The organism is Streptomyces sp. NPDC058195 (assembly GCF_042883525.1).
Lineage (GTDB): Bacteria > Actinomycetota > Actinomycetes > Streptomycetales > Streptomycetaceae > Streptomyces.
Genome location: NZ_JBHVVM010000023.1, coordinates 86,361 through 133,721 on the forward strand (window position 1 = coordinate 86,361; position 47,361 = coordinate 133,721).

Here is a 47,361-nt window from a genome sequence, read left to right on the forward strand (position 1 = left end):
CCCGGGGGTGTCCCGGCCAGGGGCCCTGTTGTCCCCGCCCAGGGGGTGCCACGGTGGGTCCGTCGGGGGGGGGGGGGGGGGGGGCGACGGTTATCTGCCGGTCGCCCCGCCCTTCCTCAGTGCTGGGCTCTTCAGTGCTGGGCGCGGACGCGCCCCAGGGCCACTCGCCCGCCGATCTCCACCGTGCCGTCGGGGGCGGGGGCGGTGAGGATCTGGGAGCCTTGGCCCTGGGTGATGTTGAGGGCCCGGCCCAGTTCCGCGCTGAGCAGCAGCGCCGCCGCCCCGGTCGCCTCGTCCTCCACGATGCCGTCGTCACGCCGGGGGAAGGCCCGTGCCCGGACCCGGCCGGCCGCCTCGTCCTCCCAGGCCCAGGCGTAGAGCCAGCCCTCCCCCTCCGGCGGCCCGGCGAGCGCCTCGATCCCGGCGGCGGACGCGTACTGCTCCAGCGTGCGCGGGGGCGCCCACTCGGGGCGGGCGGTGATCCAGCTGAACTCGCCGTCCTGGCGGGCGAAGACCTCCCCGACCGGCAGCTCCAGCACCTCCAGGCCGAGCAGCCAGGCGGCACCGACGAGCGGGTGCCCGGCGAACGGGAGGCGGAGCCCGGGGGTGTAGATGTCGAGGTGCCCGCGCTCGGGATCGTCGACGAACACGGTCTCGCTGAAGCCGAGCCGGGCGGCCAGCGCCTGGCGGTCCGCCCGGTCCGGCCAGGCGCCGCCGTCGCGCACGACGCCGAGGGCGTTGCCGTGGCGGCCGTCGGGCCCGCAGAACACCCGCAGCACGTCGATGCCCGGGGGGATGCCGAAGTCACTCTCGTCCATCCCGGCATTCAAGCACCGCCCGGACGGCGGCCGTTCGGCCGGTCCGTCCGGGCGGTGCGGACGCGGGATCAGGAGGTACGGCGACGGCGGGCCACGACGACCGCTCCGGCACCGGCCGCCACGACCACGCCCGAGGCGGCGAGCAGGGCTCCGGCCGGAACGCCGGAGCCGGTGGAGGCGAGCGCGCCCGCCCCGCCGACGGAGCCGCCGCCCACCGAGCCGCCCGCGAGGCCGTCGGCCGTCCCGGACCCGCCGGTGGCCGGGGTGGCGCCGGCCGGGCCGGTGGCGCCCGGGAGTTCGGCGTCCTTGTCGAGGGCGACCGCGACGGTCAGCGCGTCGAGCTTCTCACCGGCCCCGTACATGCCGCCGAACGCCTTGGTGCCGTCGGCGGTGAGCGTCGCGGGGACGGCCGAGAGCCGCACCACGCCGTTCCTGGCGGCCAGCGCGCCACCGGGGAGCCTGAGGTCGGCGACGGCCAGACCGGGGTATGCGGAGACCTTCTTGGTGGTGCGGTCCTTGGTGGAGACGTCCGCGAACAGGGTGCCCCTGGTCCCGTTCACCCGGATCTCCATGCCGGTCAGGGAGAGGTCGAGGGTGTACGCGCCGTTCTCCTCGTGGCCCAGGAAGCGGACCGTGCCGTCGAACGCGGCGTTCAGGGTCTGCTTCTCCGCGTCGAAGCGGCCGGTGGCGTCGGGGAAGCGGTAGCCGTCGCCGGAGGCGGTGGCGCCCCCGGCCGTCTCGGCCTTCCCGTGGGCGATCGGGCCGGTGACGTACGTACGGAAGGACTCCTTGACGCCCCAGTCCAGGGTGCCGTCGAGGATCTCGCCCTGGACGGCGTCCGGCTTGCCGGTGCCCGGCCCGTCCGTCGCGGGCTTGCCGGTGGACGGGGCCGTGGGGGACGGAGAGGCGGGCGTGGTCGGCTTGGTGGTCGGCCCGGTGGAGGGCTCCCCGGTGGGCTCGGTGGTCGGGGGCGTGACCGCCTTCACCGAGAGGGTGGCCGGATCGAGCGCGTCACCCTCCTTGTACTGGCCGTTGAACGCCTCGGAGCCCGCCTTGGTGAGCGTCGCCGGGATGTCCGCGAAGACCATCGCGCCGCCCTCGCCCCGGCCCGGCTTGACCGCCGAGAGGTCGAGGTCGGCGAACGTCACGTCGTCGGCGGTGCCCTGCGGCGTGGTGACGTCGACGGTGATGGCGCCGCCGGTGCCGGTGGTGGCCAGCTTCACGTCGGAGAGCGTGATGTCGAGGACGCCGCCGTGGGCGGAGAAGTTGACCCCGCCCCGGAAGGCCGTGTCGGTGCCGTGCGTGGCCGTGTCGTAGGTGCCCTTGCCGCCGGAGAAGGTGAACACCCCGTTGCCGGGTGCCTGGACGGCACCGTCCTGGACGGTGATCTTCCCGCCGGAGAACGAGGAGGCGAGGTACGCGCGGAAGGACTCCTTGACGCCCCACTCCAGCGTGCCGTCCGTCAGGTCCATCGTCGGCGCGGTGGCGGAGGGCCTGCTGTCGGCGGCGCCCTCGGCGAGCGCCGGAAGGGCGAACACGGTGGCGCCCAGAGCGGCCGCGGTGGCGACCGCTGCGGTACGGGCTATGAGGCGGCGGGTTGCTGCCATGGTCGTGGATCTCCTCGGAAACGAAGGGGGGATGAGGGAGGGGGGACGAGAAAGGGGGGACGGGAGGCGTGCGGGACAGCCCTTAGGCGCCGGTCCGCGGCCTGCGGTGACGGCGGATCAGGTAGAACGCGCCAGCCGCTGCCACCAGCACCGTCGCGCCACCGGCGGCGAGGTACCCGGCGCGGCCCTCCGCGGCGGGAGCGGCGGAAGGGGCGGTGGAGGGCTCCGGCGACGGGGCCGGGTCGCTGCCCAGGTCGGGCAGGGCGGGCAGTTCGGCCGCGGCGTCGACGGCGACGGCCAGCGAGACCGGGTCCATCGCGGTGCCCGCCCGGTAGAGGCCGCCGAAGGCCTTCGCGCCGCTTGCGGTGAGGGTGGCGGGCGCCTCGGTGAGGACGGCCAGGCCGTTCTCTGGCGCGAGGTCCTTCGCCGGGAAGGTGATGAGCGGGACGGCCCTGTGCCGTTCACCGTCGCCGCGGACGTCGGCCAGGAGCGTGCCCCGGCCCGCCTCGATCCGGACCGCGACCGCCGAGAGTTCCAGGTCGAGCCCGTCGGCCGCGGTGAAGCGGACGCTGCCCGCGAACGTGGCGTCCAGGGTGCGCCCGGCCGGATCGTACGTGCCCGTGCCGCGCGGGAAGCGGAAGAGCGCCCCGCCGTCCCGGGCACCGTCGGCGAGGGTCCACTTCCCCTTGCCGACCTCGCCGGTGACGTACTCGCGGAAGGTCCGGCGCACCCCCCAGTCGACGGCGGCGTCCTCGATGTGCCCCGCGGCCTTCGCGGACTTCTCCGGCTTCGGCGCCGCCTTCCGCTCCGTCCCGGGGGACTTGGTGGCGGCGGGCTTCCCGGCCGGGGCGACGGTGTCCACGGAGAGGCTGACCGGGTCGAGCGGGGTGCCCGCCGGGTAGTAGCCCGCGAAGGCCCGCGCGCCCTGGGCGGTCAGGGTCGCCGGGACGTCCCGCAGGACGAGGGGGGTGGAGCCGCCCCGCATGTCGATCCCGGACAGGCTGAGCGTCGCGAGCGGCACCTGGGCGGTGGAGGTGACCCGGCCGCTGCCCCGGTCCTTGCTGACCATGTCCGCGTACAGGGTGCCGCCTCCCCCCGCGATGCGGACGGCGGGACGGCTGATGGTGAGGTCCAGTTCGTGACCGCCGCCGGACTTCCTGTGGCCGAGGAAGCGCACCCCTCCGGCGAAGCGCGCGGTGAAGTCGCCGGTCCTCGGGGCGTACGAGCCGGTGGCGGAGTGGAAGCGGAACTGACTGCCACCGGCCGTGGCGGCGCCGCCCGTCAGGCTCCAGCTGCCGTTCGCGACCGGCCCGGTGACATAGCTCTGGAAGGAGGACTTGATGGCCCAGTCCAGCCTGCCGCCCTGCACCGTACGGGCCGTCACCGCCTGCGCGGCGGTGGCCGGGAGCAGGACTCCCAGCACCGTCAGCAGCAACGTGACGGCGAGTGTGCGGGCAGGTCTGGGCGACAGCATGGAACCCCTCCGGAACATGGAAACTGAGGTAAGGCTAACCTAAGCTAAGCACGCTATGCGGAGGAACCCCTTCCGTCGCATCTGCTGACGAACCATGACCCATACCCCGCACGACAACAGGACGGTGCCCCGTGCGCTTCTCGCAGGACTTCGCCCCACCGGGCCGGGCTGGCCGGCAGCGGAGGACCGGACGGGCCCCCGCCCGCGGCCCGCTCGGCGCCCTGGCGGCCGGGCTCGCCCTGGCCCTGGCCCTGACCGGCTGCGCGGGCGGCGGCGCGGACGGCGCCGACAGCACGGCCCCGGCCGCCGGGAAGACCGCGGCCGACCGCGTCGAACCGCTGGCCACCACGCCGGAGCCGAAGCTGCCCGTCACCGTGCGGTCGGCGGACGGCACCGCGACCACCGTCACCTCGGCGGACCGGATCGTCCCGCTGAGCGGCGGCCTGAACGAGATCGTCTTCACCCTGGGCCTCGGGCGGAACGTCGTGGCCCGGGACATCACCGCCACCTTCGAGCAGGCCAAGGAGCTCCCGGTGGTGACCCGCGCTCATGACGTGTCGGCGGAGAGCGTGCTGTCCCTGCGGCCGACCGTAGTGCTCGCCGAGACCACCACCGGTCCGGCGGAGGCCGTCAGCCAGATCCGGGAAGCCGGGATCCCGCTCGTCGTCGTGCGGCCCGCCGGGCAGCTCTCCGACGTGGGCCGCCGGATCGGGGCCGTCGCCGCCGCCCTGGGCGTACCGGACGCGGGCACCGAGCTGGACGCGCGGACCCGGTCGCGCGTGGACGCCGTGCGCACGTCCGCACCGGCCCCCGCGGACGGACGGAAGAAGCCCCGGGTCGCCTTCCTCTATCTGCGCGGCTCGGCCTCCGTCCACCTGCTGGGCGGCCGGGAGTCCGGCGCGAGTTCGCTGATCGAGGCGGCGGGCGGCATCGACGCGGGCAAGGCGTCCGGACTGACGAAGGACTTCACCCCGATCACCAGCGAGGCCCTGGCGAAGGCCGCGCCCGACGCCTTCCTGGTGATGAGCAAGGGCCTCGAATCGGTGGGCGGTGCCGACGGGCTCCTGAAGCTTCCCGGCATCGCCGAGACCCCCGCCGGACTCGACCGGCGGATCGTCTCCATCGACGACGGGGTGCTGCTGAACTACGGGCCGCGCACCGACCAGGTGCTGGCCGGACTCATCGCGCAGCTCCACCCGGAGAGCGGAGCGGCACGATGACCACCGCTTCCCCGCCGCGCCCCGGTACCGACGCCCCCGGGGCTCCCGGTCCGCCGGAGCCCCGGCGCTCCTCCTCCTTCGTACTGACCGCCGGACTGATCGCCGCGCTGCTGGTGTGCTGCCTGGTCTCGGCCGGGACCGGCGCGTACGGCATCCCGCTCGGCGATGTGCTCGGCTCCGTGCAGCACCGGCTCGGCCTCGGCGGGGCCGCGCTGGACCGGGTCGGCGAGAGCGTGCTGTGGAACGTGCGGCTGCCCAGAGTGGTCCTCGCCCTGCTGGTGGGGGCGTCGCTGGGCTGTGCGGGCGCCCTGATGCAGGGGGTGTTCGGCAATCCGCTGGCCGAGCCCGGGGTGATCGGGATCTCCTCCGGTGCGGCGGTCGGCGCGGTCGGTTCGATCGCGCTCGGGCTGACCTTCCTCGGCAACTGGACCGTCACCGTCTGCGCGTTCGCCGCCGGGCTGGTGACCGTCTTGCTGGTGTACGCGCTCTCCCGGTCGGGCGGGCGGACCGAGGTGGTGACGCTCATCCTCACCGGGATCGCGGTCAACGCCTTCGCGGGCGCGCTGATCGGACTGTTCGTCTTCTTCGCCGACAACGCGCAGATCTCGCAGATCACCTTCTGGCAGCTGGGTTCACTGGCCCAGGCGACCTGGCCCAAGGTGCTCGCCGTACTGCCGTGCGCGCTGCTCGGGCTGCTCGTCGCGCCGTTCTACGCCCGGCGGCTCGACCTCCTCGCGCTCGGCGAGCGGCCCGCCCGGCACCTGGGCGTCGACGTCGAACGGCTCCGGGTGGTGCTGGTGCTGGTGGTGGCGCTGCTGACCGCCGCCGCGGTCGCGGTCGCCGGGATCATCACGTTCGTGGGACTTCTGGTGCCGCATCTGCTGCGGATGGCGAACGGCCCCGGTCACCGCTTCCTGCTCCCGGGCAGCGCGCTCGGCGGCGCCCTGGTGCTGGTGGCGGGCGACCTCGCGGCCCGCACCGTCGCCGCGCCCGCCGAGCTGCCGCTCGGTGTGCTGACCGCGCTCATCGGCAGCCCGTTCTTCTTCTGGCTGCTGCGCAGGACCCGTCGCAAGCAAGGTGGTTGGGCATGAAGGCCATGAAGGGCACGCGTACGCCGTGGAATCCGTTCCGGGTGCGGGAGCGGCGGCTGCCCGCCCCCTTCCCGCCCGGCTCCGCCGTCGCCGAGGCCCGCGGGCTGCGGGTGCCGCTGGGACGGCGGACGGTGCTGGACGGGGTCGACCTGGCCGTGTACGCGGGTGAGGTGCTGGCGCTGGTGGGGCCCAACGGAGCGGGCAAGTCGACCCTGCTGGCGGCACTGGCCGCCGACCTGCCCGCCGAGCGGGGCGAGGTCCTGATCGACGGGCGCCCGTGCGGCGCGTGGTCGGCCGCCGAGCTGGCGCTGCGCCGGGCGGTGCTGCCGCAGTCCGCCGCACTGTCGTTCCCGTTCCCGGTGGCGGACGTGGTGCGGATGGGGCGGGCGCCCTGGGCCGGTACGGAGCGGGCGGACGCGGACGAGCGGGCCGTCGCCGAGGCGATGGCGGCCACCGAGGTCACCCCGTTCGCCGGGCGCCCCTTCTCCGCACTGTCCGGCGGCGAGCGGGCCCGGGTCGCGCTGGCCCGCGTCCTGGCGCAGCACGCCCCGCTGCTGCTGCTCGACGAGCCGACCGCCGCGCTCGACCTCCGCCACCAGGAACTGGTGCTGAGGGTCTGCCGGGAGCGGGCCGCCGCGGGCGACGCGGTCGTGGTCGTCCTGCACGACCTGGGGCTCGCGGCGGCGTACGCGGACCGGGTCGCGGTGCTGCACGGCGGGCGGATCGCGGCGGTCGGGCCGCCCGCCGGGGTCTTCACCGGCGAGCTGCTCGGCGAGGTCTACCGGCAGCCGGTCGAGGTGTTCCCGCACCCGCGGACCGGGGCGCCGCTCGTCGTACCGAACCGGGACGCTTGACCTGCGCTTGACCTTTCCATGGGGCACCCTTGTGCCACTCGTGACCGGTCCGTTTCCGCGCTCGCGGGATGAGAGCTGAATCACTGCACGCGTGGGTGTCACTCAGGTAAGCCTCCGTTAAGTTAGGTCCGCCTCACCTGTCTTTGTCCGTTCTTCTCCCGCTTCTCTTCGTCCCCCTGTGGAGCCCGTATGCGAGCCGTTCGTTTCTCCGTCGTCACCGCTGCCGCCACGGTGGCCGCTCTGACCGCCGTCACGGGATGCGCGCAGAAGAGCGACGGCAAGGGCGACAAGGCCGTGGAGGTCATCGCGAAGGACGACTCCTGCGAGGTGTCGAAGAAGGAGCTGCCCGCCGGTCACATCGAACTGGCCGTGCAGAACAAGGGCTCCAAGGTCACCGAGGTCTACGTCCTGTTCCCGGACGACCGCATCGTCGCCGAGCGCGAGAACATCGGCCCCGGCACCAAGGCCACCATCACCGCCGAGATCAAGGCCGGTTCGTACGAGATCGCCTGCAAGCCCGGCATGAAGGGCCAGGGCATCCGCCAGAAGCTGGAGATCACCGGCGGCAGCGCGGCCAAGCGCAGCCCCGAGATGGACAAGGCCGTGGCCGGGTACCGCACCTATGTGCAGGCCCAGGCCGACGAGACACTTCCGAAGGCCAAGAAGTTCACGGACGCCGTCGCCGCCGGTGACATCGCGACCGCGAAGAAGCTGTACGCCGACTCCCGGCTCGGCTGGGAGCGCACCGAGCCGGTCGCCGAGTCCTTCGGTGACATCGACCCGAAGGTCGACATCCGCGAGGACGGCCTGGAGGACGGCCAGAAGTGGACCGGCTGGCACCGCCTGGAGAAGGCGCTGTGGCAGGACAAGAAGCTGGGCGCCGAGGAGAAGGCGCTCGCCCCGGTCCTCTACAAGGACCTGCTGGACTGGCAGAAGCGGGTCGGCACCGCGGACATCACCCCGACCTCGATGGCCAACGGCGCCAAGGAGCTCCTCGACGAGGTCGCCACCGGCAAGGTCACCGGTGAGGAGGAGCGCTACAGCCACACCGACCTGGTCGACTTCAAGGGCAACGTCGAGGGCGCCGAGAAGTCCTACGCGCTGCTGAAGCCGATCGCCGTGAAGAACGACGCCGCGCTGACCGCCACCCTGGACAAGCGGTTCGCCGAGCTGAACACGCTGCTGGACAAGTACCGCGAGGACAAGAGCTCCTACGCGTTCGTCTCGTACGACAAGGTCGGCAAGGCGGACCGCAAGGAACTGTCGGACGCGGTCAACGCCCTGGCCGAGCCGCTCTCCCGGCTCGCCGCCGCGGTGACGAAGTAACGAGCCGAAGGGCTTTGGCCATGTCCGAACAGAAGCAGTCCGGCGCCGCCCCGGAGCAGGCCCCCCGTACCGCCCCGTCCCGTACCGTCCCCTCCCGCCGCGCGCTGCTCGGCTGGGGCGGCGCGGGGCTCGCGCTGGGCGCCGTCGCGGCCGGTGGCACGGCCGCGGCGATGCGCGGCGGCGACGACGCGGTACCGGCCGCGGACAGCGGTGCGGCCGTGCCGTTCCACGGCACGCACCAGGCCGGGATCGCCACCGCCGTACAGGACCGGCTGCACTTCGCCGCGTTCGACGTGACGACCGAGGACCGCGCCGAGCTGATCGCGCTGCTCAAGGAGTGGACGCGGGCGGCGGAGCGGATGACCGCGGGGCACGCGGTGGGCGACGGCGCGTACGGCGGGCTCGCCGAGGCCCCGCCGGACGACACGGGCGAGGCGCTGGGGCTCAAGCCGTCCCGGCTCACCCTCACCATCGGCTTCGGCCCCTCGCTCTTCGCCAAGGGCCGGTTCGGCCTGGAGGACAAGCGGCCCGAGGCGCTGGTCGACCTGCCGAAGTTCCCCGGCGACAACCTCGACGCCGCGCGCAGCGGCGGCGATCTCTGCGTCCAGGCGTGCGCGGACGACCCGCAGGTCGCGGTGCACGCCATCCGCAACCTGGCCAGGATCGGCATGGGCCGCACCGCGATCCGCTGGTCCCAGCTGGGCTTCGGCAAGACGTCCTCGACGACGCCGGACGCCCAGACCCCGCGCAACATGATGGGCTTCAAGGACGGCACCCGGAACATCTCCGGAACCGACACCGCCGCCCTGGACGAGCACGTGTGGGTCGGCGGGAAGGACAAGGCGGGCTGGATGACCGGGGGTTCGTACCTGGTGGCCCGCCGCATCCGGATGCACATCGAGACCTGGGACCGCGCCCCGCTCCAGGAGCAGGAGGACGTCTTCGGCCGCGACAAGGGCGAGGGCGCCCCGGTCGGCAAGTCCAAGGAGCGCGACGAGCCGTTCCTGAAGGCCATGCTGCCCACGGCGCACGTACGGCTCTCCCACCCGGACAGCAACGACGGCGCGACGATCCTGCGCCGCGGCTATTCGTTCACCGACGGCACGGACGGCCTCGGCCGCCTCGACGCCGGGCTGTTCTTCATCGCGTACCAGCGCGACACCCGCAGGGCGTTCATCCCGCTCCAGCGTCGCCTGGCGGCGCACGACGCACTCAACGAGTACATCCAGCACGTGGGTTCGGCGCATTTCGCCGTCCCGCCGGGCGTCCGTGACACGGACGACTGGTGGGGCCGGGCGCTGTTCTCGTAACGGGACTCGGGACAGAAGGAGAACCGAAACGTGTTCAGCAACTTCCTGATCGGCCTGCGCGAAGGCCTTGAGGCCAGCCTGGTCGTCTGCATCCTCATCGCCTATCTGGTGAAGACCGGCAACAAGAACAAGCTGGTGCCGATCTGGACCGGCGTCGGGATCGCCGTCGCGGTCAGCCTGGCGTTCGGCGCCGGGCTCGAGTTCGGCTCGCAGGAGATGACGTTCAAGGCACAGGAGGCGCTCGGCGGTTCGCTGTCGATCATCTCGGTCGGACTGGTCACCTGGATGGTCTTCTGGATGCGGCGCACCGCGCGCCATCTGAAGACGGAACTGCACGGCAAGCTGGACGCGGCGCTCGCGATGGGCACCGGCGCGCTGGTCGCCACGGCGCTCCTCGCGGTGGGCCGCGAGGGCCTGGAGACCTCGCTGTTCGTGTGGCGTGCGGTGCACGCGGCGGACGACGGCTGGCACCCGATGATCGGCGCCCTGCTCGGCATCGCCGCGGCGGTCGTGCTGGGCTGGCTGTTCTACCGGGGTGCGCTGAAGATCAACCTGTCGAAGTTCTTCACCTGGACCGGCGGGATGCTGGTGATCGTCGCCGCGGGTGTGCTCGCGTACGGCGTCCACGACCTCCAGGAGGCGGAGTTCATCGGCGGCCTGCACAACCGGGCCTTCGACATCAGCGGCGCGATCCCGCCGGACAGCTGGTACGGCACGCTCCTCAAGGGCACGTTCAACTTCCAGCCCGACCCGACCGTCCTCCAGGTCACGGTGTGGGCGCTGTATCTGATCCCCACCCTCGCGCTGTTCCTCTCCCCGGTAGGGTTCGGACGGTCAGTGGGGGCGACGGATCAGAAGGCGCGGAAAGCAACGGATGAGAATCCTGAGGCCGATTCGGCTGGCGACGGGGCTCGCGGCGGCGACGGTGCTGTCGATGACGGCGAGCGGCTGCGTGACGGTGCACGGCGAGCTGGCAGTGGTACCGGCGGCCACCAGGGCTGAGGCCGCGCAGGCCCTGAAGGACTTCACCACCGCGTACAACGCGGCGGACAAGGCCTACGACCCGGCCCTCGACGCGGACCAGGTCACCGGCTCGCTCGGCGCGATCAACCAGGCCGGGCTGAAGGCGCGGCAGAAGAGCCGCCCGGACGGCAACCCGGACCACAAGCCGCTCGAACTGACCGACGCCACCTACCTCATTCCGAAGAAGGCGGGCTGGCCGCGCTGGTTCCTCGCGGACACCGACTCCGACCGCGACCAGGACAGCGGGAAGCTCGACACCCGCTGGCTGATCGTCTTCGTCAAGTCCGGTCCCGGCGACGGCTGGAAGGCCGCCTACCTGTCGGTCGTCGCCCCCGGCCAGCTGCCCGCCCTCGCCCAGGACGCCGACGGTTCGGCCCGGCCGGTGGCCGCGGACAGTGCCGCGCAGGCGGTGGCGCCGAAGGACCTGAGCGCCCAGTACACGCAGTACCTGCAGAAGGGCAGCCCGGACGTCTTCGCCCCGGGCTCCGCCACCTCGGGCTGGCGGGAGACCCGCCGGACCACGCGGCGGGCGGGCTTCTCGTACCAGTACATCGACCAGCCGCTGAACAGCGGTGCGTTCGGTCCGCTCGGCCTGGAGACGGAGGACGGCGGAGCACTGGTCTTCTTCAGCAGCAAGCACTTCGAGCAGCAGACCGCGGCGAAGGGGCTGCGCCCGCCGCTCGACGAGGACGTGGAGGCGCTGCTGACCGGTGAGGTGCGGTCCACCCTCACCAAGGAGCGCATCTCCAGCGAACTGGTGTACGTCCCGAAGAAGGGCTCGTCGAAGGACGGCGGCAAGGTCGTCGTCCTGAACCGGCTGCCGGGCCTGACCGCCGCGAAGGGCTCCTGACGGGGCTGGCCCCGGTCCCGGTCACGGCCCGCGGGACATCGCCCCCCTCAGGAACTCAACGGCTCAACGGCCAGGCCACCGCGTCGTGGTCCAGTTCGCTCTGGTCGGCCGCGTCGGCGTACTGCGCGCAGGCGTCGGTGAGCGTTTCCAGCAGGGTCAGCGGATCGGGCAGCGGGTGCTCCGGTCCGCGCAGCCACGCCACGTCCAGCTCGCCGGGGAGCCGGGCGGGCGGCAGGAGCACGTAGCTGCCGCGGCAGTGCCAGCGAAGCCCCGGATGCTCGTCCATCGTCTCGGGGTGGCAGTCCAGCTCGCACGGCCACCACTCGTCCTCGTCCTCGGGTGTGCCGCGGGTGGCGGTGAAGAAGAGCATCCGGTCGTCGCCGGACCGGGCGACGGGGCCGACCTCGATGTCCGCGGCGAGGAGCCGCTCCAGCGCCTGGCTGCCCGCGGACAGCGGTACGTCGAGGACGTCGTGGATCATGCCGGTCGCGGTGATGAAGTTGGCCTGCGGCTGGCTGCGGGCCCAGCGCTCGATCTGTGCCTGGTCGGTGGTGGACTGCGTCTGCCAGGCGAAGGAGAGGGGGTGCCGCGCGGGGGTGGGACAGCCGATGCGTTCGCAGGAACACCGGTACCCGACGGGGTGGGCGGCCGGCGCGATCGGCATTCCGGCTTCGGCGACGGCGAGGAGCAGCGCCTCCCGGGCGGTGTCGTCGACCTCGCTCTGCTGCGGTTTGGGTCGGCGGCGAAGCCAGTGGGAAAACTTGCTCTCTGAGCCGCGATAACGGCCGAAATCGGCGCCCATCAATCCCCTCACCTCAAGGTTGCCCATGCCCATGGTCCCACCATCCTGCGCTCCGGGTGGCCGGACTCCGGAAGCGGGGTACGGATGACCATCCGACGAACCGGGCGCTATACACGCCCTTGTCATGAAATGAGTGGTCCGTCCTTGGGGTCGGCCCGTGCGGGGCGGGGTCCGGGCCGTCGCCCGCCGTTGTTCCCCGGGTGGGCGGAACCACCCGATCGGATCACTGTTCGTGGCCGCCCGCAGAGCGGACCATGGGCTCACGCACCGATCCGTGCGCTGTCCGGCAGGCGATCCCTGCCTTTCGTGAGGAGCCTTCCTTGCCTCGTGAAGCCACACCCCGCCGCTACCTGATGTGCGCGCCCACGCACTTCAGGGTGACGTACTCCATCAATCCCTGGATGGACCCCAGCAAGCCCGTGGACCTCGCGCTGGCGCAGACCCAGTGGGAGGACCTGCGCGACCGGTACCGCGCCCTCGGGCACACCGTGGAGCTGCTCGACCCCCGTCCGGAGCTGCCCGACATGGTGTTCGCCGCCAACGGGGCCACCGTCGTCGACGGCCGGGTGCTGGGGGCCCGGTTCGCGTACCGGGAGCGGTACGAGGAGGCGGGGGCCCACCGTGCGTGGTTCCGGGCCCACGGCTTCACCGAGATCCACGAACCGGACCACGTGAACGAGGGCGAGGGCGACTTCGCGGTCACCGCCTCCTACGTGCTGGCCGGGCGGGGCTTCCGGTCCAGCCCGCTCTCGCACGGGGAGGCGCAGGAGTTCTTCGGGCGCCCGGTGATCGGGCTCGATCTGGTCGACCCGCGCTACTACCACCTGGACACGGCGCTGTCGGTCCTCGACGGGGCGGGTGACGAGGTCATGTACTACCCGGGGGCGTTCTCGGCCGGCAGCCGGGCCGTGCTGGCCCGGCTCTTCCCGGACGCGCTGATCGCCCGGGAGGAGGACGCCGCGGCGCTCGGGCTGAACGCGGTGAGCGACGGGCGTCACGTGCTGCTGCCGCAGGGGGCGACGGGGCTCTTCGACCCGCTGCGGGCGCGGGGCTTCGAGCCGCTGCCGATGGACCTGGGCGAGCTGCTGAAGGGCGGCGGCAGCGTGAAGTGCTGCACGCAGGAGCTACGGGGGTGAAGGGGCGGGCGGCCCTCCCCGGCCCGGCGGGACCGGGCCGGGGGGGGCCGCTCAGGCGTCCTCTCCGGGCGGTGGCCACGCGTCGCCCCACGCGGTGTCCCGGGCGGCCCGGTACAGCGCGCCGTGGCGCTTGGTGACCGTGTCGCGCCGCAGGCCCTCCTCGCGGGTGCACAGGTCGAGCAGGACCTGGCCCTTACGGATCTGGGGCTTGCGGGTGACCCGGGCCGGGACGGGCCCGGCCGGGAAGCGGGTCGCCACGACGTAGCTGAACTTCTCGTCCTCGTACGGCAGTGAACCGCCCTTGACCTGGCGGTGCAGCGAGGAGCGGCTGACCCGGGCCGCGAAGTGGCACCAGTCGCTGCCCGGCTCGATGGGGCAGGCGCCGCTGTGCGGACAGGGGGCGGCGATCCTCAGCCCGGCGGCGGTCAGCCGGTCGCGGGCCTCGATGATCCGGGCGTAGCCGTCCGGGGTGCCGGGTTCGACGATCACCACCGCCTGCGCGGCGGCCGCGGCGGCGTCGACGAGCGCGGTGCGGGCGTCCGGGGTCAGCTCCTTGAGCACGTAGGAGACGGTGACCAGGTCGGCGGGGGCCAGGTCGAGGCCCGCGCCGATCCGGGCCCGGCGCCATTCGGCGGCGCGCAGGGCGGGGACGCCGGAGAGCCCGGCCAGTTCACGGCCGAGGGCGAGCGCGGGCTCGGCCCAGTCCAGCACGGTCGTCCTGGGCCCTTCCCAGGCCCCGGCCACGGCCCAGGTCGCGGCTCCGGTGCCGCCGCCGACGTCGGTGTGGGTGGCGGGCACCCAGTCGGGGGCGGCGGCCCGGAACGCGGCGAGGGCGGACCGTGCCGCTTCGAAGGTGGCGGGCATGCGGTACGCGGCGTACGCGGCGACGTCGGAGCGGTCGCGGAGCACCGGGACGTCGGTCGGGGTGGTCCCCCGGTAGCTGGCGATGAGCCGGTCGACGGCCTGGGCGGCCTGCCTGGGCGGCAGCCCGTCGAGCAGTCCGGCCAGAGCCGCGCGCAACGTTTCCGCGAGAGGAGGGGTGGCGTTCACCGGCGAATTGTAGGCAAAGAAGACGCACCCACCACCGCCGCGCTATCCGCGTAGAACTACGGGGAATCCGAACTGCCGAGATGGGTGCGCAAGTTGCTACGCTGACCGCCGCGAGGTCGGGATGCCCATCGAGGGGAACCATGAGACAGAAGATCGTGCGCCTGGTTCTGGTCGGCGGAGTGCTCGTGCTTGCCCTGCTCCTGCTGCTCGCCACCTGTGGCAGCGGCGCGAAGAGCAAGGACGAGCCGGAGAAGCACGCCGAGAAGGCCCCGGCCGCGGTGACACAGCTCACCGTGCCCGCCGCCTACTCCACCGAGCGCGGCTGGGAACTCATCGGGACGTCGCCCGACTACGCGGTCTCCCGGACCACGGGCGGCCTCGCGTATCTGGTGCGGATGTCACAGGGCAAGTACCAGCTGCGGACGATCGATCCGAAGACCGGACGGCCCGGCTGGCACGGCGACAGCTGGCGGCCCCCGTCGCCGAACAAGTTCCCCCGCCTTCTCGTGGTCACCGTCGATGACCACGAGTACTTCGTCACCTGGGCGTACGGGAAGGTCGGCGAGAACGCGCTGACCCCCGCCGACACGATCGTGTCGCTGGATGTGTACGACGTGGAGGACGGCTCGCGGCGCCGGGTCGAGGTGCCGTGGAGCTCGGTCCCGACGGTCTCGACGACCGGCCCCGGCATCCTGGTGAGCGACGGCCGGACGAACAGCGCGGTGATCGATCCGGTGACCGGCCGGATCACCAAGGTCGAGCCGTCCTCGCTCAAGTACCCCAAGGGCTGCGCGACCTGCAAGCAGCTCACCGAGATCCGCGGGCTGACCGGGAAGGGCCTGCTGGTCAGCGGGTCCAAGGAGTTCTGGGTGCAGGGCGGCTGGTACAGCCGGAAGGTCGCGCCCAAGGGCACCGACCGGGCCAGCGGCATCCCGACCTCGTTCCTGCCGGGGCTGATCCTGGCGAAGTGGCAGCTCGCGAAGGGGGCGAAGCTGGCCGCCACCCACGACATGTGGGCGGTGCACGACGCGGAGACGGGCAAGCTGCTGGCCTCGACGCAGTGCAGCAAACCCGCGATCAAGCCGGGGCAGTACCCGCAGCTCGTCGCGGCCCCCTCGGGGTCGTACCTGGTGGCCGGGCCGCTCGCCTTCGACCTGGCCACGAAGCGGGGGTTCTGCTTCGAGGGCGCCGACGGCGCCAAGCCGCTGACGCTGGCCTCGGTGAACGACGAGGGCACCGCGTACGGCGCCTCCAGCGTGCGCAACGCGGCGGATGTGCTGGCCGGCCACGGCGCCCCGGTCGCGGTGGCGGTCCGCAGCGGTTCCACGGGGGCGCTGCCGTCGAACGTCCTGGTGCCGGGCATGGAGACCTCGGACGGGGTCGGCCTGTTCCGCTGGACCGACGAGAAGGACCGGCCGCACCTGATCGGCTACCCGCGCTCGTCCTAGAGGGTCTCCTGGGAGGTGCCCGCCCGCTGCCACGGGCGGCACATCCCGAGGAACGCGGCCATCGCGCCCACCCCGCACACCAGCTGCACCACGGCCATCGGAACGGCCGTGTCCTGGCCCGCGATGCCGACGAGTGGTGAGGCGACGGCTCCGATCAGGAACGACGAGGTGCCCAGCAGCGCGGAGGCGGAGCCCGCCGCGTGCCTGGTCCGCATCAGCGCCTGGGCGTTCGTGTTGGGCGTCGCGAGCCCCATCGCCGACATCAGCACGAACAGCCCGGCCGCCACCGGGACCAGGCCGACGTCGCCGAAGACCCCGGAGGTCATCAGCAGCAGCGCGGTCGCCGCCAGCACGATGACCGAGAGCCCGACGGTGAGCACCTTGTCCAGGCTGAACCGGCCGACCAGCAGCTTGCCGTTGATCTGGCCCACGAGGACCAGGCCGACCGAGTTGACGCCGAAGAGCAGGCTGAAGGTCTGCGGCGAGGCCCCGTAGATCTCCTGCATGACGAACGGCGAGGCGCTGATGTAGGAGAAGAGGACGGCGAAGGCGAGGCTGCCCGCGATGGTGTAGCCGGTGAAGACCCGGTCGGCGAGCAGTCCGCGCATGGTGCGCAGCGCTTCGCCGATCCCGCCGGTGTGCCGCTCCTGCGGCGGCAGGGTCTCGTGCAGCCACTTCCAGACCACCAGGGTGAGCGCCAGGCCGACGGCGGTGAGGACGGCGAAGATCCCCCGCCAGTCGGTGAACCGCAGCACCTGCCCGCCGATGAGCGGGGCGATGATCGGGGCGACCCCGGAGATCAGCATCAGGGTGGAGAAGAACTTGGCCATCTCCACGCCGTCGTACAGGTCGCGGACCACGGCGCGGGCGATGACGATGCCCGCGGCACCGGCCAGGCCCTGGAGCGTGCGGAAGGCGATGAGGAGTCCGGCGGTGGGGGCGAAGACGCAGATCGCGGTGGCGACGACGTAGACGATCATGCCGAGGAGCAGCGGTGTGCGGCGGCCCCAGCGGTCGCTCATCGGGCCGACGACGACCTGCCCGAGGGCCATGCCGGTGAGGCAGGCGGTGAGGGTCAGCTGGACGGTCGAGGCGGGGGCGTGCAGGGACTCGGTGACCGCGGGGAGGGCGGGGAGGTACATGTCCATGGAGAGCGGCGGCAGCGCGGTGAGACCGCCGAGGACCAGGGTGACCAGGAGTCCGGTGCGCCGGGTCGCGTCGGCGCCCGGGGTCCGGGCGGGGGTGCCGGTGGTTTCGGGGCCGGTGGTTTCGGGGCCGGTGGCCTCGGTTCCGGCGGTCGGTATGGGGGGTATTTCCGGCTGGGTCCGGCTCGCGCCGTGCTCCGGCATGCTCATCTCCATGTCGTTGAATCCGCATCTATGCTCTCAGCTCAGCCGGACAGAACGAACCTCTGGGGAGTGGGCATGACAGGCGTGAGCGGTGTGGTGCGTTGGGGTGTGCTGGCGACCGGCGGGATCGCCGCGACGTTCACCGAGGATCTCCGGTCGATGCCGGGCATGGAAGTGGTCGCCGTCGCCTCCCGGACACAGACCTCGGCGCGGGCGTTCGCGGACCGGTTCGGGATACCCCGGGCGTACGGCGACTGGGCCGGGCTGGCCGCCGACGAGGAGGTGGACGTGGTGTACGTCGCCACGCCGCACTCGGCGCACCGGGAGGCGGCCGGGCTCTGCCTGGAGGCGGGAAAGCCCGTGCTGTGCGAGAAGGCCTTCACGCTCAACGCCCGGGAGGCGCGGGAGCTGGTGGAGATCGCCCGGGAGCGGGGGGTGTTCCTGATGGAGGCGATGTGGACGTACTGCAACCCGGTGATCCGGCGGATGACGGAGCTGGTGCGGGACGGGGCCATCGGCGATGTCCGTACCGTGCAGGCCGACTTCGGGCTCGCGGGCCCCTTCGGCCCCGGACACCGGCTGCGGGACCGGGCACTGGGGGGCGGCGCGCTGCTGGACCTCGGGGTCTATCCGGTCTCGTTCGCTCAGTTGCTGCTGGGTGAGCCGGACCGGGTGCAGGCCGACGCGGTGCTGTCGCCCGAGGGTGTCGATCTGCACACCTCGATGCTGCTGGGGTGGTCGGAGGCGGGCGCCTCGGCGCTGCTGAACTGCTCGATCGTCGCGGACACCCCGCAGACCGCCGCGGTCTCGGGCACGCGGGGCCGGATCGAGTTCCCGCGCGGCTTCTTCTACCCGGAGCGGTTCGTGCTGCACCGGGAGGGCCACGAGCCGGAGGAGTTCACCGCCCCGGCCGGCACGGAACTGCGCGGGATGCAGTTCGAGCAGGCCGAGGTGGCGCGGGCGCTGCGGGCGGGCGAGGCGGAGTCGCCGCTGGTGCCGCTGGACGGTTCGCTCGCCGTGATGCGGACGCTCGACGCGGTACGTGAGCGCATCGGCGTCCGCTACCCGGCGGACGGCCTCACGCGGGGGTGAGGCCCTGGTCGCCGACCTCGGTGACGAAGGAGGCGGCGGTCGCGAGGGGCGCGCCGGGGGTGGTGACGGCGGACACCGTGCGGTAGTCCGCGCGCGCCGCCTCCCGGCCGAGGGTGACGACGGCGTAGCCGCGGCGGCCGTTGAAGAACTTCATGTGGGGGTTGGCCCGCATCTGGTTGTTCCAGCTGCCGGGCCTGTCCGAGCCGTCCTTGCCGCTGGTGACGGAGGTGGCGACGATCTCGGTGCCCACGGTGCGGGAGCCGGGGTCGTCGAAGTCCCGCTTCAGGTCGAATCCGTAGCCGACGTGCACATCGCCGGTCAGCACCATCAGGTTGTCGATCCCGGCGGCCTCGGCGCCCTTGAGGATGCGGCCCCGGGAGGCGGGGTAACCGTCCCAGGCGTCCATGGACAGCTTGAAGGCGTCGGTGGGCACGTCGCGCCGCTGGGCGAAGGTGACCTGCTGGGGCAGGACGTTCCAGGTGGCCCGGGAGGCGTGCCAGCCGTCGATCAGCCAGCGCTCCTGGGCGGCGCCGGTCATGGTGCGCGCCGGGTCCTCGGACTCCGGTCCGGGGGTCTGCCAGCCGTCGCCGTACGCCTGGTCACTGCGGTACTGGCGGGTGTCGAGGATGTCGAACTGGGCGAGCTGGCCGAACTGGAGGCGCCGGTAGAGCCGCATGTCCGGGCCGGTGGGGCGCTGCGGGGTGCGCAGCGGCTGGTTCTCCCAGTACGCGCGGTAGGCGGCGGCGCGGCGCAGCAGGAACTCGGCGGGCGGGAGGTCGTTCTCGGGGGTGTCGCCCGCGTAGTTGTTCTCGGTCTCGTGGTCGTCCCAGGTGACGACGAAGGGATGCGCGGCGTGGGCGGCGCGCAGGTCGGGGTCGGACTTGTAGAGCCCGTACCGCAGCCGGTAGTCCTCCAGCGTGACGGTCTCCCGGTTGAAGTGGGCGGGGAGCCGCCGGTCGGTGTAGTTGCGGGCGCCGCCGGTCGCGTTGACGGCGTACTCGTACAGGTAGTCGCCGAGGTGGAAGACCACGTCGACGTCCTCCTGGGCGAGGTGCCCGTACGCGGTGAAGTAGCCGTCGTGGTAGGCCTGGCAGGAGACGGCGGCCAGGCTGAGCGCGCTGTTGCGGGCGCCCCGGGCGGGGGCGGTACGGGTCCGGCCGACCGGGCTCGTCCAGTGGCCCGCGCGGAAGCGGTAGTACAGGACCTGGCCGGCGTCGAGACCCTTGGCCTCGACCCGCACGCTGTGGTCGAACTCCGGGTGGGCGGTGGCCGTTCCGCGCCGTACGACGCGGCGGAAGCGCTCGTCGCGGGCGAGTTCCCAGCGCACCTGGACCCGGGCCCGGGGCAGTGCGCTGCCGGGCTCGTAGGGGCGGGGCGCCAGCCGGGTCCACAGCAGGACGGAGTCGGGCAGCGGGTCACCGGAGGCGACGCCGAGGGTGAAGGGATCCTCGGTGATCTTCCTGGCGTCCAGCTCGGCGGCGCTCGCGGAGCCCGCGGCGGGCAGGTTGACCGAGAAGGCGAGCACGGCGGCGGCGCCGGTGACGGTCAGGAAGCGGCGGCGCCCGATCTGCTCGGCGGCCCGGCGCAGCTCCCGCTGCTGGCGTGATGAGGACGATCCTGTCATCTGTCCCTCCCCTGTCCGGTGGTGTACGCGGCCAGTCCACCGGTCCCGCGCATCGAACGGCTGTCGTGCTCGCGTCGTCCGGACGTCGGGCGGATGAGGAATGGGGAAGGGCGTACGCTGCGGCGGCATGAGCAACAAAGTGTTGAACTCCGGTGCGGGGGCGGCGTCGAGGGCCGCGGTGGTGACGGGGGCGGGTTCGGGGATCGGCCGCGCGGTGGCGCTCGCGCTGACCGGGGCGGGCTGGTCGGTGGCGCTCGCCGGACGGCGCCCCGGACCGCTCGCCGAGACCGCCGAACTGGCCGGGGAGAATGCCCGGGTCATCACGGTACCTTCCGATGTGTCCCGATCCGAGGATGTGGACGCGCTCTTCTCCTCGGCGCGGGAGTGCTTCGGCCGCCTGGACCTGCTCTTCAACAACGCCGGTACGTTCGGACCGCGTTCGGTCCCGGTGGAGGAACTGTCCGCGGCGGACTGGCGTGCGGTGGTGGACGTGAACGTGACGGGCGCGTTCCTGTGCGCGCAGGCGGCGTACCGGCTGATGAAGGACCAGGACCCGCAAGGCGGGCGGATCATCAACAACGGCTCGGTCTCCGCCCACGCGCCGCGCCCGCACTCGGTCGCGTACACCACGACCAAGCACGCCATGACGGGGCTGACGAAGTCGCTGTCGCTGGACGGGCGTCCGTACCGGATCGCCTGCGGGCAGATCGACATCGGCAACGCGGCCACGGACATGACGGAGCAGATGCGGACCGGCATCCTCCAGGCCAACGGCGCACTCGCCGCCGAGCCGGTGATGGCCACGGCGGACGTGGCCCGGACCGTGCTCCACATGGCGGAACTGCCGCTGGAGGCCAACATCCAGTTCGCGACGGTCCTGGCGACGGCGATGCCGTACGTGGGCCGGGGCTGACACGGACGGGTGAAGCGGGGCCGCACGAACCGGGACGGGACGGACACACGCCTGACGATCCGGCGCGCGCTGCCCTTATGCTGACAGCCCTTCACCAGAACTCCACAGAAGGAACACCACGTGCGCATATCCTCCGCGGCCCCGCTCGCCCTGGCCGCCGTCACCGCCCTGGCCGGATCGCTGCTGCTCACGGCCCCCGCGTCGGCCGCCAGCCACCAGGGCGGGCTGCACCTCGGCACGATCCAGTACGACAGTCCGGGCAAGGACAACCGCAGCAACGCCTCGCTCAACGCCGAGTGGGTGGACATCCACAACAACGGCAGGACGAAGGTCCAGCTCAAGGGCTACAAGCTCAAGGACAACACCGGCTACACCTACACCTTCGGCAGCCGCACGGTCGGCGCGGGCAAGACCGTCCGGGTCCACACCGGCAAGGGCACGAACACCTCCGCCCACGTGTACTGGAACCGCGGTTCGTACGTGTGGAACAACACCGGCGACAAGGCCCGGCTGATCAAGCCGAGCGGCACGCTCCACGACTCCTGCTCCTGGACGAAGACGGGCAAGGGCACCAAGAACTGCCACTGATCCCGCCGCCGGCCGGTACGCGAGCGCCGCGCCCGGCCGGTACACGGGGACCGTGTCGGCACGGCGACGGGTGGCCGAACAACGGGCGGCCGTCTCCTGGGACTACGATCGCGGGCACCGCAGCGAGACCAGGAGTACCGACCGTGTCCCAACCGCGCATCGCCGTTTCCGTCGTCACCATGGGCGACCGACCGCAGCAGGTCGAGGCCCTGCTGCGCTCGGTGGCCGGGCAGGACGTCCGTCCCGCCCGGCTCGTCGTCGTGGGCAACGGCACCCCCCTCCCCGACTTCGCCGGTTTCCCCGGCCTGTCGGACCTCTCCGGCGGTGTGACGGTGATCGAACTGCCGGAGAACCTGGGCTGCCCCGGCGGCCGCAACGTCGCCCTGGCCCGGTTGGCGGAGTTCGGCGACGTGGACGTGGTCATCGAACTCGACGACGACGGACTCCTGGTCGACGACGGGGTGTTCCGCACGGTCCAGGAGATGTTCGCCGCCGACCCCCGGCTCGGCATCGTCGGCTTCCGGATCGCCGACGAGCACGGCGAGACCCAGCGCCGCCACGTACCGCGGCTGCGGGCCGGTGACCCGATGCGGCCCGGACCGGTCACCGCCTTCCTCGGCGGCGGCCACGCCTTCTCGATGGAGATGCTGGCCGAAACCGGGCACTGGCCCGCGGAGTTCTTCTTCACACACGAGGAGACGGACCTGTCCTGGCGGGCGCTCGACGCGGGCTGGAAGATCCTCTACGAGCCCGGTCTGCTGCTCCAGCACCCCAAGACGTCCCCGGCCAGGCACGCGGTCTACTACCGGATGACGGCCCGCAACCGGGTCTGGCTGGCCCGCCGCCACCTGCCCCTCCCGCTGGTCCCGGCCTACCTGGGCACCTGGACCCTGCTGACGCTGGCCCGCACCCGCTCGGCGACCGGGCTGCGCGCCTGGGCCGGAGGCTTCGCGGAGGGCGTCCGCACCCCGTGCGGACGGCGGCGGCCGATGCGGTGGCGCACGGTGTGGCGGATGACGCGGCTGGGACGGCCGCCGGTCATCTGAGCCCGCGGCCCCCGGCGTACGGGCCGCGGGGCCGTCAACTGCCGTCGTACGGAAGGATCTGGCGCAGCAGGCCCCTGGGGTGGCCGCGTTTGCGCCATTCCCTCGGGTAGCCGAGGGAGACCTCCTCGAAGCGCACCCCGTCGTACCAGGTGGTGCGCGGGATGTGCAGATGCCCGTAGACCACCGCCGCCGTGGGGAAGCGCAGGTGCCAGTCGGCGGTGAGCGAGGTGCCGCACCACTGGGCGAACTCCGGGTACCACAGCACGTCCGTCGGCGCGCGCACCAGCGGCCAGTGCCCGGCGATCACCAGGGGCACGGACCGGTCGTGGGCCTCGAGGCGCCGCTCCGTCTCCGCCACCCGGGCCCGGCACCACTCCTCGCGGCTCGGGTACGGGTCGGGGTACAGCGTGTACTCGTCGGTGCACACCACACCGGTCCGGCGCGCGTACGCCAGGGACTCGGCCTTGGTCGTGGTGCCCGGCGCCCGGAAGCTGTAGTCGTACAGCACGAACACGGGCGCCACCGCCACCGGCCCGCCGGGCCCGCGCCACACCGGGTACGGGTCCTCCGGGGTGTCCACCCCGATGCTCCGGCACAGCTCGACCAGATGCTCGTACCGTTCCTGGCCCCGCAGCCGGACCGGGTCGCGCGGGAGCGTCCACAGCTCGTGGTTGCCCGGGGTCCAGATCACCCGCGCGAACCGGTCCGCGAGCAGCCGCAGCGCTCGCTCCACCTCGTCCGGCCGCTCCGCGACATCACCGGCGACGATCAGCCAGTCCTCGTCCGAGCCCGGCCTCAGGGACTCCAGGAGGCGACGATTGTCCGCCATCGCCGTGTGCAGATCGCTCACGGCCAGCAGTGCTCCCTGGCTCGTCTCGGTACGTTCGGACATACAGAACCCTCCCCGCCGGTCACCTGGACGGAATACTGCCTCACCCCGGCCCGGCCCGGGGCCGGGACCGTCGAAGCCCGGCCGCCGGAACTGGCGGCCCCAGGCAGCGGAGGGATGATGGAGACGTCCGCGGACGCGGCACGGGACCGTCGGCAGAGCCGGGAGAGGGAGCTGAGCGACAGGTGGACGGCAAGACCCTCCCGGGCGCGCCCGGACACGACGGGCTCCCGTTCGCGGACAGCGCGGCCGGAGCGCTGCTCGACGCGGACGGGCTGATCGTCGGCTGGACACCCGCGGCTGCGGAGCTGTTCGCGTTCACGGCCGAGGAGGTCTGCGGCCGTCCCGCCGTGGAACTGCTCGCGGACCCTGCCTCCGGACCGGTGGTGCCCGAGGGGCACCGCGACGCCGCCTGGTCCGGCGAGACCCTGGTGCGCACCGGCCGGGGCCAGGACATGAGGATCGTCTTCCACGCGCTGCCGCTCGCGGTCCCCGGCGGGGCGGACCGGTTCTTCGTGCTCTGGGCCCCGGTCGGGACGGTGGACCGGTGGCGGCAGGACCAGGCGTTCACCCGGGAGCTCTTCCTCCAGGACCGGCTGGGGCTCGCGGTGTTCGACGCGGAGCTGCGGCTGGTCAGGACCAACACCCATCTGCTGCCGTACACCGGTCTCCTGCCGGATCTGCGCGGCCGGCGCCTCGGGGACTTCCTGGAGCCCCAGGGCGCGGCGGCGCTTGAGGAGCAGCTGCGCGAGGTACTGCGGACGGGCCGTCCGCTGATCCTCGCGAAGGAGACCGTGCGGACCATCGAGGACCCGGGCGGCGGGGTGGTGATGGCCGTCTCCGCGTTCCGGCTCCAGGCCCCGGACGGGCAGGTCTTCGGGGTCACCGCGCTGTTCACGGACGTCACCGAGCAGCGCCGCTCCGACGAGCGCCTGGCGGTCCTGCACCGGGCCACCGCGGCCGTCGGCGGTTCGCTGTCGGTCGCGGGGACCGGCGAGGAGCTGGCCCATGTGCTGGTGCCCGAACTGGCCGATCTCGCCGTGGTGGAGATCGCCGAGGCGGTGTTCACGGGCGAGGAGCCGGTCCCGGGCGAGGACGGGCTGCTGCCGCTGCTGCGGACCGCGGTGGCCGGGGAGGCTCCCGGGGCGGAGGGGGCGGCTTCACAGCCCCCGGAGGGGGTGGCGGACGGCGCCGCGGTGCGGGCCGATCCGCGGTGCGCCCCGGTGGTGAACCACTCCCCCGCGTCGATGACCGCTCCGCTGCGGGCCCGGGGCAGCTTCCTGGGGCGGGTGACGGTGCGGCGCGGTCCCGGACGGCCCGCCTACGCCCTGGCCGATCTGGACCTGCTGGGCGAGATCGCCGCGCGCGCCGCCCTCGCCGTGGACAACGCCCGCCGCTACACCCGGGAGCACCGGGCCGCCGTGGGTCTCCAGCGCAGTCTGCTGCCGCCCGCACAGGCGGAGACCGTCGCCGTGACCACGTCCGGCTTCTATCTGCCCGCCGACACCGCGACCGGCGTCGGCGGCGACTGGTTCGACGTGATTCCGCTGTCCTCCGCCCGGGTCGCCCTGGTCGCCGGGGACGTGGTCGGGCACGGCCTGGGGGCCACCGCCACCATGGGGCGGCTCCGTACCGCCGTGCGCACCCTCGCCGATCTCGACCTGGAACCGGACGAGCTGATGGTCCACCTCGACGACCTGGTCTCCCAGCTCCGCGACGAGCCGGGCGAGGCCGACGGGGCGGGCGGCGCGGCCGGGACGGGCGACGGCTCCGGCCGGCCCACCCCGTTCACCCGTACGGACGAAAGCGACGCGGAAAACGGCCACCGGTCCGCCGATCCGGTCGGTGCCACCTGCCTGTACGCGGTCTACGACCCGGTCTCCCGGCGCTGCGCGGTGGTCTCCGCCGGGCACCCGCCGCCCGCCGTCGCCGCCCCGGACGGCACCGTCTCGTACGTACCCCTGAACCCCGGGCCCCCGCTGGGCGTCAGCGGCGTCCCGTTCGAGGTGACCGAGGTCGAGCTGGAGCCCGGCAGTCTCCTCGCCCTCTACACCGACGGGCTGATCGAGGGCCGCGACAGCGATGTCGACGCGGGCATGGCCGAACTCCGCCGCCGTCTGGCCCGCCCCGGCGCCACCACCGCACCGCTGCGGCAGCTCGGCCGGGAGATCATCGCCGCCCGCCCCCCGCACCAGCTCGCCGACGACGTCACCCTGCTGCTCGCCCGCACCCACGCGGTGCCGCCCGGGAACACCGCTGTCTGGCCGGTGGACGCCGACCCCGCCGCCGTCGCCCAGGTCCGGCAGGAAGCGGCCCGCCAGCTGCGGGCCTGGGGGCTGGAGGAGCTGGTCTTCACCACCGAGCTGGTCCTCAGCGAGCTGGTCACCAACGCCATCCGGCACGCGGGCGGCCCGGTCGAGGTACGGCTGATCCGCGCGAAGCAGCTGACCTGCGAGGTCTCCGACCCCAGCGCCACCCAGCCCCGGATGCGCCGGGCCCTGCTCACCGACGAGGGGGGCCGCGGCCTGTACCTGGTCGCCCAGCTCACCACCCGCTGGGGCAGCCGCTACACCCGGCGCGGCAAGACGATCTGGGCCGAACAGCCGCTCCCTGACGCCTGAGCACGTGCCGGGCGACCTCTGACCGGACGACCTCTGACCGGGCGTCCGCTCCCTGGCACGCACACCGGGCCACGTCCGCCCCCTGACACGCACACCGGGCCACGTCCGCCCCCGCGGTCGAAGGCCACCTGCCGGGCTCCGGCCCTCCGGAGGTGCGCGCCCCTTGAGGACCCCGTCTCCCGCATGCTAGAAAACGCTTACTGCGGCGCCGCCCACGCACTGGCTCACTCCCCCCGGAGCTTCGATGACATCTGCCTGGTCCCGTCGTGTCCTGCTGGCCACGGGCGGTGGTGCGGCGCTCGCCCTCGGCCTGCCGTCCCCCGCCCCGGCCGCCGCCCTCCCGGCCCCCTCGTCCCCCGCCCCGGCCGCCGACGACGCGTTCGCCGCGCTGCGCGCGAAGTGGCGCGAGCTGTATCTGGGCAGCGGATTCAGCCCGACCGCCGAGCCGTTCAGGTCCAAGCTCGCCGAACTCGGCGCCCAGGCCGCCGCCCACCGCTCCGCGATGGCACCCGCGCGCGGCTCGCTCTGGCCGGACCTGGTCTACCTGGACCCCGATCCGGACACCGACACCGAGTCCTTCGGCTTCTCCGCCCGCATGACCACCAGCTACAACCGGCTGCGCACCATGGCGGAGGCGTACGCCCAGCCCGGCACCGGCCTCACCGGCGACACCGTCCTGCGGGACGCGGTCGTCACCGGCCTCGACCACCTCCACGCCGATGTCTTCAACCCGGCGACCCCCCGCTACGGAAACTGGTGGGACTGGCAGATCGGCGCGCCCCAGGCCCTGATGGACACCTGCGTCCTGCTCCACGACACGCTGACGGACGCTCAGCGGGCCGCGTACTGCGGGGCGGTCGACCACTTCCTGCCGGAGTCGGCCATCGGCTCGTACACCGGCACCAGCACCGGAGCCAACCGCGTCGACCTGTGCCGGGGGATCATCCTGCGCGGCATCGTCGGCGCGAACGCCGCCAAGATCGCGCTGGCCGCCGCAGCGCTCTCGCCGGTCTTCCCCTACGTCACGAAGGGCGACGGCTTCTATCCGGACGGCTCGTTCGTCCAGCACACCAGCATCCCGTACATCGGCGGCTACGGCGCGGTGCTCAACGACGGGCTCGGCCGGCTCTTCGCCCTGCTGCGCGGATCGGCCTGGGAGATCACCGATCCGGGCAGCCGTCAGTTCCTCGACACCATCGAGGCGGCCATCGCCCCGTTCGTGTACGACGGGCTGATGATGGACAACGTCTCGGGCCGCGGCATCACCCGGGCCGGCACCAGCGACCACACCCGCGCCCATGGCGTCATGGCCTCCATCGTGCTGCTGGGCCTGGGCGCCGACCCCGCGGAGAACGCCCGCTGGCGGGCCATGGTCAAGGGCTGGCTGGTCCGCGACCGCTACGCCCCCGCGCTCGCGAGCGGTTCGCTGAGCCTGGTCAACACCGCACGCCTGCGGGCCCTGCTCGACGACGCGACCGTCACGCCCGCCCCCGAACCGTCCGCGCACCGCGTCTTCCACCACATGGACCGGATCACCCACCGCCGCCGCGGCTGGGGCGCGGGGCTCTCCATGGCCTCGGCGCGGATCGCCCACTACGAGTTCGGCAACGGGGAGAACAAGCGGGGCTGGCACACCGGTTCGGGCTGGCTCCAGTGGTGGGCCGACGGCACGAACCAGGACCAGTACTCCGACGCCTACTGGCCGACCGTCGACCCCTACCGGCTGCCCGGCACCACCGTCTCCCGGAAGAGGATGGCCGACGGGCAGGGCGGCGCCTGGGCCAATCCGGTACCGGACACCCGGTGGGTCGGCGGCACCGGAGACGGCGAGTTCGGCACCACCGGCCAGCACCTCCAGGGCCTGGCGAGCACCCTGCACGCCCGCAAGTCGTGGTTCTGGCTGGACGACTGCGTGGTCTGCCTCGGCTCCGGCATCACCTCCGCCGACGGCACGGCCGCGGAGACGGTGGTCGACAACCGCTTCCTCGGCACCGACGGCACCCGGCGGCTGCTGCTCGACGGCGAGGCGCAGCCCACCGGCCAGGGCTGGAGCACCACCCGCACCACAGAGTGGGCCCATGTCGACGGGCACGCCGGGTACGTCTTCCCCGGCGGCACCACCCTGCACGCGCTGCGCGAGGAACGCACCGGAGCCTGGCGGGACGTCAATGACGGCGGCTCCGCCACCCCTCTCACCCGCAGGTACCTGACTCTCTGGCAGGACCACGGCACCGACGCGGCGGACGGCTCCTACGCGTACGTCCTGCTGCCGGGCGCGAGCGCCGAACGCACCGCCGCCCGCGCCGCGGACACCGGCTGGCTGCGCATCCTCGCCCAGGACGCGGACCGCACCGGCATCCACGTCCCGTCGCTCGGCTTCACCGGGATCACCTTCTGGGCGGCGGGCACGGCGGGCCGGGTCACGGTGAACGCGCCGGTCTGCGTGCAGATCCGCGAGAAGCGCGACGGCACCGCCACGGTCTGCGTCGCCGACCCGTCCCGCACCGTCACGGGCCTCAGCCTCACCTGGCGCCGCCCGGTCAGGTCCGTGCTGTCGCGGCCGGGGAGCGTCACCGGGGTGCGGACCGGCTCCGCGCTGAGCCTGACGTACGGCGACCTGAGCACGAGCGCGGGCGCCACGCACACGGTGCGCGTCCGGCTGCGCTGACCGGAGTCCGGTTCACCCGGCGCCGACCGGGCCGCCGGAGCGCAGGCCCGCCGCGAGCAGGGCCACCAGCCGGCCAGCCCGGTCCCGCTCGTCGCTCCGGCCGGGCCCGCCGGTCATGAGCAGGTGGTGGAGGGTGCCGACCAGGGCGAGGGCCGCGGCGGCGGTGTCGGCCCCCTCCGCGACCCTGCCGCCGCGGCGCTCCGCTTCCAGGTAGCCGGTGATCGCCTCCTGCACCGTGCCGAAGCCCGGCGCGCCGCCCTCCAGGGCCGCCCGGACGCGGGCGGAGGCCGCGGGGCGGGCGAGCGCCAGACCCGCGACGGTGGGCCCCGCCGAGGCCAGCAGCGCGAGGGCGACATCGAGCAGGTTCGCCTCGACGGTGCCCTGCCCCGCCCGCTCCGCCAGCCCCTCGGCGTGCCGGGCCACCCGGGCGAACCGGTCGAGCACCAACTCCGCGACGAACTCGTCCAGTCCGTCGAAATGGGCGTGCAGCAGCCCCTTCGCGCAGCCCGCCTCGCCGGTGATCGCCCTGCTTGTCAGGGCTCCCGGCCCCTCCCGCTCCAACACCCGCTCCGCGGCGGCGAACAGCCGCTCGCGTACGTCCGGAGTCGTCACACCACGCGGGGACATGAGCCCCTCCCTCTCTGCCTGTTTACAGGTATGGGCATCTGCCCATACCTTGAATGGGCACACGCCCATACTAGGTCGTGTGCACCGGGAGAACAGGGGATCGGGATGCGCCACCTCGTCAACGCGCAGCAGGAGCAGGCGTGGAACGGATACGAAGGGACGCACTGGGCCGAGAACCAGGCGCGCTGGGACGACGTGAACGACGGGTTCAACGAACTCCTGCTCTCCGCCGCGCGGATCACGCGGCGCGACCGCGTGCTCGACCTCGGATGCGGGGCGGGCCGCACCACCCGGCTGGCCGCGCGACGGGCGAGCGACGGCCTGGTGACGGGGGTGGACCTGTCGGCCCCGATGCTCGCCCGCGCCCGGGAATCGGCGCGGCGGGAGGGAATCGGCAACGCGGTGTTCGAACGGGCCGACATCCAGGCCCATCCGTTCGAACCCGGCTCCTTCGATGTCGCGGTCAGCCGCTTCGGGGTGATGTTCTTCGCCGATCCGGTGGCCGCCTTCGCCAACGCGGGGAGGGCGCTGCGCCCCGGCGGACGGATCGCCTTCGTCTGCTCCGCCGACCCGGGCCGGACCGAATGGCTCGGGGCGGTCCAGGGGCTGCGCGAGATCCTGCCGGTCGGCGGTCTGGGCACTCCGGGCGCCCCGGGGATGTTCTCGCTCGCCGAGCCGTCGACCGTACGGGAGGTGCTGTCCGGCGCCGGTTACGAGGCCGTCAGCAGCGAGCGGGTGGAGGCGCACGGGACCTGGGGCCGGGACGCCGCCGACGCGGCCGCCTTCCTGCTGGGCTCGGGTCCGGGCCGCCATCTGCTGGACCGGGCCGGGCCGGACGACCGGGAGCGCGCCCGGCGCCACCTCGTCGGCCTGCTGCGGCCGTACGAGCGGGACGGGGCGCTCCGGTTGCGTACCGCTGCCCTGCTGGTCACCGCCCGGCGCCCGGGGTGAGCGCGGGGCGGTGACCTTCGGGCCCCCGGTTTCAGGCCGCCGCCTTGTCGGCGGACGCGGACGCGGGCGAGGGGGCGGTGCGCAGCGTCAGCAGGGCGGCGAGGCCACCGGCCACGGCCAGGACCGCGGCCCCGGTGAAGGCGGCGGAGAAGCCGTCGGTGAGAGCCGCCGGGTCACCGAGTTCCCGGGCACCGTGCGCGGAGGCGATCGCGGTCATCGCGGCGAGACCGAGCGCGGAGCCGACCTGGTAGCTGGTGTTGACGATCCCCGAGGCGAGTCCGCCCTCCTCCGGGCGGGCGCTGGAGAGCGCGGTGCCGAGCGACGGGATGAACGCCAGGGACATGCCGGCCGCCGAGAGCAGCGAGGCGGGCAGGACATCGACGAGGAAGCTGCCGTCCGGGCGGGCCAGCGAGAGCCAGAACATGCCCGCGCCGAGCGCCAGCAGACCCAGGACGATGAGGGGCTTGGGCCCGAACCGGGAGATCAGGCGCGGCGCCAGGACGATCATCATGACCATGATGGCGACGGTCATCGGCAGCAGCGCGGCGCCGGAGGCGAAGGCGCCCAGGCCCAGGACCTGCTGGAGGTAGAGGTTGAGGAAGAACCACATGGGAATCCACGCGGCGGCCATCAGCAACTGGGCGATGTTGGCTCCCGCCAGGTTGGGCGCCCGCCAGATCCCCAGCCGCATCAGCGGTTCGCGCCGCTTGGACTGGATCGCGACGAAGGCGGCGATCAGTGCCGCCCCGGCCAGCAGGACCAGCCAGGTCTCGCCGGAGCCCCAGCCGGTCTCGGGAGCCCGGACGATGGCGTAGACGACAGCGGCCAGGCCCACGGTGACGGTGACCGCCCCGGCCAGGTCGATGGAGCCGCGCCGCCCCGCACCCGCGGGCATGACGGCGGGCGTGGCGATGAGGACGATCAGCGCGACGGGGATGTTGATGTAGAAGACCCAGGGCCAGCTGGCGTACTGGGTGATGACGCCGCCGAGGAAGACTCCGGCGGTGCCCCCGGCCGGGGCGGCGGCGCCGTACAGCGCGAAGGCCTTGCCCAGCTCCTTGGGGCGTGAGCCGAACAGAGTCATCAGAAGAGTGAGCGCGGACGGCGCGATCAGCGCGGCACCCACGCCCTGGAGGGCGCGGCCGGTCAGCTCGGCCCAGACCTCGCCCGCGAGGCCGGCGGCCAGGGAGCCCGCGGCGAGTACGACCCATCCGGCGCTGAACAGGCGGCGGGCGCCGAGCAGATCGGAGAGCCGGCCGCCGAGCAGCAGCAGTCCGCCGAAGGCGACGACGTAGGCGTTGAACACCCACGACAGGTTCTCCTGGGAGAAGCCCAGGTCGGACTGCATCTTGGGGAGGGCCACCCCAATGATCGACGTGTCCATGATGACCATGAACTGAGCCAGGGCGATCAGGGCGAGCGCGGACCATCTCCGCGCATCGGCCTGCGCGTTCGGCGCGCTTCGTGCGGTTGATGCGGACATCGCAGAACAACTCCTATACCGGAGGGGGGTATCGACGCGAGGAAACATACCCCCTGGGGGTACCAATTGCCACCCCTGGACCCGGAAGGCCGCCTGGCCCGATCCGGCCGGTGCCGCGTGACGCCCGAATCTTCGTCCGATAGCTTTTCTCGACGGACTGACGAAACGTCATCAAGGCGACCAATAGCAGACATCACATGAAAAAGGGGCAAGGAGTGACAGAGACGTACCGCACCGTGGAGTTCTCGGAGTACGGAGGCCCCGAGGTGCTGCGTGTGGTGGAGCGCGAACTGCCCGCCCCCGGCCCCGGACAGGTGCTGCTCGCGGTCCGTGCCGCCGGGGTGAATCCGCTGGACTGGCGGCTGCGCGGCGGGAGCGTCGCGCAGATGATGCCGGTGGAGTTCCCCTTCGTGCCCGGCGGTGACGTGGCGGGAGTCGTCGTGGCCACCGGTGGGGACGTGACCGGGATCGCCGAGGGCGACGAGGTGTTCGGCTCGATCGGCTCCGGCGGCTACGCCGAGTTCGCCCTGGCCCCTGCGGCGCAGCTGGCCCAGAAGCCCGAGGGGGTGCCCTGGGAGGTCGCGGCGGGACTGCCGGTGGCCGTCAACACGGCGTACCAGGTGCTGGGCGAACTCGGGGTGGAGAGCGGGGAGACCCTGGTCGTGGACGGGGCGGCGGGTGGTGTGGGGTCCGTGGCCGTGCAGCTCGCCCGGCAGCTCGGCGCGACCGTGATCGGCACGGCGAGCGAGCGCAACCACGCGTACCTGCGCTCGCTCGGCGCCGAACCCGTGACGTACGGCGAGGGCCTCGCCGAGCGGGTGCGCGCCGTCGCGGCGCAGGGGGTGGACGCGGCGTTCGACGCCGCCGGACGGGGCTCGCTGGCCGCGCTCGTCGAGCTGACCGGCGGACCGGAGCGCGTGGTGACCATCGCCGACCACCGGGCGGCGGAGCACGGGGTGCGCTTCTCGTTCGCCGGGCCCGAACGGCTTCGCGAGCGCCTCGGCCGGGCGGCGGAACTGGCGGCGGGCGGGGCACTCGGTGTGACGGTGGCCCGGACGTACGCCCTGACCGAGGCGGCCGACGCCCACCGGGAGAGCGCGGACGGCCATGTGCGCGGCAAGCTGGTCATCGTCCCGGGCCGGGGCCCTGCCCCGACCGGCCCGGTCGGCCCAACTGGCCTTTTGCACAGGGGATAAGGGAGGATGCCGGGGCACCACACGCGTAGCACGTAGCGCGCGATCATCTTCGGCCTGGAGGACACGGGTGGCACTTCAGCGGATCTCGGCCCGCAACGCCCGGTTCCAGCAGCTGCAGACACTGCTCGGCAACCGCGCCAAGCGGGGGCGCGCCAAGGAGTTCCTGGTCCAGGGCGTGCGTCCGATCACGATGGCCGTGGAGCACGGCTGGACCATACGCTCCCTGATCCACGACGCCGACCGCCCGCTCTCCCGGTGGGCCGAGGACCTGGTGCGCCGGGCCGGTGCCGAACGCATCGCGATGGCACCGGGGTTGCTCGCCGAGCTCAGCGAGAAGGGTGAGGGGGCGGCGGAGCTGCTGGCGGTGGTCGGGATGGCGCCGGACAGCCTGTCGCGGATCCCGGTCCACGAGGACTTCCTCGGGCTGCTCTTCGACCGGCCGACGCAGCCCGGCAACATCGGGAGCATCGTGCGGTCGGCCGACGCGATGGGCGCCGACGGGCTGATCGTCACGGGGCACGCCGCCGATCCGTACGACCCCAAGTCGGTCCGGGCGTCGACGGGTTCCCTCTTCTCCGTGCCCGTGGTGCGCAGCCCCTCGCACCGCGAGGTCATGGAGTGGCTGGACGGGGAGCGCGCCCGGGGCCGTCCGGTGGCCGTCGTCGGCACGGACGAGAACGGCGACGCGGAGATCGCGGACTTCGACCTGGTCCAGCCGGTCCTGCTGCTGATCGGCAACGAGACGACGGGCCTCAGCGCGGCCTGGCGCGCGCTCTGCGACCATGTGGTCAGCATCCCGATGACCGGCTCCGCCAGCTCCCTCAACGCGTCGAACGCCGCCTCCGTCGTCCTCTACGAAGCACGCCGCCAGCGCCTGGCGCGGAGCGGGCACACCAGCCGGGCGGCGTCGGCCGTCCCGGCTCAGCGCCGGTAGGCCCGGTCGGCCGCCGCCCGCGCCGGGGCGGGCGGCAGCGGGGCCGCCCCGGGCCGCGTGACGGCCGCGCGGCCCGGGATCAGAACAGCGCCCGGCGCAACCACATGGCGAGCCCCTCGACCATCAGCACGATGGCCAGCACCATCAGAATGACGCTGGTCACCACACCGAACTCCTGTACCCGGCTCGCGTTGATCAGGTAGTACCCGACACCGCCCGCGCCGACGATGGCGGACCTGCTCCGGATCCGGCCCGCCTACGATGAGCGCCGTGACTACGAACAACACCGAGGTCAGCTCCGTCGTCATCCTTGGCTCTACCGGGTCGATCGGCACACAGGCGATCGACGTCATCCGGCGGGCTCCGGACCGGTTCCGAGTACGAGCACTCTCCGCGGGAGGCGGGAACCCGCTCCTGCTGGCACGGCAGGCCCTGGAGCTGGGAGTGGAGACGGTGGCCGTCGCCACGTCGGCCGCGAAGGCCGGGCTGTCCGACGCGCTCAAGGCCGAGGCGGACGCGCTCGGCAGGAGCGGCTCGCCACTGCCGGAGATCATCTGCGGACCGGACGCGTCGACCCAACTCGCCTCCCTGCCCTGCGATTCGGTGCTCAACGGCATCACCGGCTCCGTCGGGCTCGACCCGACCCTCGCGGCACTGGACGCGGGCAGCCGCCTGATCCTGGCCAACAAGGAGTCGCTGATCGTCGGTGGCCCGCTCGTGAAGAAGCGCGCCAAGCCCGGTCAGATCATCCCGGTCGATTCGGAGCACTCGGCCCTCTTCCAGTGCCTCCAGGGAGACAAGAGCGAAGCCGTGCGCAAGCTCGTACTGACCGCGAGCGGCGGCCCGTTCCGCGGCCGCACCCGTGCCGAGATGGCCGACGTCACGCCCAAGGAGGCCCTGGCCCATCCGGTCTGGGACATGGGGCCGGTCAACACGATCAACTCCGCCAACCTGGTCAACAAGGGGCTTGAGGCCATCGAGGCGCATCTGCTCTTCGATGTCCCCTTCGACCGCATCGAGGTGGTGATCCACCCTCAGGTCATGGTGCATTCCATGGTGGAGTTCATCGACGGGTCGACGCTGGCGCAGGTGAGCCCGCCGGACATGAGGCTGCCGCTGTCCCTCGGTCTCGGCTGGCCGGACCGGGTGCCCGACGCCGCTCCGGGCTGCGACTGGACCCAGGCGTCCACCTGGGAGTTCCACCCGGTCGACGACGACGCGTTCCCCGCGGTCAGGCTCGCCTGCGAGGTAGGAGAGGCGGGCGGGACTATGCCCGCGGTGTTCAACGCCGCCAACGAGGAATGCGTCGCGGCCTTCTCGGCGGGTCAGCTCTCGTTCAACGGCATCGTCGACATCCTCGCCCGGGTGGTGGAGGAGCACGACCACGTGGGCAACGACGAGGTCACCCTGGAGGCGATCGCCGGGGCCGAGCAGTGGGCGCGCTCGCGCGCGAAGGAGCTGACCGGCCTCCTGTGAGACCGGCACACCCCGCTGACTGTCGGCGGGGGGTGCCGCGGTCCGGGAGCGGATGCCCTCTCCCGGTTCTCACCGCGTCTCCCCGAGGAGGTAGCGGCGGTAGCGGCGGTTCAACCGGTCCATGTCGAGCAGGACGAAGAAGTCGGCGACGCCGAACTGCGGGTCATGGGCCGGAGCTCCGCACACCCGGGCGCCGAGATGCGCATAGCCCCTGAGCCTCGGGGGCAGGGCGGCGTGGCCGGGTGCCGCTGCGCCGGGGCCCCGCGGCACCCACGGCCGGTGCGGGCGGACCCTGAGTCCGCCGGGGGCCATGTACGCGGTGGCGCTGGCGAGCCACGCGGCGGACGCGGCGCGTCCGCCGTCGTCCAGCGGCACGGAGGCGCAGCCGCCCAGGTAGCGGCGGCCGGAGAGCAGGGCGTACCGCGCCGTACCGGCCCACAGCAGTCCGATGACGGCGCCCCCGCGGTGGCCGGGGTGGACGCAGGAGCGGCCGACCTCGATCATCGAGGAGCGCACGGGTAAGAGACCGCGCAGGTCGAACTCGGTCTCGGCGTAGGAGCCGCGGGGGCGTCCGGGCGGCAGGAGGCGGTGGGTTCCGACGACTTCGCCCGTGGTCCTCTCGGTGACGATCAGGTGCTCGGCCAGGTCGTCGAAGGCGTCCACGTCGTGGCCGCCGACCGGTGTGTCGAGCCGGGCGCCCAGCTCCTGCGCGAAGACGCGGTACCGCAGCCGCTGGGCGGCCCGGATCAGTGGCTTCGTGTCGGCGATGGAGGTGACGTAGTCGTTGCGGACCGCGGGCGTGGACGTCGGCAGCACGGTACCTCTCCGTTCGGTGGGCCCGCGGAGAGGGCTGGACCACGTCGTTCGGCCGGCCCGCTCAGCGGGGCGGTGGCCCCTCGGAGACAACCGTAGAAGCGGCGCACCGGACGGAGTAGTGGTCAAAGGGCAGTGCGGACCCTGACTCTCGTCAGGGTCGCGGGCCCCACCGCGGTCACCCCTCGCGCAGTTCGAGCGTGCAGCACTTGACGCTGCCCCCGGCCTTGAGCAGCTCGGTGAGGTCGACGCCGATCGGTTCGAATCCGCGCTCGCGCAGTCCCGCCATGAGCGTCGTCGCGGACTCCGGGAGCAGCACGTGGCGGCCGTCGCTGAAGGCGTTGAGGCCGAACACCGCCGCGTCCTGCGGTGTCGCGAGGAGCGCGTCGGGGAAGAGCTCCCGCAGCACGGCCCTGCTGCCCTCGGTGAACGCCTCGGGGTAGTACATGACTTCGTCGTCGCCGAGTACGGCGAGCGCGGTGTCGAGGTGGTAGAAGCGGGGGTCGACCAGGGTCAGCCCGGTGACCGGTACGCCGAAGAACTCCTGGGCCTCGGCGTGCGAGCGCGGGTCGGTGCGGAAGCCGGTGCCCGCCAGGAGCCTGCGGCCGACGAGGAGGTAGTCGCCCTCGCCCTCGTTGATGTACTCGGGCCAGTGGGTCTCGGTGAAGCCGTTGGCCCGCAGCCAGGACAGGTACAGCGGCCCCTCCGCCGTCCGCTCCTCGTGGCGGAAGCGGGCACCGAGCACACGTCCGTCGACCACCGTGGCGCCGTTGGCCGCGAACACCATGTCGGGCAGGCCGCCCTCCGGCCGGATGACCTCCACCGTGTGGCCCAGATCCCGGTAGAGGCCGCGCAGTTGCTCCCACTGGGCGAGGGCGAGGGCCCCGTCGACGGGCTTCTCGGGCTCCATCCACGGGTTGATGGAGTAGGTGACGTCGAAGTGGCTGGGCGAGCACATCAGCAGCCGGCGCGGCACCGCGGTGCGCGGAGCGGGCACCCCGGCGGCCGGGGCGGACTGGGCGATGACACCGTTCTCGGGCATGTCTCTTCCTTCGTGGTCTTCCTGTGGTTCGGAGTGCCGGGCCGCCCGTCGCAGGGCGGGCGGGCCGGTGGGGAACGGGCGGATCTCCGTCAGGGGTTCGCCGGAGGCTCCGTTCCCATGGCCGATCGGCTGCATTTCCGGTTCTGCGGAAGTGACCGGCATTACCTGTCCCTTGTCACCGTTCCGTTGCTCACAAAACTGCGGAGCGGGATCAAGAAGTGGCTTACATTTGGCATGGGTTGATTCGATCCGATGTCGAGACCATCACCTCGCACGAACCTACCAGGAGTGAGAATCGTGTATCGAACCATGATGAAGTCGAAGATTCACCGGGCCACCGTGACTCAGGCGGATCTGCACTATGTCGGGTCGCTCACCATTGACGCCGACCTGATGGAATCCGCGGACCTGCTCCCCGGGGAGAGGGTCGACATCGTCGATATCGACAATGGTGCACGGCTTTCCACCTATGTCATCGAGGGCCCCCGGAATTCGGGGATCATAGGCATCAACGGCGCGGCGGCGCGGCTGATCAGCCCCGGCGACCTCGTCATCATCATCGCCTACGCGATGGTGACGGACGAGGACGCGGGGAAGCTGGAGCCCCGCGTCGTCTTCGTGGACGGGGACAACAGGGTGACCGGCCTCGGCTCGGACCCCGCCGAGGTTCCGGCCGGTTCCGAACTCCGGCGCGGGGACGTGGTCGGCGGCTAGAGGGGCACGTGGCGGCGGCCGGAGCGCCGGGGTCCGGCCGCCGCCCCGCGGGGCCGTCACGCCGTACCGCGCGCCCCCGCGCCGTGGGCGGACAGGGGGCGGGGCCCGGGTGCGGAACGCAGCGCGTCGAGCAGGGCACGGTTCACCGTCGCCGGGTCCTCGAGGTAGCCGATGTGCCCCAGACCCTCGATGACCTGGAACGTCGCGCCGGGAATGGCACCGGCGACCTCCCTGCCGGAGGCGGGCGGGGTCAGGACGTCGTCGGCGAAGGACAGGACGTGGCAGGGCACGGCAATGCCGCGGTACGCGGCGAGCCGGTCCGGCATCGGGTAGAGCCCGCGCTGGGCGCGTGCCGCCGATTCGGCCCCCGCGGTGAGCTCGAACAGCTCCAGCCAGTCCTGGGTCCGCAGGTCGTCCGTGTAGCTCCGCCGGGACACCTGCTGAAGGACCTGCACCACCGCCCGGTAGCGCGGCGGCAGCACGATGCCGAGCTCGTCGAGTTCGCCCTCCGCCAGTACCAGGGCCGTGCTCAGAGCGTCGCTGCGGCCCCGCGCCGCCATGAGAACGAGCCTGCTCACCAGTCCGGGGCGGGAGAGCGCCAGTTCCGCCGCGATCCGTGACCCCAGTGAGGTTCCGACGACCGCGCAGGGCCCGATGCCGAGGTGCTCGATGAGCGCGGCGACATCCGCGGCCATGTCGTCGACGGTGAAATCGGGCGGACTTTCATCGTCCGGAGAAACACCACGGTTGTCGAAGGTGACGACCTGGTGCCCGGCCGCCACCAAAGCCGGGACCTGATGGGTGTGCCACGCCCTTCCACTGCCACCGGAACCCATGATGAGAACCACGGGTGTACCGCTCCCGGAAACCTGGTAGTTCACCCTGAATCCATCGCGGACCCTTATGTGCATGTGTACTCCTCGTGCGTGCGGGCGGTGATAGTCCCGAACCGGTCTGCGTACAGCGACAATCGCGCCTGCGTGAAAGGCTTCCGCTTTCCGCGGACCCTGTTATGTGATGTCAGCGTTCGAATCCTCATGGATACGCTCATGAAGAAGGCGAAAGGACAGGGGCATGATGTCTGGCGGAATCAACCCGTTCTCCCGGGAACTGGCGGCCTGCGCCGAGGACGAGGTCCTCACCATCGAGGCGGCCAGCGGCGGGGGGCCCGCATGGCTCCGTGAGAACGCCGGAGCGCTGCGCTCGGCCGCCCTGGAGCGGGGCGCGGTGCTGGTGCGGGGGCTGGGTGTCGGCAGCCACGCCGACGCCGCGGCGGCGAGCGGCGCGCTCACCTCGGAGCTGATGACGGAGGTCGAGGGCTTCGCGCCGCGCAGGGCCCTGGGGGGCGGCGTGTACTCCTCCTCGGAGTGGCCGCCGGACCAGCCCATGTGCATGCACCATGAGTTGTCCAGTGCCGCCCGGTACCCGCAGTGGATGGTCTTCTCCTGCCTGAAGGCGGGTTCGTCCGGTGGCACGGTATCGGTGGCCGATGCCGCGAAGGTCCTCGAATCGCTGCCGGGCTCGATCACGGAGCCCTTCGAACGGGAGGGCTGGCAACTGGTGCGCAACTACGACCAGTTGGTGGGCCTCTCGTCGGCCGAGGCCTTCGCCCTGGAGGATCCGGAGGAGGTCGACCGGTACTGCCGTGCCCACGGGATCGAGGTCCGGCGCGCCCCGGGGGGCCTGCAGACCCGCCAGGTCCTGCCCGCCGTGGTGAAGCACCCGCTGACCGGGCGACGCTGCTGGTTCAACCAGATCGCCTTCCTCAACGAGTGGACGATGGACCCGGACGTCCGGGAGTTCCTGGTGGGCGAGTTCGGTGCGCAGGGGCTGCCGTTCACCACGTTCCTCGGGGACGGGACGCCCCTGGATCCCTCCGTCGTGGAGGACATCAACGCCGTCTACGACAAGCACGCCGTGGAGGTTCCCTTCCAGGACGGTGACCTCCTGCTGGTGGACAACATCGGCACCGCGCACAGCCGTGACCCGTACCGCGGCGACCGCGAGATCGTGGTGGCGCTGGGAGACCCGCTGCCCAGGCTGGCGGGGTAGGCCGCGCCGGGCCGGGCGGACGGGCCCGCCTTCCACCGTCCGCCCGGTGCGGCGGGCTGGCCGCCTCACCGGTCCGGTCCGAAGCTCAGCGTCCGGTAGGTGGTCACGTTCCCCGCCAGCGCGGAGCACGCCTGGACGGCGCGCACGATCTTGTGCGACCGGTCCGTGTCGGCGTTGTCGATCAGGACGCCGAGTGATGTCCCGCTGTGTGCCGCGACGACACCGAGCCCGCCGGTCTCCTCGCAGATCGCGATCATCCGCTCCAGGGTCCGCTTGGGCCGCAGTGCCTGGTTCATCACCGCGCTGCGCGTGGCGACGGCCCCGACCCTCCCGAGGTCGCCGCTCTCCACGGCTGCGGCGAGGGAGTCCAGCAGCCGGGCGTACTCGCGGTGTTCCGCGGCGCTGAACGGTTTGGGGATGCGGTTGAACTCGACGGTGTCGACGGTGCCGCCCTCGTCGATGCCGACCACGGTCATGGGGCGCAGCGAGCCGAGCGTCCGGTGCAGCCGGACCCGGCGGTGGTGGTAGGCGACGACGCTGTCGTAGAGGACACCGTCGGTCGGTTCGATCCTGCCGAGGTAGGACTCGATGCGGCGGGGCGGCATGGCGAGGCCGAGGGCGTTGCCGGCGGCCCTGGCGGTGGCCACCAGGTCGGCCGAGGAACTGGCGAGGCCCTTGCCCTCGGGCAGGGCGCTGTCCAGGGTCAGGAAGCCGCCGAGCGGAACCGGCAGATCTTCCATGATCATCGAGATCAGCCGGGCCGCCTTGTGCTTGTGCTCGGGGAACACCCGCACGGCCCTCGACGTGGGATCGGTACGGAAGGTCGCCACGGTCCAGCGCGCGATGGGCAAGGTCACCAGGAAGTCGCCACCGGGGCCGGGCAGTACGCCCTGAAGCAGCTCGCCGAAGGTGCCGAACGCCGTGCTGACGCCGGTCGTCCCCCGCCGGGGCGGGGCCGCGTACCGGAGGGCGGCGGTCGTGGCGGACTCGTCCTTGAGACCATTACGGGAAGGTGCCAACTCTGATCCCCAGTCACGTGAATTGGAACGTTCGCAGTGATCCCGAGCCCGCAGGTCTCGTGGCCTGAGCCGAATGCTGCGGGAACCGCTGTCCTGCGCCAACGGTGCCAAGGGACCGGACCGGCGTCAACGAGCTGTATCCCTCTCGCAAAGTGCCAGCTCACTGGCGGCCTTCGTGGATGTCCGGTGCCCTGAGGTGCGGGCCAGCCGGTTCGGTAGGGTCGGCCGTGTGATGAAGCATGGGATCGCGGAATCCGGGGTGCGGCCCGGGGCACCGAGGCCGTTACCCGGATTCGGGAAGACGCTGCTGTTCGATGTGGCGTTGTGGGTGGTGCTGGCCGGTGCGGGCGGGTGGGGGTTCTGGTCCGCGCTGCAGCCCTCGGTGGTACGGGACCTGGTGCTGCCGTTCGCCGTCCTCGCGGTGGCCGTTCCGGGGAGCCGTCGCTGGCCGGGCGCCGCGGTGTTCGCGGTGAACGGGCTGTGCGCGCTGGGCCTGGCCGACGAGTCGAACCCGGCCAACGCCTACGCCGTGGCGCTGGGCGCGATGACGTATCTGCTGGGTGCCCGCGCGAAAGTGGGGCGCGTTCCCCTGACGGTGCTCGCCTCGTGCCTGGTCATCGACCTCGCGCTGTGCGCGGTGCTCGGGCGGGGGGCGATCTGGTGGTTCTACGCGGTCACCATCCTTCCGGTGGCGCTGCTGGTGCCGTGGCTCGTCGGCCGCTACCAGCAGGCACGGCGGGCCCTGGTGTCGGACGGGTGGCGGCTCGCGCGGACCCTGGAGGAGCAGCAGCGCTTCGTCGCCGAGCAGGCCCGGCTGCGGGAGCGGACGCGCATCGCGGCCGACATGCACGACTCCCTCGGGCATGTGCTGAGCCTGATCGCGTTGCGCGCGGGCGCGCTGGAACTGTCGCCGACGCTGAGCAGCCAGGACAGTGCCGACGTGGCGGAGCTGCGGAAGGCCGTCTCCGAGGCCGTCGACCATCTGCGGGAGACCGTGACGGTGCTGCGCGACGGCCCGGACGCGGACGGCGATCACTCCTCCATCGAGTCCGTCGAGGAGCTCCTGGGCCGGGCCAGGGCATCCGGGATCGCGGTGGACCTGGTCCGGGAGGGCGACAGCCCGTCCCTGTCGCCGCTCGTCGGGCACGCCGTGTACCGCGTGGTGCAGGAGTCCCTGACGAACGCGACGAAGCACGCTCCCGGCAGCTCCGTGCACGTCCGGATCACCCATGAGGGCGGCCGGACGGAGGTCAGTGTGACCAACTCGGCCCCTCCGGCGGGTCCGCTGCCCGGCGTGGTGCGGGGCAACCGCGGTCTCGCCGGGCTGCGGGAGCGGGTCGGCGCGCTCGGCGGGCAGCTGCGCGCCGAACCGTTCGAGCGGGGCTTCCGGGTCACCGCGGTGATGCCCGACCGGGTGGGCGGCGGCCGTACGAACCGTCTCCCGCAGTCCGCGCCGGACGACGGGGCGGAGTCGGCGCGCCGGATGGGGGACGCGCGGCGCACGGTGCGGCTGCGGTTCATCGTGGCGTTCGTCGCACCGGCCGCCCTCGCCCTGATCGTGCTGCCCGCCGCCGGGTACCTCGCCTACCAGCTGGCGACGTGCATACTGCACCCGACGGCCTACGCCTCCATACACGTGGGGCAGCAACGGCAGGAGTTCGACGGCCTCCTGCCGTTGCAGAGCTACCCGTACCCGACCGACGCCGCACGGTCGGTTCCCCGGCCGGCCGGCAGCGCGTGCGAGTTCTACCGGTCGAACGGCAACCTCCTCGACGAGGTCGACCTGTACCGGCTGTGCTTCTCGGGGGACCGCCTGGTCGCCAAGGACGTCGTTCCGGGCAACCCGGACAGATCCTGAGCCCCGCGCCTACGGTGTGTGCGGCGGGGCTGTCACCAGCTTCGCCGCCAGCACTCCCCCGATGGCCGCGATGTGCTCGGGGACCGTCAGCATCTGTTCGTGCTCGGCGTCGACCGGGTGGTCCTCGACGGCGCCGCCGACGTACGGCGTCCACGTGTGCGCCCCGGCCCGGCCGGCGATCCGCTCCGGTACCCGGGTGGCGGTGAACAGCAGCATGTCGCCGTCGTACCGGCCGGGCCGGTGCTGTGCCAGCAGGCGGCTGTGGTGGATCCACACGTCCTTCATCGCCAGCAGGGTGTCCTCGCCCACCGCCGCCAGCGGGTGGCCGCTGTCCTCCAGGAAGCGCAGGTAGCGCGCGATCAGTGCGTCCCGGGCGGTGGTGAGCTCCGCCTCGTCGAAGGCGAAGCGGGAGGCGGTGAAGTTGTCGACGAGCAGCCGGTCCTCCAGCTCCCGCAGCGTCTGCTCCAGCACGCGCTCCTCGGCCGCCTCCCCGCCGGCGTGCGGGTAGGCGTCCACCAGCGCCAGCAGCTCCACTTCCTGGCCGCGCGCCCGGAGTTCCACCGCGAGGGCGTGGCACAGGACACCGCCGAAGGACCAGCCGAGGAGCCGGTAGGGGCCCTCCGGCTGGATCTCCAGGATCTGCCGGAGATAGTCCTCGGCCATCTCGCCGACTCCGGCAGGCATCGTTCCGGGGCTGCCGAGCGCCCTGGCCTGGAGCCCGTACACGGGGATCGACGGGTCGAGGTGGGTGAGCAGGCCCGCGTAGCACCAGGACATCCCGCCGCCGGGGTGGACGCAGAACAGCGGCCGGTCGTCCCCCGTGGTCCGCAGCGGCAGCATCGGGGCGAAGGAGTCCCGGGTGCCGCTGCGTTCCACCTCCCGGGCGAGGGCGGCGGGGGTCGGGGCCTCGAACAGGCTCCGTACGCTCAGTTCGGCGCCCAGTTGCTCGCGCAGGAGCACAACGACCCTGGTGGCGAGGAACGAGTGGCCGCCGAGGGCGAAGAAGTCGTCGTCCGGGCCGACTTCCCCGGCCCCCAGCACCTCGGCGAACAGCGCGCAGATCCGCTTCTCCGCCTCGGTCGCCGCCGAGCGGGGCGCGGGGCGGTCCACCTCAAGGGCCAGCAGCGCACGCCGGTCGAGCTTTCCGTTGCGGGTGAGGGGGAGTTCGTCCACCACGACGTACTCCGCCGGGACCATGTACTCGGGCACGGTCCGCAGCAGTCCGGCCCGCAGGTCCGCCGCGACCGGTGTGCGGTCCGTGGCCGGTACGACGAACGCGGCGAGGGAGGAGCCGTCCCGGACGAGTACGGCCGCCGAGGACACCGCCGGATCGCTGCTCAGGGCCGCCGCGATCTCGCCCGGCTCGATGCGGAAGCCGCGGATCTTGACCTGGTCGTCGCTGCGGCCGAGGTGGTGCAGCTGTCCGTCGGCGGTGCGGCGCACGAGGTCTCCCGTGCGGTACATCCGGTCGCCCTTCCCCTCGAAGGGGCAGGCCACGAACCGTTCGGCGGTCATGCCGGGGCGTCCCCGGTATCCGCGGGCCAGGGCGGATCCCGAGGTGTACAGCTCGCCCGGCATGCCCGGCGGTACGGGGCGCAGCCACGAGTCCAGCACGTGGGCGTGGACGTTGGGGAGCGGTTCTCCGATGGCGGGCGTACCGGTCCACTGCGTGGTGTCGGCGGGCAGGGACACCGCCGTCACCACGTGCGTCTCGGTGGGGCCGTAGTGGTTGTGCAGGGCCACTCGGCCCGCCGCGCGGGAGAAGAACTCCCGGACGGCCCCGCGGGTCACCAGGGCCTCGCCGGCCTGGGCGACGTGCCGCAGGGCGGGCAGCTCCTCGCCGGTCTCCAGCGCCGCGGCGCACACCGCGTCCAGGACGAGGGTGGGCGCGAACAGCTCGCCCACTCCCGCGTCGCGCAGCCAGCCGACGAGTCCGGCCGGATCGCGGCGTACGTCCTCCGGGCAGATCGCGAGGGTCTTGCCGGACAGCAGCGCGGAGAGCATCTCCTGGGCGGACACGTCGAAGCCGGTGGAGGTGAACTGGGCCGTGACCGTGCCCTCGTGGGCCGGGATCGCCCGGTGGTGCCAGTCCAGGAGGTTCCTGATGGCGCCCGTCGTCATCTCGACGGCCTTCGGCTCACCGGTCGAACCCGAGGTGTGCAGGATGTAGACCGGGTGGTCGGGGAGGAGCGGTCCGCCACGGTCGGCGTCGGTGATCCGCTCCGGGGAGGCCGCCGCGAGCGCCTTCGCGGTGGGCACCAGGACGGGGCCGGTGTAGCCGTCGGCCAGTTCACCGGTGGTCAGCACGACCACCGGGCGGACGTCGCCCAGGACGTACCGGATGCGTTCCGTCGGCAGCAGCGGGTCGGCGGGGAGGTAGGCGGCGCCGGTCTTGAGGGTGGCGACCAGCCCCACGACGAAGTCCACTCCGCGCGGAAGAGCCAGGGCGACGACGGTGTCGGGGCGGGCCCCGTGCTCCAGCAGCAGGTGCGCGAGCCGGGTGGACCGGTCGTCGAGCTCCGCGTAGCTGAGCGTCGTGGCCCCGTCCACCACGGCCGGGGCGTCCCGGTGCTGCCGGGCCCGTTCGGCGAAGAGGTCCGCCAGACCGGCGGCCGGGGCGGTCACGGGGGTGGCGTTCCACGCGTCGATCGCGTCCTGCTCGTCGGGGAGTACGAGGCCGACGGCCCCCGCGGTGAGCTGCGGGTCACGGGTGACCTGGTCGAGCAGCCCGGTCAGCCGCCGGACCAGCCGCCGGGCGGTCGGTTCGTCGAACCGGTCGGCGTCGTACTCGAGGGCCCCGGTCAGACCGTCGGGTTCGCCCTTCGCGGTGCGCAGTTCGGCGACCGACAGAAGCAGGTCGAACTTGGCGGTGGCGGTGGCGGTCCCTTGCGCCCCGATGACCAGGTCCCCGGCGGCCGTGCGCGTCGCGGAGTCGTCCAGGCCACCTGTGTTGTTGAAGGTGAGCATGACCTGGAAGAGGGGGTGGCGGGAGAGGGAGCGTTCGGGGTTGATGATGTCGACGAGGCGTTCGAAGGGGAGGTCCTGGTGGGCGTAGGCCCCGAGGTCGGTCTCCCGGACGCGGGCCAGCAGCTCGCGGAAGGTGGGGTTCCCGGACAGGTCGTTGCGCAGGACCAGGGTGTTGATGAACAGGCCGACCAGGTCGTCCACGGCGTCGTCGTCGCGCCCCGCGACCGGCGTGCCGATCGGCACGTCGTCGCCGGCTCCGGAGCGGGACAGCAGCAGGGCCAGTGCGGCCTGGACCACCATGAACACCGTCACCCGGGAGTCACGGGCGAGCCCGGTCATCGCCTGGTGGACGGCGCCCGGCACCTGGAACTCGACCCGGCCGCCGGTGTGGGAGGGGACGGCGGGGCGGGACCGGTCGGCGGGCAGGGCGATCCCGGCGGGGAGGTCGCTCAGCTGGTCCTTCCAGTAGTCGATCTGCCGGGAGACCAGGCTGTCGGGGTCGTCCTCGGAACCGAGGAGCTCGCGCTGCCAGAGCGCGTAGTCGGCGTACTGCACCGGCAGCGCGGCCCACCGCGGACCCTCCCCCGCCGCCCGCGACTGGTACGCGGCGGCCAGGTCGCCGATGAAGGGCCGCATGGACCACGCGTCGACGGCTATGTGGTGAAACGCGATGTGGATGACGTGCTGGTCGGGGGCGGTCTCGAAGAGCGCGGCCCTGACCGGGATCTCGGTGGTCAGGTCGAAGCCATGACGTGCCGCTTCGGCAAGGCGGCTGGACAGCTCGTCCTCGGTCACGGACTCCATCTGCCACGGCACGTCCGCGTTCTGGAGAACGACCTGGTAGGCACCCTCGGCGTCCTCCGCGAAGACGGTGCGCAGGCTCTCGTGCCGCTCCACCACGTCCCCGAGCGCAGCCCGCAGCGCCTCACGGTCAAGCTTCCCCGTCAGACGCAGAGCCAGAGGAATGTTGTACGTCGGGTTCGGCCCGTCCAGACGGTCCAGGAACCACAGCCGCTGCTGGCCGAAGGACAACGGCAGCCGCTCCGGACGCCCGCCCGCCCGCAGCACCGGACGCGCGTCGGACACCCGGTCCAGCACCCGCGACAGCCCCGCGACCGTCGGATTCTCAAACAGCTCCCGGACCGACACCTCCGCACCGAGAACAGACCGCAGACGCGACACCAGCCGGGTCGCCAGCAGCGAATGACCGCCCAGATCGAAGAAACTCTCATCGATCCCGACCGCGCCCCGGCCCAGCACCTCACCGAACAGACCGCACACGATCTCCTCCCCCGGAGACCGCGCCACCCGGGATCCCGCACCCACAACCCCGAAATCAGGAGCCGGCAGGGCCCGCCGGTCAACCTTCCCGTTCGGAGTCAGCGGCACAGCGTCCAGCACCACCACCACCGACGGAACCATGTACTCCG

37 protein-coding genes are annotated in these 47,361 nt (G+C 72.7%); 22 read left to right on the top strand and 15 right to left on the bottom strand.

What is annotated here, in order from left to right:
* Positions 1-131 precede the first annotated feature (131 nt).
* From ACFVWY_RS25820 to ACFVWY_RS25830, 3 genes are all read right to left on the bottom strand, one after another.
* Positions 132-818, bottom strand: a complete 687-nt coding sequence (locus ACFVWY_RS25820; RefSeq protein ID WP_389876662.1) for a PhzF family phenazine biosynthesis protein — start codon at positions 816-818, stop codon at positions 132-134.
* A 68-nt stretch (positions 819-886) separates the two neighbouring features.
* A complete protein-coding gene (locus ACFVWY_RS25825) occupies positions 887-2,425 on the bottom strand; it encodes an HtaA domain-containing protein (protein WP_389876663.1) in 1,539 nt (512 codons plus the stop codon).
* Positions 2,426-2,507: 82 nt separating this feature from the next.
* Positions 2,508-3,899, bottom strand: coding sequence for an HtaA domain-containing protein (locus ACFVWY_RS25830; protein ID WP_389876664.1), 1,392 nt, complete (start codon positions 3,897-3,899; stop codon positions 2,508-2,510).
* A gap of 131 nt (positions 3,900-4,030) precedes the next feature.
* Between ACFVWY_RS25830 and ACFVWY_RS25835 the strand changes: the two genes are divergently transcribed.
* The 7 genes from ACFVWY_RS25835 to ACFVWY_RS25865 all read left to right on the top strand — a co-directional run bounded on the left by ACFVWY_RS25835 (position 4,031) and on the right by ACFVWY_RS25865 (position 11,573).
* On the top strand, positions 4,031-5,119 hold the full coding sequence (locus ACFVWY_RS25835) for a hemin ABC transporter substrate-binding protein (protein WP_389876666.1): 1,089 nt from the start codon (positions 4,031-4,033) through the stop codon (positions 5,117-5,119).
* Positions 5,116-6,210, top strand: a complete 1,095-nt coding sequence (locus ACFVWY_RS25840; RefSeq protein ID WP_389876667.1) for a FecCD family ABC transporter permease — start codon at positions 5,116-5,118, stop codon at positions 6,208-6,210. The genes ACFVWY_RS25835 and ACFVWY_RS25840 overlap by 4 nt, the downstream gene beginning before the upstream one ends.
* Before the next feature lie 5 nt (positions 6,211-6,215).
* Complete coding sequence (locus tag ACFVWY_RS25845) at positions 6,216-7,064, top strand: heme ABC transporter ATP-binding protein (protein ID WP_389876726.1); 849 nt, start codon at positions 6,216-6,218, stop codon at positions 7,062-7,064.
* A gap of 189 nt (positions 7,065-7,253) precedes the next feature.
* Positions 7,254-8,390: an iron uptake system protein EfeO gene (gene efeO, locus ACFVWY_RS25850; RefSeq protein WP_389876669.1), complete on the top strand. Its 1,137-nt coding sequence runs from the start codon at positions 7,254-7,256 to the stop codon at positions 8,388-8,390.
* A gap of 20 nt (positions 8,391-8,410) precedes the next feature.
* Complete coding sequence (gene efeB, locus ACFVWY_RS25855) at positions 8,411-9,700, top strand: iron uptake transporter deferrochelatase/peroxidase subunit (protein ID WP_389876671.1); 1,290 nt, start codon at positions 8,411-8,413, stop codon at positions 9,698-9,700.
* Positions 9,701-9,730: 30 nt separating this feature from the next.
* On the top strand, positions 9,731-10,702 hold the full coding sequence (gene efeU, locus ACFVWY_RS25860) for an iron uptake transporter permease EfeU (protein WP_389876672.1): 972 nt from the start codon (positions 9,731-9,733) through the stop codon (positions 10,700-10,702).
* Positions 10,635-11,573, top strand: a complete 939-nt coding sequence (locus ACFVWY_RS25865; RefSeq protein ID WP_389876728.1) for a hypothetical protein — start codon at positions 10,635-10,637, stop codon at positions 11,571-11,573. Before efeU ends, ACFVWY_RS25865 begins: the two co-directional genes overlap by 68 nt.
* 55 nt (positions 11,574-11,628) lie before the next feature.
* Here ACFVWY_RS25865 and ACFVWY_RS25870 read toward each other — a convergent pair whose 3' ends face one another.
* Positions 11,629-12,375: a bifunctional DNA primase/polymerase gene (locus tag ACFVWY_RS25870; RefSeq protein WP_389876673.1), complete on the bottom strand. Its 747-nt coding sequence runs from the start codon at positions 12,373-12,375 to the stop codon at positions 11,629-11,631.
* A 320-nt stretch (positions 12,376-12,695) separates the two neighbouring features.
* On the opposite strand from ACFVWY_RS25870, the gene ddaH (ACFVWY_RS25875) reads away from it, so the two are divergent.
* Complete coding sequence (gene ddaH, locus ACFVWY_RS25875) at positions 12,696-13,511, top strand: dimethylargininase (RefSeq protein ID WP_389876674.1); 816 nt, start codon at positions 12,696-12,698, stop codon at positions 13,509-13,511.
* A 51-nt stretch (positions 13,512-13,562) separates the two neighbouring features.
* On the opposite strand, the gene ACFVWY_RS25880 is transcribed toward ddaH (ACFVWY_RS25875), so the two are convergent.
* On the bottom strand, positions 13,563-14,561 hold the full coding sequence (locus ACFVWY_RS25880; RefSeq protein WP_389876676.1) for a small ribosomal subunit Rsm22 family protein: 999 nt from the start codon (positions 14,559-14,561) through the stop codon (positions 13,563-13,565).
* Positions 14,562-14,701: 140 nt separating this feature from the next.
* On the opposite strand from ACFVWY_RS25880, the gene ACFVWY_RS25885 reads away from it, so the two are divergent.
* Positions 14,702-16,009, top strand: a complete 1,308-nt coding sequence (locus ACFVWY_RS25885; protein WP_389876677.1) for a hypothetical protein — start codon at positions 14,702-14,704, stop codon at positions 16,007-16,009.
* Here the strand turns inward: ACFVWY_RS25885 and ACFVWY_RS25890 are convergent.
* Complete coding sequence (locus ACFVWY_RS25890) at positions 16,006-17,358, bottom strand: multidrug effflux MFS transporter (protein WP_389876679.1); 1,353 nt, start codon at positions 17,356-17,358, stop codon at positions 16,006-16,008. The genes ACFVWY_RS25885 and ACFVWY_RS25890 overlap by 4 nt on opposite strands.
* A 75-nt stretch (positions 17,359-17,433) precedes the next feature.
* On the opposite strand from ACFVWY_RS25890, the gene ACFVWY_RS25895 reads away from it, so the two are divergent.
* Complete coding sequence (locus ACFVWY_RS25895) at positions 17,434-18,450, top strand: Gfo/Idh/MocA family protein (RefSeq protein WP_389876681.1); 1,017 nt, start codon at positions 17,434-17,436, stop codon at positions 18,448-18,450.
* On the opposite strand, the gene ACFVWY_RS25900 is transcribed toward ACFVWY_RS25895, so the two are convergent.
* Positions 18,437-20,074 (bottom strand): alkaline phosphatase D family protein, encoded by a 1,638-nt coding sequence (locus ACFVWY_RS25900; RefSeq protein ID WP_389876683.1) that lies wholly within the window; start codon positions 20,072-20,074, stop codon positions 18,437-18,439. The two genes, ACFVWY_RS25895 and ACFVWY_RS25900, sit on opposite strands and share 14 nt — an antisense overlap.
* Before the next feature lie 127 nt (positions 20,075-20,201).
* On the opposite strand from ACFVWY_RS25900, the gene ACFVWY_RS25905 reads away from it, so the two are divergent.
* The 3 genes from ACFVWY_RS25905 to ACFVWY_RS25915 all read left to right on the top strand — a co-directional run bounded on the left by ACFVWY_RS25905 (position 20,202) and on the right by ACFVWY_RS25915 (position 22,621).
* The gene (locus tag ACFVWY_RS25905) at positions 20,202-20,987 is read left to right on the top strand and encodes an SDR family oxidoreductase (protein ID WP_389876685.1); all 786 of its coding nucleotides are present in this window, start codon (positions 20,202-20,204) and stop codon (positions 20,985-20,987) included.
* 120 nt (positions 20,988-21,107) lie between these two features.
* Positions 21,108-21,575, top strand: a complete 468-nt coding sequence (locus ACFVWY_RS25910) for a lamin tail domain-containing protein (RefSeq protein WP_389876687.1) — start codon at positions 21,108-21,110, stop codon at positions 21,573-21,575.
* A gap of 143 nt (positions 21,576-21,718) precedes the next feature.
* Positions 21,719-22,621 (top strand): glycosyltransferase family 2 protein, encoded by a 903-nt coding sequence (locus tag ACFVWY_RS25915; RefSeq protein ID WP_389876689.1) that lies wholly within the window; start codon positions 21,719-21,721, stop codon positions 22,619-22,621.
* Positions 22,622-22,655: 34 nt separating this feature from the next.
* On the opposite strand, the gene ACFVWY_RS25920 is transcribed toward ACFVWY_RS25915, so the two are convergent.
* Positions 22,656-23,513, bottom strand: coding sequence for a metallophosphoesterase family protein (locus tag ACFVWY_RS25920; protein ID WP_389876691.1), 858 nt, complete (start codon positions 23,511-23,513; stop codon positions 22,656-22,658).
* A gap of 182 nt (positions 23,514-23,695) precedes the next feature.
* Here ACFVWY_RS25920 and ACFVWY_RS25925 point away from each other — a divergent pair, with 182 nt between their 5' ends.
* Positions 23,696-26,131 carry a SpoIIE family protein phosphatase gene (locus tag ACFVWY_RS25925; protein ID WP_389876692.1) on the top strand — a complete coding sequence of 812 codons (2,436 nt, stop codon included), beginning with the start codon at positions 23,696-23,698 and terminating at the stop codon, positions 26,129-26,131.
* A 244-nt stretch (positions 26,132-26,375) separates the two neighbouring features.
* Positions 26,376-28,799, top strand: a complete 2,424-nt coding sequence (locus tag ACFVWY_RS25930; RefSeq protein ID WP_389876694.1) for a polysaccharide lyase 8 family protein — start codon at positions 26,376-26,378, stop codon at positions 28,797-28,799.
* 12 nt (positions 28,800-28,811) lie between these two features.
* Here ACFVWY_RS25930 and ACFVWY_RS25935 read toward each other — a convergent pair whose 3' ends face one another.
* Complete coding sequence (locus tag ACFVWY_RS25935) at positions 28,812-29,426, bottom strand: TetR/AcrR family transcriptional regulator (RefSeq protein ID WP_389876696.1); 615 nt, start codon at positions 29,424-29,426, stop codon at positions 28,812-28,814.
* Between the two features lie 105 nt (positions 29,427-29,531).
* On the opposite strand from ACFVWY_RS25935, the gene ACFVWY_RS25940 reads away from it, so the two are divergent.
* On the top strand, positions 29,532-30,377 hold the full coding sequence (locus ACFVWY_RS25940; RefSeq protein WP_389876697.1) for a class I SAM-dependent methyltransferase: 846 nt from the start codon (positions 29,532-29,534) through the stop codon (positions 30,375-30,377).
* A 31-nt stretch (positions 30,378-30,408) separates the two neighbouring features.
* Here ACFVWY_RS25940 and ACFVWY_RS25945 read toward each other — a convergent pair whose 3' ends face one another.
* Positions 30,409-31,860 carry an MFS transporter gene (locus ACFVWY_RS25945; protein ID WP_389876699.1) on the bottom strand — a complete coding sequence of 484 codons (1,452 nt, stop codon included), beginning with the start codon at positions 31,858-31,860 and terminating at the stop codon, positions 30,409-30,411.
* A 197-nt stretch (positions 31,861-32,057) separates the two neighbouring features.
* On the opposite strand from ACFVWY_RS25945, the gene ACFVWY_RS25950 reads away from it, so the two are divergent.
* The 3 genes from ACFVWY_RS25950 (at position 32,058) to dxr (ending at position 35,466) form a co-directional block, all read left to right on the top strand.
* A complete protein-coding gene (locus ACFVWY_RS25950) occupies positions 32,058-33,056 on the top strand; it encodes an NADP-dependent oxidoreductase (RefSeq protein ID WP_389876700.1) in 999 nt (332 codons plus the stop codon).
* Between the two features lie 67 nt (positions 33,057-33,123).
* Positions 33,124-33,990 carry an RNA methyltransferase gene (locus ACFVWY_RS25955; protein ID WP_389876701.1) on the top strand — a complete coding sequence of 289 codons (867 nt, stop codon included), beginning with the start codon at positions 33,124-33,126 and terminating at the stop codon, positions 33,988-33,990.
* A gap of 261 nt (positions 33,991-34,251) precedes the next feature.
* The gene (gene dxr, locus ACFVWY_RS25960) at positions 34,252-35,466 is read left to right on the top strand and encodes a 1-deoxy-D-xylulose-5-phosphate reductoisomerase (protein WP_389876703.1); all 1,215 of its coding nucleotides are present in this window, start codon (positions 34,252-34,254) and stop codon (positions 35,464-35,466) included.
* Between the two features lie 69 nt (positions 35,467-35,535).
* Here dxr and ACFVWY_RS25965 read toward each other — a convergent pair whose 3' ends face one another.
* On the bottom strand, positions 35,536-36,282 hold the full coding sequence (locus ACFVWY_RS25965) for a GNAT family N-acetyltransferase (RefSeq protein ID WP_389876705.1): 747 nt from the start codon (positions 36,280-36,282) through the stop codon (positions 35,536-35,538).
* 175 nt (positions 36,283-36,457) lie between these two features.
* Positions 36,458-37,321, bottom strand: a complete 864-nt coding sequence (gene ddaH, locus ACFVWY_RS25970) for a dimethylargininase (protein ID WP_389876707.1) — start codon at positions 37,319-37,321, stop codon at positions 36,458-36,460.
* A 297-nt stretch (positions 37,322-37,618) separates the two neighbouring features.
* On the opposite strand from ddaH (ACFVWY_RS25970), the gene panD reads away from it, so the two are divergent.
* Complete coding sequence (gene panD / locus ACFVWY_RS25975; RefSeq protein WP_389876708.1) at positions 37,619-38,035, top strand: aspartate 1-decarboxylase; 417 nt, start codon at positions 37,619-37,621, stop codon at positions 38,033-38,035.
* Positions 38,036-38,091: 56 nt separating this feature from the next.
* Here panD and ACFVWY_RS25980 read toward each other — a convergent pair whose 3' ends face one another.
* Positions 38,092-38,946, bottom strand: coding sequence for an alpha/beta fold hydrolase (locus tag ACFVWY_RS25980; protein ID WP_389876709.1), 855 nt, complete (start codon positions 38,944-38,946; stop codon positions 38,092-38,094).
* A gap of 163 nt (positions 38,947-39,109) precedes the next feature.
* Between ACFVWY_RS25980 and ACFVWY_RS25985 the strand changes: the two genes are divergently transcribed.
* Entirely contained in the window at positions 39,110-40,087 is a 978-nt protein-coding gene (locus tag ACFVWY_RS25985) for a TauD/TfdA family dioxygenase (protein WP_389876710.1), read from the top strand.
* A gap of 65 nt (positions 40,088-40,152) precedes the next feature.
* Here the strand turns inward: ACFVWY_RS25985 and ACFVWY_RS25990 are convergent, their stop codons facing one another.
* The gene (locus ACFVWY_RS25990) at positions 40,153-41,106 is read right to left on the bottom strand and encodes a kinase (protein WP_389876712.1); all 954 of its coding nucleotides are present in this window, start codon (positions 41,104-41,106) and stop codon (positions 40,153-40,155) included.
* A 232-nt stretch (positions 41,107-41,338) separates the two neighbouring features.
* Here ACFVWY_RS25990 and ACFVWY_RS25995 point away from each other — a divergent pair, with 232 nt between their 5' ends.
* Positions 41,339-42,964, top strand: a complete 1,626-nt coding sequence (locus ACFVWY_RS25995) for a sensor histidine kinase (RefSeq protein ID WP_389876729.1) — start codon at positions 41,339-41,341, stop codon at positions 42,962-42,964.
* Between the two features lie 9 nt (positions 42,965-42,973).
* Here the strand turns inward: ACFVWY_RS25995 and ACFVWY_RS26000 are convergent, their stop codons facing one another.
* On the bottom strand, positions 42,974-47,212 hold the full coding sequence (locus ACFVWY_RS26000) for an amino acid adenylation domain-containing protein (RefSeq protein WP_389876714.1): 4,239 nt from the start codon (positions 47,210-47,212) through the stop codon (positions 42,974-42,976).
* Positions 47,213-47,361: the final 149 nt, after the last annotated feature.

Excerpts from the sequence above, each read along its gene's own strand:
- ACFVWY_RS25885 (WP_389876677.1), top strand. The coding sequence starts at position 14,702 with ATGAGACAGAAGATCGTGCGCCTGGTTCTGGTCGGCGGAGTGCTCGTG.
- efeB (WP_389876671.1), top strand. The coding sequence starts at position 8,411 with ATGTCCGAACAGAAGCAGTCCGGCGCCGCCCCGGAGCAGGCCCCCCGT.
- efeO (WP_389876669.1), top strand. The coding sequence starts at position 7,254 with ATGCGAGCCGTTCGTTTCTCCGTCGTCACCGCTGCCGCCACGGTGGCC.
- ACFVWY_RS25930 (WP_389876694.1), top strand. The coding sequence starts at position 26,376 with ATGACATCTGCCTGGTCCCGTCGTGTCCTGCTGGCCACGGGCGGTGGT.
- ACFVWY_RS25840 (WP_389876667.1), top strand. The coding sequence starts at position 5,116 with ATGACCACCGCTTCCCCGCCGCGCCCCGGTACCGACGCCCCCGGGGCT.
- ACFVWY_RS25900 (WP_389876683.1), bottom strand. The coding sequence starts at position 20,074 with ATGACAGGATCGTCCTCATCACGCCAGCAGCGGGAGCTGCGCCGGGCC.
- ddaH (WP_389876707.1), bottom strand. The coding sequence starts at position 37,321 with ATGCCCGAGAACGGTGTCATCGCCCAGTCCGCCCCGGCCGCCGGGGTG.
- ACFVWY_RS25895 (WP_389876681.1), top strand. The coding sequence starts at position 17,434 with ATGACAGGCGTGAGCGGTGTGGTGCGTTGGGGTGTGCTGGCGACCGGC.
- ACFVWY_RS25945 (WP_389876699.1), bottom strand. The coding sequence starts at position 31,860 with ATGTCCGCATCAACCGCACGAAGCGCGCCGAACGCGCAGGCCGATGCG.
- ACFVWY_RS25995 (WP_389876729.1), top strand. The coding sequence starts at position 41,339 with ATGAAGCATGGGATCGCGGAATCCGGGGTGCGGCCCGGGGCACCGAGG.
- ACFVWY_RS25865 (WP_389876728.1), top strand. The coding sequence starts at position 10,635 with ATGACGGCGAGCGGCTGCGTGACGGTGCACGGCGAGCTGGCAGTGGTA.
- ACFVWY_RS25890 (WP_389876679.1), bottom strand. The coding sequence starts at position 17,358 with ATGCCGGAGCACGGCGCGAGCCGGACCCAGCCGGAAATACCCCCCATA.
- ACFVWY_RS25940 (WP_389876697.1), top strand. The coding sequence starts at position 29,532 with ATGCGCCACCTCGTCAACGCGCAGCAGGAGCAGGCGTGGAACGGATAC.
- ACFVWY_RS25920 (WP_389876691.1), bottom strand. The coding sequence starts at position 23,513 with ATGTCCGAACGTACCGAGACGAGCCAGGGAGCACTGCTGGCCGTGAGC.
- ACFVWY_RS25825 (WP_389876663.1), bottom strand. The coding sequence starts at position 2,425 with ATGGCAGCAACCCGCCGCCTCATAGCCCGTACCGCAGCGGTCGCCACC.
- ACFVWY_RS25830 (WP_389876664.1), bottom strand. The coding sequence starts at position 3,899 with ATGCTGTCGCCCAGACCTGCCCGCACACTCGCCGTCACGTTGCTGCTG.
- ACFVWY_RS25935 (WP_389876696.1), bottom strand. The coding sequence starts at position 29,426 with ATGTCCCCGCGTGGTGTGACGACTCCGGACGTACGCGAGCGGCTGTTC.
- ACFVWY_RS25985 (WP_389876710.1), top strand. The coding sequence starts at position 39,110 with ATGATGTCTGGCGGAATCAACCCGTTCTCCCGGGAACTGGCGGCCTGC.
- ACFVWY_RS25870 (WP_389876673.1), bottom strand. The coding sequence starts at position 12,375 with ATGGGCGCCGATTTCGGCCGTTATCGCGGCTCAGAGAGCAAGTTTTCC.
- ACFVWY_RS25980 (WP_389876709.1), bottom strand. The coding sequence starts at position 38,946 with ATGCACATAAGGGTCCGCGATGGATTCAGGGTGAACTACCAGGTTTCC.
- ACFVWY_RS25845 (WP_389876726.1), top strand. The coding sequence starts at position 6,216 with ATGAAGGGCACGCGTACGCCGTGGAATCCGTTCCGGGTGCGGGAGCGG.
- dxr (WP_389876703.1), top strand. The coding sequence starts at position 34,252 with ATGAGCGCCGTGACTACGAACAACACCGAGGTCAGCTCCGTCGTCATC.
- ACFVWY_RS25950 (WP_389876700.1), top strand. The coding sequence starts at position 32,058 with ATGAAAAAGGGGCAAGGAGTGACAGAGACGTACCGCACCGTGGAGTTC.
- ACFVWY_RS25820 (WP_389876662.1), bottom strand. The coding sequence starts at position 818 with ATGGACGAGAGTGACTTCGGCATCCCCCCGGGCATCGACGTGCTGCGG.
- ACFVWY_RS25905 (WP_389876685.1), top strand. The coding sequence starts at position 20,202 with ATGAGCAACAAAGTGTTGAACTCCGGTGCGGGGGCGGCGTCGAGGGCC.